Annotated in this window: 53 protein-coding genes (1 of these 53 cut by a window edge); 29 read left to right on the forward strand and 24 right to left on the reverse strand. The window is 67.5% G+C overall.

The genetic code is table 11. The features are described 5' to 3' along the window. Positions 1 to 209: 209 nt before the first annotated feature. The 7 genes from gshB (at position 210) to ACSX1D_RS19925 (ending at position 6029) form a co-directional block, all read left to right on the forward strand. Positions 210 to 1172 carry a glutathione synthase gene (gshB, locus tag ACSX1D_RS19895; RefSeq protein ID WP_439860106.1) on the forward strand — a complete coding sequence of 321 codons (963 nt, stop codon included), beginning with the start codon at positions 210 to 212 and terminating at the stop codon, positions 1170 to 1172. 56 nt (positions 1173 to 1228) lie between these two features. Continuing rightward, the gene (locus ACSX1D_RS19900) at positions 1229 to 2125 is read left to right on the forward strand and encodes an energy transducer TonB (RefSeq protein WP_439860107.1); all 897 of its coding nucleotides are present in this window, start codon (positions 1229 to 1231) and stop codon (positions 2123 to 2125) included. 68 nt (positions 2126 to 2193) lie between these two features. Beyond that, on the forward strand, positions 2194 to 2763 hold the full coding sequence (locus tag ACSX1D_RS19905; RefSeq protein ID WP_439860108.1) for a YqgE/AlgH family protein: 570 nt from the start codon (positions 2194 to 2196) through the stop codon (positions 2761 to 2763). Continuing rightward, a complete protein-coding gene (gene ruvX, locus ACSX1D_RS19910) occupies positions 2763 to 3206 on the forward strand; it encodes a Holliday junction resolvase RuvX (protein ID WP_439860109.1) in 444 nt (147 codons plus the stop codon). Before ACSX1D_RS19905 ends, ruvX begins: the two co-directional genes overlap by 1 nt. Before the next feature lie 29 nt (positions 3207 to 3235). Further along, the gene (gene pyrR / locus ACSX1D_RS19915) at positions 3236 to 3742 is read left to right on the forward strand and encodes a bifunctional pyr operon transcriptional regulator/uracil phosphoribosyltransferase PyrR (protein ID WP_208707314.1); all 507 of its coding nucleotides are present in this window, start codon (positions 3236 to 3238) and stop codon (positions 3740 to 3742) included. Positions 3743 to 3753: 11 nt separating this feature from the next. Further along, entirely contained in the window at positions 3754 to 4758 is a 1005-nt protein-coding gene (locus ACSX1D_RS19920) for an aspartate carbamoyltransferase catalytic subunit (RefSeq protein ID WP_439860110.1), read from the forward strand. Then, positions 4758 to 6029, forward strand: a complete 1272-nt coding sequence (locus ACSX1D_RS19925) for a dihydroorotase (protein WP_439860111.1) — start codon at positions 4758 to 4760, stop codon at positions 6027 to 6029. Before ACSX1D_RS19920 ends, ACSX1D_RS19925 begins: the two co-directional genes overlap by 1 nt. Positions 6030 to 6087: 58 nt before the next feature. Here the strand turns inward: ACSX1D_RS19925 and ACSX1D_RS19930 are convergent, their stop codons facing one another. The 3 genes from ACSX1D_RS19930 to pilT form a co-directional block, all read right to left on the reverse strand. Next, on the reverse strand, positions 6088 to 6489 hold the full coding sequence (locus ACSX1D_RS19930; protein ID WP_439860112.1) for an NINE protein: 402 nt from the start codon (positions 6487 to 6489) through the stop codon (positions 6088 to 6090). A 103-nt stretch (positions 6490 to 6592) separates the two neighbouring features. Next, the gene (locus tag ACSX1D_RS19935; protein WP_439860113.1) at positions 6593 to 7738 is read right to left on the reverse strand and encodes a PilT/PilU family type 4a pilus ATPase; all 1146 of its coding nucleotides are present in this window, start codon (positions 7736 to 7738) and stop codon (positions 6593 to 6595) included. Between the two features lie 111 nt (positions 7739 to 7849). After that, entirely contained in the window at positions 7850 to 8884 is a 1035-nt protein-coding gene (gene pilT, locus ACSX1D_RS19940; RefSeq protein WP_208707319.1) for a type IV pilus twitching motility protein PilT, read from the reverse strand. Positions 8885 to 8957: 73 nt separating this feature from the next. Here pilT and ACSX1D_RS19945 point away from each other — a divergent pair, with 73 nt between their 5' ends. From ACSX1D_RS19945 to ACSX1D_RS19990, 10 genes are all read left to right on the forward strand, one after another. Further along, positions 8958 to 9653: a YggS family pyridoxal phosphate-dependent enzyme gene (locus ACSX1D_RS19945; protein ID WP_439860114.1), complete on the forward strand. Its 696-nt coding sequence runs from the start codon at positions 8958 to 8960 to the stop codon at positions 9651 to 9653. Positions 9654 to 9663: 10 nt separating this feature from the next. Further along, positions 9664 to 10482, forward strand: a complete 819-nt coding sequence (gene proC / locus ACSX1D_RS19950; protein ID WP_439860115.1) for a pyrroline-5-carboxylate reductase — start codon at positions 9664 to 9666, stop codon at positions 10480 to 10482. 10 nt (positions 10483 to 10492) lie between these two features. After that, the gene (locus tag ACSX1D_RS19955; RefSeq protein WP_439860116.1) at positions 10493 to 11083 is read left to right on the forward strand and encodes a YggT family protein; all 591 of its coding nucleotides are present in this window, start codon (positions 10493 to 10495) and stop codon (positions 11081 to 11083) included. Positions 11084 to 11384: 301 nt separating this feature from the next. Then, on the forward strand, positions 11385 to 13367 hold the full coding sequence (locus ACSX1D_RS19960) for a dynamin family protein (protein WP_439860117.1): 1983 nt from the start codon (positions 11385 to 11387) through the stop codon (positions 13365 to 13367). 95 nt (positions 13368 to 13462) lie between these two features. Further along, positions 13463 to 14602 (forward strand): homoserine O-succinyltransferase MetX, encoded by a 1140-nt coding sequence (metX, locus tag ACSX1D_RS19965; RefSeq protein ID WP_439860118.1) that lies wholly within the window; start codon positions 13463 to 13465, stop codon positions 14600 to 14602. A 7-nt stretch (positions 14603 to 14609) separates the two neighbouring features. Beyond that, positions 14610 to 15230: a methionine biosynthesis protein MetW gene (metW, locus tag ACSX1D_RS19970; RefSeq protein WP_439860119.1), complete on the forward strand. Its 621-nt coding sequence runs from the start codon at positions 14610 to 14612 to the stop codon at positions 15228 to 15230. A 41-nt stretch (positions 15231 to 15271) separates the two neighbouring features. After that, positions 15272 to 15691: a DUF4426 domain-containing protein gene (locus ACSX1D_RS19975; protein ID WP_439860120.1), complete on the forward strand. Its 420-nt coding sequence runs from the start codon at positions 15272 to 15274 to the stop codon at positions 15689 to 15691. Further along, positions 15688 to 16284: an RdgB/HAM1 family non-canonical purine NTP pyrophosphatase gene (rdgB, locus tag ACSX1D_RS19980; RefSeq protein WP_439860121.1), complete on the forward strand. Its 597-nt coding sequence runs from the start codon at positions 15688 to 15690 to the stop codon at positions 16282 to 16284. The genes ACSX1D_RS19975 and rdgB overlap by 4 nt, the downstream gene beginning before the upstream one ends. Further along, positions 16281 to 17441 (forward strand): radical SAM family heme chaperone HemW, encoded by a 1161-nt coding sequence (gene hemW, locus ACSX1D_RS19985; RefSeq protein ID WP_439860122.1) that lies wholly within the window; start codon positions 16281 to 16283, stop codon positions 17439 to 17441. The genes rdgB and hemW overlap by 4 nt, the downstream gene beginning before the upstream one ends. Before the next feature lie 37 nt (positions 17442 to 17478). Then, on the forward strand, positions 17479 to 17802 hold the full coding sequence (locus ACSX1D_RS19990; RefSeq protein WP_439860123.1) for a DUF3392 domain-containing protein: 324 nt from the start codon (positions 17479 to 17481) through the stop codon (positions 17800 to 17802). An 80-nt stretch (positions 17803 to 17882) separates the two neighbouring features. Here ACSX1D_RS19990 and ACSX1D_RS19995 read toward each other — a convergent pair whose 3' ends face one another. The 5 genes from ACSX1D_RS19995 to ACSX1D_RS20015 form a co-directional block, all read right to left on the reverse strand. Beyond that, the gene (locus ACSX1D_RS19995; protein ID WP_439860124.1) at positions 17883 to 19226 is read right to left on the reverse strand and encodes a DUF1329 domain-containing protein; all 1344 of its coding nucleotides are present in this window, start codon (positions 19224 to 19226) and stop codon (positions 17883 to 17885) included. A gap of 181 nt (positions 19227 to 19407) precedes the next feature. Further along, on the reverse strand, positions 19408 to 20079 hold the full coding sequence (gene trmB, locus ACSX1D_RS20000; RefSeq protein WP_218281535.1) for a tRNA (guanosine(46)-N7)-methyltransferase TrmB: 672 nt from the start codon (positions 20077 to 20079) through the stop codon (positions 19408 to 19410). An 89-nt stretch (positions 20080 to 20168) separates the two neighbouring features. Further along, the gene (locus tag ACSX1D_RS20005) at positions 20169 to 20963 is read right to left on the reverse strand and encodes a thiazole synthase (RefSeq protein ID WP_208707331.1); all 795 of its coding nucleotides are present in this window, start codon (positions 20961 to 20963) and stop codon (positions 20169 to 20171) included. A 43-nt stretch (positions 20964 to 21006) separates the two neighbouring features. Then, positions 21007 to 21207 (reverse strand): sulfur carrier protein ThiS, encoded by a 201-nt coding sequence (gene thiS, locus ACSX1D_RS20010; RefSeq protein WP_439860125.1) that lies wholly within the window; start codon positions 21205 to 21207, stop codon positions 21007 to 21009. A gap of 103 nt (positions 21208 to 21310) precedes the next feature. Next, positions 21311 to 21682 (reverse strand): DUF423 domain-containing protein, encoded by a 372-nt coding sequence (locus ACSX1D_RS20015; RefSeq protein WP_439860126.1) that lies wholly within the window; start codon positions 21680 to 21682, stop codon positions 21311 to 21313. A gap of 68 nt (positions 21683 to 21750) precedes the next feature. Between ACSX1D_RS20015 and mtgA the strand changes: the two genes are divergently transcribed. Continuing rightward, positions 21751 to 22479 carry a monofunctional biosynthetic peptidoglycan transglycosylase gene (gene mtgA, locus ACSX1D_RS20020; RefSeq protein ID WP_439860127.1) on the forward strand — a complete coding sequence of 243 codons (729 nt, stop codon included), beginning with the start codon at positions 21751 to 21753 and terminating at the stop codon, positions 22477 to 22479. 30 nt (positions 22480 to 22509) lie between these two features. Here the strand turns inward: mtgA and ACSX1D_RS20025 are convergent, their stop codons facing one another. The 5 genes from ACSX1D_RS20025 to ftsY form a co-directional block, all read right to left on the reverse strand. Then, the gene (locus tag ACSX1D_RS20025) at positions 22510 to 23121 is read right to left on the reverse strand and encodes a hypothetical protein (protein WP_439860128.1); all 612 of its coding nucleotides are present in this window, start codon (positions 23119 to 23121) and stop codon (positions 22510 to 22512) included. A 58-nt stretch (positions 23122 to 23179) separates the two neighbouring features. Beyond that, on the reverse strand, positions 23180 to 24034 hold the full coding sequence (rpoH, locus tag ACSX1D_RS20030) for an RNA polymerase sigma factor RpoH (RefSeq protein WP_208707336.1): 855 nt from the start codon (positions 24032 to 24034) through the stop codon (positions 23180 to 23182). 111 nt (positions 24035 to 24145) lie between these two features. Further along, a complete protein-coding gene (ftsX, locus tag ACSX1D_RS20035) occupies positions 24146 to 25162 on the reverse strand; it encodes a permease-like cell division protein FtsX (RefSeq protein WP_439860129.1) in 1017 nt (338 codons plus the stop codon). After that, the gene (gene ftsE, locus ACSX1D_RS20040; RefSeq protein WP_208707338.1) at positions 25162 to 25830 is read right to left on the reverse strand and encodes a cell division ATP-binding protein FtsE; all 669 of its coding nucleotides are present in this window, start codon (positions 25828 to 25830) and stop codon (positions 25162 to 25164) included. Before ftsE ends, ftsX begins: the two co-directional genes overlap by 1 nt. Positions 25831 to 25832: 2 nt before the next feature. Next, complete coding sequence (gene ftsY / locus ACSX1D_RS20045) at positions 25833 to 27269, reverse strand: signal recognition particle-docking protein FtsY (protein ID WP_439860130.1); 1437 nt, start codon at positions 27267 to 27269, stop codon at positions 25833 to 25835. 206 nt (positions 27270 to 27475) lie between these two features. Here ftsY and ACSX1D_RS20050 point away from each other — a divergent pair, with 206 nt between their 5' ends. The 4 genes from ACSX1D_RS20050 to ACSX1D_RS20065 are packed head-to-tail and all read left to right on the forward strand — an operon-like array spanning position 27476 to position 31924. Continuing rightward, complete coding sequence (locus ACSX1D_RS20050; RefSeq protein WP_439860131.1) at positions 27476 to 28831, forward strand: M16 family metallopeptidase; 1356 nt, start codon at positions 27476 to 27478, stop codon at positions 28829 to 28831. Continuing rightward, positions 28824 to 30305: a M16 family metallopeptidase gene (locus ACSX1D_RS20055; protein WP_439860132.1), complete on the forward strand. Its 1482-nt coding sequence runs from the start codon at positions 28824 to 28826 to the stop codon at positions 30303 to 30305. Before ACSX1D_RS20050 ends, ACSX1D_RS20055 begins: the two co-directional genes overlap by 8 nt. Then, positions 30305 to 30901 carry a 16S rRNA (guanine(966)-N(2))-methyltransferase RsmD gene (gene rsmD, locus ACSX1D_RS20060; protein ID WP_439860133.1) on the forward strand — a complete coding sequence of 199 codons (597 nt, stop codon included), beginning with the start codon at positions 30305 to 30307 and terminating at the stop codon, positions 30899 to 30901. Before ACSX1D_RS20055 ends, rsmD begins: the two co-directional genes overlap by 1 nt. A 33-nt stretch (positions 30902 to 30934) precedes the next feature. After that, complete coding sequence (locus ACSX1D_RS20065; protein ID WP_439860134.1) at positions 30935 to 31924, forward strand: hydrolase; 990 nt, start codon at positions 30935 to 30937, stop codon at positions 31922 to 31924. Here ACSX1D_RS20065 and pelG read toward each other — a convergent pair. From pelG to ACSX1D_RS20105, 8 genes are all read right to left on the reverse strand, one after another. After that, positions 31921 to 33291, reverse strand: a complete 1371-nt coding sequence (gene pelG / locus ACSX1D_RS20070; protein ID WP_439860135.1) for an exopolysaccharide Pel transporter PelG — start codon at positions 33289 to 33291, stop codon at positions 31921 to 31923. The genes ACSX1D_RS20065 and pelG overlap by 4 nt on opposite strands. 1 nt (position 33292) lies before the next feature. After that, positions 33293 to 34813 carry a GT4 family glycosyltransferase PelF gene (gene pelF, locus ACSX1D_RS20075; protein ID WP_439860136.1) on the reverse strand — a complete coding sequence of 507 codons (1521 nt, stop codon included), beginning with the start codon at positions 34811 to 34813 and terminating at the stop codon, positions 33293 to 33295. Beyond that, positions 34810 to 35799: a HEAT repeat domain-containing protein gene (locus ACSX1D_RS20080; RefSeq protein ID WP_439860137.1), complete on the reverse strand. Its 990-nt coding sequence runs from the start codon at positions 35797 to 35799 to the stop codon at positions 34810 to 34812. Before ACSX1D_RS20080 ends, pelF begins: the two co-directional genes overlap by 4 nt. Beyond that, a complete protein-coding gene (locus ACSX1D_RS20085) occupies positions 35777 to 37147 on the reverse strand; it encodes a PelD GGDEF domain-containing protein (protein ID WP_439862370.1) in 1371 nt (456 codons plus the stop codon). Before ACSX1D_RS20085 ends, ACSX1D_RS20080 begins: the two co-directional genes overlap by 23 nt. A gap of 5 nt (positions 37148 to 37152) precedes the next feature. Further along, a complete protein-coding gene (locus tag ACSX1D_RS20090) occupies positions 37153 to 37671 on the reverse strand; it encodes a penicillin-binding protein activator LpoB (protein WP_439860138.1) in 519 nt (172 codons plus the stop codon). 27 nt (positions 37672 to 37698) lie between these two features. Further along, positions 37699 to 41256 (reverse strand): tetratricopeptide repeat protein, encoded by a 3558-nt coding sequence (locus ACSX1D_RS20095; RefSeq protein ID WP_439860139.1) that lies wholly within the window; start codon positions 41254 to 41256, stop codon positions 37699 to 37701. Further along, on the reverse strand, positions 41234 to 44002 hold the full coding sequence (locus tag ACSX1D_RS20100; RefSeq protein WP_439862371.1) for an endo alpha-1,4 polygalactosaminidase: 2769 nt from the start codon (positions 44000 to 44002) through the stop codon (positions 41234 to 41236). Before ACSX1D_RS20100 ends, ACSX1D_RS20095 begins: the two co-directional genes overlap by 23 nt. 426 nt (positions 44003 to 44428) lie before the next feature. After that, on the reverse strand, positions 44429 to 45088 hold the full coding sequence (locus tag ACSX1D_RS20105) for a TetR/AcrR family transcriptional regulator (RefSeq protein ID WP_439860140.1): 660 nt from the start codon (positions 45086 to 45088) through the stop codon (positions 44429 to 44431). A 226-nt stretch (positions 45089 to 45314) separates the two neighbouring features. On the opposite strand from ACSX1D_RS20105, the gene ACSX1D_RS20110 reads away from it, so the two are divergent. From ACSX1D_RS20110 to ggt, 6 genes are all read left to right on the forward strand, one after another. After that, the gene (locus ACSX1D_RS20110; protein WP_439860141.1) at positions 45315 to 46757 is read left to right on the forward strand and encodes a coniferyl aldehyde dehydrogenase; all 1443 of its coding nucleotides are present in this window, start codon (positions 45315 to 45317) and stop codon (positions 46755 to 46757) included. A 33-nt stretch (positions 46758 to 46790) separates the two neighbouring features. After that, entirely contained in the window at positions 46791 to 47336 is a 546-nt protein-coding gene (locus ACSX1D_RS20115) for a twin-arginine translocation pathway signal protein (RefSeq protein ID WP_439860142.1), read from the forward strand. Between the two features lie 54 nt (positions 47337 to 47390). Then, positions 47391 to 48986, forward strand: a complete 1596-nt coding sequence (locus tag ACSX1D_RS20120; RefSeq protein ID WP_439860143.1) for a GMC family oxidoreductase N-terminal domain-containing protein — start codon at positions 47391 to 47393, stop codon at positions 48984 to 48986. A 121-nt stretch (positions 48987 to 49107) separates the two neighbouring features. Then, positions 49108 to 49587: a pantetheine-phosphate adenylyltransferase gene (gene coaD, locus ACSX1D_RS20125; protein WP_439860144.1), complete on the forward strand. Its 480-nt coding sequence runs from the start codon at positions 49108 to 49110 to the stop codon at positions 49585 to 49587. A gap of 129 nt (positions 49588 to 49716) precedes the next feature. After that, positions 49717 to 49968, forward strand: a complete 252-nt coding sequence (locus tag ACSX1D_RS20130; protein WP_025163485.1) for a YfhL family 4Fe-4S dicluster ferredoxin — start codon at positions 49717 to 49719, stop codon at positions 49966 to 49968. A gap of 3 nt (positions 49969 to 49971) precedes the next feature. Then, positions 49972 to 51669, forward strand: coding sequence for a gamma-glutamyltransferase (ggt, locus tag ACSX1D_RS20135; protein WP_439860145.1), 1698 nt, complete (start codon positions 49972 to 49974; stop codon positions 51667 to 51669). Between the two features lie 79 nt (positions 51670 to 51748). Here the strand turns inward: ggt and ACSX1D_RS20140 are convergent, their stop codons facing one another. From ACSX1D_RS20140 to ACSX1D_RS20150, 3 genes are all read right to left on the reverse strand, one after another. Then, complete coding sequence (locus ACSX1D_RS20140; protein WP_439860146.1) at positions 51749 to 52087, reverse strand: multidrug transporter; 339 nt, start codon at positions 52085 to 52087, stop codon at positions 51749 to 51751. A 139-nt stretch (positions 52088 to 52226) separates the two neighbouring features. After that, on the reverse strand, positions 52227 to 53039 hold the full coding sequence (gene mutM / locus ACSX1D_RS20145; protein WP_439860147.1) for a bifunctional DNA-formamidopyrimidine glycosylase/DNA-(apurinic or apyrimidinic site) lyase: 813 nt from the start codon (positions 53037 to 53039) through the stop codon (positions 52227 to 52229). A gap of 78 nt (positions 53040 to 53117) precedes the next feature. Then, a complete protein-coding gene (locus ACSX1D_RS20150) occupies positions 53118 to 53930 on the reverse strand; it encodes an HDOD domain-containing protein (RefSeq protein ID WP_439862372.1) in 813 nt (270 codons plus the stop codon). A gap of 188 nt (positions 53931 to 54118) precedes the next feature. On the opposite strand from ACSX1D_RS20150, the gene ACSX1D_RS20155 reads away from it, so the two are divergent. Continuing rightward, positions 54119 to 55294, forward strand: the 5' portion of a protein-coding gene (locus tag ACSX1D_RS20155; RefSeq protein ID WP_439860148.1) for a class I SAM-dependent rRNA methyltransferase. 21 nt of this gene lie beyond the right edge of the window; the window shows 1176 of its 1197 coding nt (coding positions 1-1176); it begins with the start codon at positions 54119 to 54121; its stop codon lies beyond the right edge, outside the window.

The following is a 55294-nucleotide window of genomic DNA, read 5'->3' on the forward strand; positions in this document are numbered from 1 at the left end:
TTATCGCGTTGAACCAGTGCGCCTGAGGCCCTGCCGCCGACGGGCCGCAACCCGATCGTCGGGCCTTTTTAGCACACTCTCCCCATGCAAGCCATAAGCCGCGCCAGGCCGGGCTTTCCCCTTGACCGCCCGCCCAGTCGGCGCCACCCTGGCGCCACACGCTAGTCTCTGCGCCTTCTCAGCTACCGCCTTTCACGGAGAGTTCCCCCATGAGCGTTCGCCTCGGCATAGTCATGGACCCCATCACGCAAATCGCCTTCAAGAAGGACAGTTCGCTGGCCATGTTGCTGGCCGCGCAAACGCGCGGCTGGTCGCTCTACTATATGGAGCAGCGCGACCTCTATCAGATCAGGGGCCAGGCTCGCGCCCGCCTGTCCCCGCTCAAGGTATTCAACGACCCCCAGCGCTGGTTCGAGCTGGGCGAGGAGCAGGATCTGCCGCTGAATGAACTGGACGTGATCCTGATGCGCAAGGACCCGCCCTTCGATAACGAGTTCGTCTATTCCACCTACCTGCTGGAGCAGGCCGAGCGCGATGGGGTGCTGGTGGTCAACCGCCCGCAGAGCCTGCGCGACTGCAACGAAAAGCTGTTCGCCACCCAGTTTCCCCAATACACCCCGCCGACGCTGGTCAGCCGCAGACCCGACATTCTGCGCGAGTTTGCCCAAGAGCAGCGTGACATCATTCTCAAACCCCTCGATGGCATGGGCGGAACCTCGATTTTTCGCCACCGCGACGGCGACCCCAACCTCTCGGTGATCCTCGAGACCCTCACCGCCCATGGCACCCAGCAGATCATGGCGCAACGCTACCTGCCGGCGATCAGCGAAGGTGACAAGCGCATCCTGATGATCGACGGCGAAGCCGTGCCTTACTGCCTGGCACGCATCCCGGCCCAGGGCGAGACCCGCGGCAACCTGGCCGCCGGCGGCCGGGGCGAGGCCCGTCCACTGAGCGAGCGCGACCACGAGATCGCTGCCGGCGTCGGCCCCACTCTGCGCGAGAAGGGGCTGCTGTTTGTCGGCCTGGACGTGATCGGCGACTACCTGACCGAGATCAACGTGACCAGCCCGACCTGCATCCGCGAGATCGATGCCGCCTACGACACCCGCATCGGCGAGCGCCTGATGGACAAGATCGCCGACAGGCTCAATGCGCGCAGTGCTTCATAGACTTTTGTACGAGCCCTCGGCAGACTGCGCGGCAACCTGAATCGACCCGAATCGCGATGACCGCAGCCGCCAAGCCCACCGCAACCCCGTCCGCCGGCGTCCGCCCGGCGGATCGCCTGGGGTTCACCCTGTTCCTCGCCACGGCGCTGCATGTCGCCCTGATCCTCGGCCTGGGCTTCTCCCTGGCCGAGCCCAGCCAGATCAGCAAGACCCTGGAAATCACCCTGTCCACCTTCAAGAGCGAGGAAAAGCCCAAGGACGCGGACTTCCTCGCCCAGGACAACCAGCAAGGCAGCGGCACCCTGGAGCACCAGGCCGCGCCCAAGACCACCGAGCAGGCACTGTTCCAGGACACCCAGGTCAAGCGAGTGACCCCGCCAGCCGCACCGCAGCCGCCGGCGGCCCGCCAGGAGGCGCCGAAGGCCGCGGTCGCCACCCGCGCACCACAATCACAGAAGACTCCGGTCAAGCGCGAAGAGAGCAAGCCAGCGCCGCAGGCCCGCCTGGCGCCGGTGTTCGACAGCGCCCAGCTGTCGGCGGAGATCGCCAGCCTGGAAGCCGAGCTGGCCCAGGAGATCCAGCAGTACGCCAAACGCCCGAAGATCCACCGCCTCAACGCCGCCTCGACCATGCGCGACAAGGGCGCCTGGTACAAGGACGAATGGCGCAAGAAGGTCGAACGCATCGGCAACCTCAATTACCCGGACGATGCGCGCCGCCAGCAGATCTACGGCAGCCTGCGCCTGCTGGTGTCGATCAACCGCGACGGCACCCTCTACGAAGTCCAGGTGCTGGAATCCTCCGGCCAGCGCGTGCTGGATCAGGCCGCCCTGCGCATCGTCCGCCTGGCCGCGCCGTTCGCTCCCTTCACCGGCGACCTGGCCGATGTCGACCGCCTGGAAATCATCCGCACCTGGCGCTTCGAGCGCGGCGACCGACTGTCGAGCAACTGAGCCGGGACGACACCGCCGCTTGGCGTTTTAGCTTCCAGGCTCCGCCCGCAGGCTTTAAGCTAACGCGCATGAAAGACGCCAACCCGAGCTTCCTCAAGCATCACTTCCTGATCGCCATGCCGCACATGGCCGATCCGCTTTTCTCGCACACCCTGATCTACCTGATCGAGCACAACGAGCAAGGCGCCATGGGCCTGGTGATCAACCGCCCGAACGGCCTCAATCTGGCCGATGTCCTCGAGCAGCTGCGCCCGGACGACGAGCCGCCGAGCCTCTGCCAGGCCCTGCCGATCTTCTCCGGCGGCCCGGTGCAGACCGACCGCGGCTTCGTCCTGCACCCGGCCGGCCTGCAGTTCCAGGCCACCCTGGAGCTTGGCGAGCTGGGCCTGTCCACCTCCCAGGACGTGCTGTTCGCCATCGCCGACGGCAGCGGGCCGGCCAAGTACCTCATCGCCCTGGGCTATGCCGGCTGGGAAGCCGGGCAGCTGGAGGCCGAGCTGGCCGATAACGCCTGGCTGACCTGCCCGGCCGACAGTGCCATCCTCTTCGACCTGCCCTTCGACCAGCGCCTGAATGCCGCGGCCGCGCGCCTGGGCGTGGACCTCAGCCTGCTCACCTCGCAAGCCGGTCACGCCTGATGGTCGATGCCAGCGCAAAGCCGCTGCGCCTGCTGCTCGGTTTCGACTACGGCAGCAAGCAGATCGGTGTCGCCGTCGGCCAGGCCATCACCGGCCAGGCCCGCGAGCTGTGCGTGCTCAAGGCGCAGAACGGCGTACCGGACTGGCAGAAGGTCGAAGCCCTGCTGCGCGAGTGGCAACCGGACGCCATCGTGGTCGGCCTGCCGCTGAACATGGACGGCACGCCGAGCGAGATGAGCGCCCGCGCGGAAAAGTTCGCCCGCCGCCTCAATGGCCGCTTCAACCTGCCCGTGCACACCCATGACGAGCGCCTGACCACCTATGCCGCCAAGGGCGAGCGCCTGCAGCAGGGGCAGAGCGGTGGCTACCGCGAGCGCCCGGTCGACGCCCTGGCCGCCGCGCTGCTGCTCGAAGGCTGGCTGGCCGAACACCTCCCGAGCTGAGCTCGGGCCTGGCCCACAAGGAGTTTTCCATGCCCCTACCGTCCCCCGCCGAACTGCTGCCGCAAATGGCCGGCGCACTGATCGGCCACCTCAACCAGCGGCAGATCAGCGAGCCGCGCTTCATCGGCATCCGCACCGGTGGCGTCTGGGTCGCCCAGGCCCTGCTCGAGGCCCTCGGCAAGCCGGCGCCGCTGGGCGTGCTCGACGTCTCCTTCTACCGCGACGACTTCACCCAGAGCGGCCTGCACCCCCAGGTGCAACCCTCCGAACTGCCGTTCGAGATCGAGGGCCAGCATCTGGTGCTGATCGACGACGTGCTGATGAGCGGACGGACCATCCGCGCCGCCCTCAACGAGCTGTTCGACTACGGACGCCCGGCCAGCGTGACCCTGGTCTGCCTGCTCGACCTCAACGCCCGCGACCTGCCGATCCGCCCCGACGTGGTCGGCGCCACCCTGTCGCTGGCCGCCGATCAGCGGGTAAAATTGTCCGGCCCCACGCCGCTCACCCTCGAACTCCAGACGCTCGCCAACTGAGACCCCCCGCGATGACGCCGATTGACGCCCAGCGCCCGCTGCAGCTGAACGACCAAGGCCAGCTGCGCCATTTCCTCTCGCTCGACGGCCTGCCCCGCGAGCTGCTGACCGAGCTGCTCGACACCGCCGACTCCTTCCTCGAAGTCGGCGCCCGCGCGGTGAAGAAGGTTCCGCTGCTGCGCGGCAAGACCGTGTGCAACGTGTTCTTCGAGAACTCCACGCGCACGCGCACCACCTTCGAGTTGGCCGCCCAGCGCCTGTCCGCCGACGTCATCACCCTCAACGTGTCGACGTCCTCGACCAGCAAGGGCGAGACCCTGTTCGACACCCTGCGCAACCTCGAGGCCATGGCCGCCGACATGTTCGTGGTCAGGCATGCCGACTCCGGCGCCGCCCACTTCATCGCCGAGCACGTCTGCCCGGACGTGGCGATCATCAACGGCGGCGACGGCCGCCACGCCCACCCGACCCAGGGCATGCTCGACATGCTGACCATCCGCCGGCACAAGGGCGGCTTCGAGAATCTCTCGGTGGTGATCGTCGGCGACATCCTCCACTCCCGGGTCGCCCGCTCCAATATGCTGGCGCTGAAGACCCTGGGCTGCCGGGACATCCGCGTGATCGCGCCGAAGACCCTGCTGCCGGTCGGCATCGAGCAATACGGGGTCAGCGTCTTCAGCGACATGGCCAAGGGCCTCGCGGATGTCGACGTGGTGATCATGCTGCGCCTGCAACGCGAGCGCATGCAGGGCGGCCTGCTGCCCAGCGAGGGCGAGTTCTACCGCCTGTTCGGCCTCACCGAGCAGCGCCTCAAGCTGGCCAAGCCGGATGCCCTGGTGATGCACCCGGGGCCGATCAACCGCGGCGTGGAAATCGAGTCGGCGGTGGCCGACGGTCCGCAGTCGGTGATTCTCAACCAGGTCACCTACGGTATCGCCGTGCGCATGGCCGTGCTGTCGATGGCCATGAGCGGCCAGACCGCCCAACGTCAACTCAATACCGAGGAGCAGAACTGATGCGCACCCGTATCCTCGGCGCCCGCGTCATCGACCCGAGCAGCGGCTTCGACCGGCCGGCCGACCTGTACATCGCCGATGGCAAGCTGGCCGCCATCGGCCAGGCGCCGGACGCCTTCGACGCCGAACAGAGCATCGATGCCCAGGGACTGGTCGCCGCGCCGGGCCTGGTCGACCTGTCCGTCGCCCTGCGCGAGCCGGGCTACAGCCGCAAGGGCAGCATCGCCAGCGAGACTCTCGCGGCCGCCGCCGGCGGCGTCACCAGCCTGTGCTGCCCGCCGCTGACCAAACCGATCCTCGACACCCCGGCGGTGGCCGAGCTAGTGCTCGACCGCGCCCGCGAGGCCGGCCACACCAAGGTGTTCCCCATCGGTGCCCTGAGCAAGAACCTCGCTGGCGAACAGCTGGCCGAACTGGTGGCCCTGCGCGACGCCGGTTGCGTGGCGTTCGGCAACGGCCTGGACAACTTCCGCAGCAGCCGCACGCTGCGCCGCGCCCTGGAATACGCGGCCACCTTCGACCTGACGGTGATCTTCCACTCCCAGGACCACGACCTGGCCGAAGGCGGCCTGGCCCACGAGGGCCCGACCGCCAGCTTCCTCGGCCTGCCCGGCATCCCCGAGACGGCCGAGACCGTCGCCCTGGCCCGCGACCTGCTGCTGGTCGAGCAGACCGGCGTGCGCGCCCACTTCAGCCAGCTGACCAGCGCCCGCGGTGCCGAGCTGATCGCCAACGCCCAGGCCCGCGGCCTGCCGGTGACGGCAGACGTCGCCCTGTACCAGCTGATCCTCACCGACGAGGCGCTGACCGGCTTCTCCAGCCTCTACCACGTGCAGCCGCCGCTGCGCACTGGCGGCGACCGCGAAGGCCTGCGCGAGGCGGTGAAGGCCGGGGTGATCCAGGCAATCGCCAGCCATCACCAGCCCCATGAACGGGACGCCAAGCTGGCGCCCTTCGGCGCCACCGAACCGGGCATCAGCAGCGCGCAGCTGTTGCTGCCGTTGGCCCTTACCCTGGTGCAGGATGGCCTGCTGGACTTGCCGACGCTGCTGGCGCGCCTGAGCGCCGGCCCCGCCGACGCCCTGCGCCTGCCGGCCGGCCGCCTGAGCGTGGGTGCCCCAGCCGACCTGCTGCTATTCGATCCGCAGGCCTCGACCCTCGCTGGCGAAACCTGGTATTCCAAGGGCGCAAACTGCCCCTTCATCGGCCACTGCCTGCCGGGCGCAGTGCGTTACACCCTGGTCGACGGCCATCTCAGCTACCAGGCATAAGCTCTCGAAGACCATAGACAAGCCCGCCTGATGGCGGGCTTGTTCTTTTCCGAGAAAATCAACCGCGCTCGGCGTTCTTCAGCGAAATCTGGCTGTTCAGGGTCCAGAAGTCGTACAGCACGCCGACCAGGAACAGGCCGCCGGTGAGCAGGTAGAGGATTCCCGTGATCCACTTGCCCTGATACATGCGGTGCACACCGAACACGCCGAGAAAGGTCAGCAGGATCCAGGCCACGTTGTAGTCGGTCTTACCGGCGCTGAAGCGCAGGTCCGCCTCACGGTCCATCGTCGGGATCAGGAACAGGTCGATGATCCAGCCGATAAACAGCAGGCCCAGGGTGAAGAACCAGAGGGTGCCGGTCACCGGCTTGCCGTAATAGAAGCGATGGGAACCGAGGAAACCGAAAATCCACAACAGATAGCCGATGACCTTGCTATGGGTGTCGTGCTTCACGTCCATGCCGTACTCCTTGACTGCAATTTGCGGCGAATGACCCGGCAGGCCGAGCGCAACCTGCCGATAAAAAAGCCCGCGATCGCGGGCTGGTTGAAACCACCGGGCCTCAGCGGAAACGCCGCCCCGGATCTTCCGGCGCGGTCTCCAGGGACAGCCCTTCGCTCATCTGGGACAGGTGATCGCCATCGGTCTCCGAGCCGAGCTTGATCATCAGGCGCAGGTCGTTGGCGGAGTCGGCGTACAGCAGCGCATCCTCGTAGGTGATCTCGCCCTGGCTGTAGAGGCTGTACAGCGCCTGGTCGAAGGTCTGCATGCCCAGCTCGGTCGAGCGTTTCATCAGGCTCTTGAGTTCGTGCACCTCGCCCTTGCGGATCAGGTCGGCAGCCAGCGGGGTGTTGATCAGCACCTCGATCACCGCGCGCCGCCCCTTGCCGTCCGGGGTCGGAATCAGCTGCTGGGCGACGATGGCCTTGAGGTTGAGCGACAGGTCCATCCACACCTGGTTCTGCCGGTCGGCGGGGAAGAAGTTGATGATCCGGTCCAGGGCCTGGTTGGCGTTGTTGGCGTGCAGCGTGGCCAGGCACAGGTGGCCGGTTTCGGCGAAGGCCACGGCGTGGTCCATGGTCTCGCGGGTGCGCACCTCGCCGATGAGAATCACGTCGGGCGCCTGGCGCAGGGTGTTCTTCAGCGCCACCTCATAGGACTCGGTATCGATGCCCACCTCGCGCTGGGTGACGATGCAGTTCTGGTGCTGGTGGATGTATTCGATCGGGTCCTCGATGGAGATGATGTGGCCGCTGCTGTTCTTGTTGCGGTAGCCGATCATCGCCGCCAGCGAGGTGGACTTGCCGGTACCGGTGGCGCCGACGAACAGCACCAGGCCGCGCTTGGTCAGCGCCAGCTTCTTGAGGATTTCCGGCAGCTTGAGGTCATCCAGGGTCGGAATGTTGGTCTCGATCCGGCGCAGCACCATGCCCGCCAGGTTGCGCTGGTAGAAGGCGCTGACGCGGAAGCGCCCGACGCCGCGGGCGCTGATGGCGAAGTTGCACTCGTGATTCTCGGCGAACTCCCGGCGCTGCTGCTCGTTCATCACCGCAAACACGGTTTCCCGGGTCTGCTCCGGCGACAGGGCCATCTTGGTGACCGGCATGATCTTGCCGTTGACCTTCATGGACGGTGGCACCCCGGCGGTGATGAACAGGTCCGAGCCGCCCTTCTCCACCATCAGGCGCAGCAGTTTTTCAAATTCCATGCATTGTCTCGCCCATCTGTGTCACGCGCCTACACGAGGGCCAGCTGCCGAGGCGCGTGACTCGCCACTGGCCCGAACCCCGCGCGCCTGGTGGCGGAGGGGAATGATGAATCAGAAGTTTTCCGGGTTCTTCGACTTTTCCCGGGCACTCTCGCGACTGACCAGGCCCTTGGCCACCAACCCTTTTAGACAGGCGTCCAGGGTCTGCATGCCGAGCGAGCCACCGGTCTGGATCGCCGAGTACATCTGCGCCACCTTGTCCTCGCGGATCAGGTTACGGATCGCCGGGGTGCCGATCATGATTTCGTGGGCCGCCACCCGGCCGCCGCCGATCTTCTTCAGCAGGGTCTGGGAGATCACCGCCTGCAGCGACTCCGAGAGCATTGAGCGGACCATGGACTTCTCTTCGGCGGGGAACACGTCGACCACCCGGTCGATGGTCTTGGCCGCCGAGGTGGTGTGCAGGGTGCCGAATACCAGGTGACCGGTTTCCGCGGCGGTCAGCGCCAGACGGATGGTCTCCAGGTCACGCATCTCACCGACCAGGATGATGTCCGGGTCTTCCCGCAGCGCCGAGCGCAGGGCCTCGGAGAAGCCCAGGGTATCGCGGTGCACCTCGCGCTGGTTGACCAGGCACTTCTTCGACTCATGAACGAATTCGATCGGGTCCTCGATGGTCAGGATATGGTGGTACTTGGTGCTGTTGAGGTAGTCGAGCATCGCCGCCAGGGTGGTCGACTTGCCCGAGCCGGTGGGCCCCGTGACCAGCACCAGGCCGCGCGGCACGTCGGTGATCTTGCGGAACACATCGCCCATGCCGAGGTCTTCCATGGTCAGCACCTTGGACGGAATGGTACGGAACACCGCGCCGGCGCCACGGTTCTGGTTGAAGGCGTTGACCCGGAAGCGCGCGACCCCTGGCACCTCGAAGGAGAAGTCGGTCTCGAGGAATTCTTCGAAGTCCTTGCGCTGTTTGTCGTTCATGATGTCGTACATCAGCGCGTGCACCTGCTTGTGATCCAGGGCCGGCAGGTTGATCCGGCGGACATCGCCGTCGACCCGAATCATCGGCGGCAGACCAGCCGAGAGATGCAGGTCCGACGCGCCTTGCTTGGCGCTGAAGGCAAGCAGCTCAGTGATATCCATGGGACTCCCTAATGACAAGCAAGCAGGTAGAATGCCGCGAACGCTGAACGAGCGGGGCTATAGAGCGCGAGTAATGTCCACGATAGCAGAGAATATTGCAAAGGTCGGAGCGCGCATCCGTGAGGCGGCGCAAGCCTCGCAGCGCGATTTTGCCTCGATCGGCCTGCTTGCCGTGAGCAAGACCAAACCCGCCGCGGCGGTTCGCCAGGCCCATGCCGCCGGACTGCGCGACTTCGGCGAGAACTACCTGCAGGAAGCCCTGGAGAAGCAGGCCGAGCTGGGCGACCTGGCGCTGACCTGGCACTTCATCGGCCCCATCCAGTCGAACAAGACCCGCGCCATCGCCGAGCACTTCGCCTGGGTCCACTCGGTCGATCGCCTGAAGATCGCCGAGCGCCTGTCCACCCAGCGCCCGCCACAGCTACCCCCCCTGAATGTCTGCCTGCAGGTCAACATCAGCGGCGAGGCCAGCAAGTCCGGCTGCACCCCGCAAGAGCTGCCGGCGCTGGCCCAGGCAGTCGCCCGGCTGCCCAACCTGAAGCTGCGCGGCCTGATGTGCATCCCCGAACCCACCGAGGACCCGGTCGCCCAGCGCGCGGCATTCGCCCGCGTGCGCGAGCTGCTGGCGAGCCTGGAACTCGACCTCGACACCCTGTCCATGGGCATGAGCCACGACCTGGAGGCCGCCATCAGCGAAGGCGCGACCTGGGTACGCATCGGCACCGCCCTGTTCGGCGCCCGCGACTACGGCGCCCCTCGCATTGAATAAGGAAGCCCACATGAACGACCCCAAGATCGCCTTTATCGGCGCCGGCAACATGGCCGCCAGCCTGATCGGCGGCATGCGCGCCCAAGGCGTCGCGGCCAGCGCCATTCGCGCCAGCGACCACGGCGCCGAGCAGCGCGCCAGGATCACTGCCGAACACGGCATCGAGACCTTCGCCGCCAACGCCGATGCGGTTGCCGGCGCCGACGTCATCGTCCTGGCGGTCAAGCCGCAGGTCATGAAGGGCGTCTGCCAGGAACTGGCCCAACACCTGGAAGCCGGCCAGCTGATCGTCTCCGTCGCCGCCGGCATCACCTGCGCCAGCCTGGAAAGCTGGCTGGGCGCACGCGCCGTCGTGCGCTGCATGCCCAATACCCCGGCGCTGCTGCGCCAGGGCGTCAGCGGCCTGTATGCCAATGCCCGGGTCTCTGACGAGCAGCGCCAGCAAGCCGAACGCCTGCTCAGCGCGGTCGGCCTGGTTATGTGGCTGGACGAAGAGCGGCTGATCGACGCGGTCACCGCGGTATCCGGCAGCGGCCCGGCGTATTTCTTCCTGCTGATCGAGGCGATGACCGCCGCCGGCGAGAAGCTCGGGCTGCCCCGCGAGACCGCCGCCCAGCTGGCCGAACACACCGCCCTCGGCGCCGCGCGCATGGCGGTAAGCAGCGACGTCGACGCCGCGGAGCTGCGCCGCCGCGTGACCTCCCCGGCCGGCACCACCGAGGCGGCCATCAAGACCTTTCAGGCCGGCGGCTTCGAAACCCTGGTCGAACAGGCCCTGAATGCCGCCGCCCGCCGCTCGGCGGAACTGGCCGAACAGCTTGGTCAATAAGGAGCTCATGATGATCGGACTCGATACCGCTGCGGTCTATATCCTGCAGACCCTCGGCAGCCTGTACCTGCTGGTGGTGCTGCTGCGCTTCATCCTGCAACTGGTGCGCGCGGACTTCTACAACCCGCTCAGCCAGTTCATCGTGCGCGCCACCCAGCCGCTGCTCAAGCCGCTGCGCAAGGTCATCCCCGGCTTCGGCGGCCTCGACCTGGCCTCGCTGGTGCTGGCGATCCTGGTGCAGTTGCTGCTGATGACCCTGACCCTGATGCTGATGGGCTACGGCGTCGGCAACCCGGTGCAACTGCTGATCTGGTCGATCATCGGCATCACCGCGCTGTTCCTCAAGGTGTTCTTCTTCGCCCTGATCATCAGCGTGATCCTCTCCTGGGTCGCCCAGGGCAGTCACAACCCGGCGGTGGAGCTGATCAACCAGATGTGCGAGCCGCTGCTGGCGCCGATCCGCCGCTTCATGCCGAACCTGGGCGGCCTGGACCTGTCGCCCATCGTCGCCTTCCTGGCGCTCAACCTGATCGACATGCTGGTGATTCGCAACCTGGCGATGATGACCGGCATGTTCCGCGGGCTCAGCCTGGCGATCTGACCGGCCTCGCGCGCCGCGCCGGCGCGTCCGGCGCGAGCCCAGGCCTACTCCTCGGAGCCAGACCCGACCGTTCGACCGGCCGGGGCGACCATAAGGCGGGACGGTGACGCTGGCCAATTGACGCATCCGGCGGGACCCGCATAATCCCCGCCAGGCAGCCATGCCGAGGTGCGCCGCGCGTGATGCCGCGCGCCGGGGGGTGGCGACAGCCGCAGAACACCGCAACGGATACTCCAATGGCCCGGATGAGACCTGCACCGTGGCCGCTATCCAAGGATGCACTACCGAGGGGAACGCCCGGATGAGCATGGAACGTCTCAGTCAACAGGTCGATGCCTACGTCGCCTGGAAGCGCGAACTGATGCGCGAGATCACCCGCTATCGCAGCTGGCTGGTGACCAATCGCCTGATCTCCGACGCCGTCGAGGCCAAGCTCGAGCGCGCCCTGCGCCTGCTGCGCACCGACCATATCACCCTGGCCTTCGTCGGCGAGTTCTCCCGCGGCAAGACCGAACTGATCAACGCCCTGTTCTTCTCCGAGTACGGCCAGCGCATGCTGCCGTCCCAGGCCGGGCGCACCACCATGTGTCCCACCGAGCTGTTCTTCGACCCGCGCTCGGAGCGCTCCTATATCCGCCTGCTGCCGATCGAGACGCGCCTGTCCGAGGCCAATGTCTCGCAGTTCAAGCGCATCCCCCGGCACTGGGTGAACATACCGCTGGACCCCAGCGACCCGGACAACATGGTCCAGGCCTTCATCCAGGTCGCCCGAACCAAGCCGATGCCGGTGGAGCAGGCGATCCAGCTGGGCTTCCACCCGGACATGCTGGAGCGCACCGGCAAGCCCGGCCAGGTGCTGGTGCCGGCCTGGCGCCACGCCCTGGTCAACTTCGACCACCCCTTGCTGCGCCAGGGCCTGCGCATCCTCGACACGCCCGGCCTCAACGCCCTGGGCAGCGAGCCGGAACTGACCCTGTCGATGCTGCCCAACGCCCAGGCGATCATCTTCCTGCTGTCGGCCGACAGCGGCGTCACCGCCAGCGACATGGACATCTGGCAGCAGCATATTCGCCAGCTCGACGACGACACCCAGACCAGCCTGTTCGCCGTGCTCAACAAGATCGATGTGCTATGGGACGACCTGGCCGGCGACGCCTTCGTCCAGCAGGCCATCGCGCGCATCCAGTCCACCACCGCCAAGCAGCTCGGCATCAAGGGCGAGGACGTGCTGCCGCTCTCGGCCAAGCAGGCGCTGCTGGCCAAGGTGCGCAAGGATTCGGCGCTGCTCGCCCGCAGCCAGATGAGCGGCCTGGAAACCCTGCTCTGCGAACGCATCGTCAGGCAGAAGGAACGCCTGATCGAGGAGCGCGTGGTCAACCAGGTGCTGGCGCTGGTGCAGAACAGCCAGCATGTGCTCAACCTGCGCCTGGAGAAGGTCAACGAACAGCAGGCCCTGCTCAGCGGCCACCAGCAGGACAACGGCCAGATGCTCTTCGAGCTGACCGCCAAGACCAAGGAGGATCACGGCCTGCACCATCGCCGCCTGCTCGGCCTGAAGACCAACCAGCGCCTGCTCAAGCGCCAGGGCGACCTGCTGCGTGCCGCCGCGCGGCCGGAACGCCTCGACGAGCACCTGAACAAGGTGCGCAAGAACCTCACAGGCAGCTGGACCACCCTGGGCATCAACCAGGCCATCCTGCACTTCTTCCGCTCGGTGGAGAGCGACCTGCACAGCCTGTCGCACGAGGCCGAGATGGCCAACCGGATGGTCGCCGCCATCTACCGCCGGCACAACGAGGAGAACCCGCTGCACGGCGTCGACGCGCCGCAGTTCGACGTCCAGCGCTACCTGCGCGAGCTCAAGCAGCAGCAGACCAAGGCCGACCAGTTCCGCCTGCACCTCAAGACCCTGCTTACCGAACAGCGCAGCCTGACCCGGCGCTTCTTCGCCACCCTGGTGCAGGAGGTCATCGGCCTGCACCAGCGCCTGCGCCAGGAAGCCGAGCAATGGGCCGGCGACGCGCTGCTGCCGCTGATGCAGCACACCCTGGAGCACAAGCAGCTGCTGGAAACCCACATGCTGCGCCTCAAGGCCCTAGCCCAGCAAACCCAGCAGAGCCGCCAGCGCAGCCAGCAACTGGCGCACTACCGTGGCGAGCTGGAGCAGCAGCTGGCCCAGGCCGGCGAGATGCTGCGCACCCTGCGCCGACCGGCGCCGATCCAGCGCCAGGGCAAGGTGGTCAGCCTGCCGGGTGCCCGGCGCGCGCTCGGCGCCGCCGAATAGCCAACGGCGCTGCGCCCCCTGTGCTTGCCGCAGGGGGCGGCGCTCTTTAGACTGCTGCCCTTCGTTTTTTTCTTCCCATTTCGCGAGCAGGGTCGATGCCGACTGCCTTTCCCCCAGATTCCGTTGGCCTGGTGACGCCCGAGGTGTTGCAGTTCGCCGCGCCCCTGGCGCTGGCGTGCGGGCGCAGCCTGGCCGACTATCAGCTGATCTTCGAGACCTATGGCCGGCTGAACGAGGCACGCAGCAACGCCGTGCTGATCTGCCATGCCCTGTCCGGCCATCACCATGCCGCCGGTTATCACAGCCCGGACGACCGCAAGCCGGGCTGGTGGGACAGTTGCATCGGCCCGGGCAAGCCCATCGATACCAACAAGTTCTTCGTCGTCAGCCTGAACAACCTCGGCGGCTGCAACGGCTCGACCGGCCCCTCGAGCCTCAACCCCACCACGGGCAAGCCCTATGGCGCGGACTTCCCGGTGATGACGGTGGAGGACTGGGTGCACAGCCAGGCACGCCTGGCCGACGCCCTGGGCATCGGGCAGTGGGCCGCCGTGGTTGGCGGCAGCCTCGGCGGCATGCAGGCCATGCAGTGGACCATCAGCTACCCCGAGCGGGTGCGTCACTGCCTGGCGATCGCCTCGGCGCCCAAGCTGTCGGCGCAGAACATCGCCTTCAACGAAGTGGCGCGCCAGGCCATCCTCACCGACCCGGAGTTCCACGGCGGGCACTTCCAGGAACAGGGCGTGATCCCCAAGCGCGGCCTGATGCTGGCGCGCATGGTCGGCCACATCACCTACCTGTCGGATGACGCCATGGGCGAGAAATTCGGCCGCGGCCTGAAGAGCGAGAAGCTCAACTACGACTTCCACAGCGTCGAATTCCAGGTCGAGAGCTACCTGCGCTACCAGGGCGAGGAGTTTTCCGGGCGCTTCGACGCCAACACCTACCTGCTGATGACCAAGGCCCTGGACTACTTCGACCCGGCCGCCGAGCACGATGGCGACCTGGCCAAGACCCTGGCCAAGGCCAGCGCCGACTTCTGCGTGATGGCCTTCACCACCGACTGGCGCTTTTCCCCGGCGCGCTCGCGGGAGATCGTCGACGCACTGATGGCCGCGCGCAAGAACGTCTGCTACCTGGAAATCGACGCGCCCCAGGGCCATGACGCCTTCCTCATGCCGATCCCGCGCTACCTACAGGCCTTTTCCAGCTACATGAACCGAATCCAGGTGTAACCCCGTCATGCGTGCAGATCTCGACATCATCCAGGAGTGGATTCCCGCCGGCAGCCGCGTGCTCGACCTCGGCTGTGGCGACGGCGAACTGCTGGCCTGGCTGGCTGAGCACAAGGCGGTCAGCGGCTATGGCCTGGAGATCGACCCGGAGAAGATCGCCCGCTGCATCGAGCGCGGCGTCAACGTGGTCGAGCAGAACCTCGATGAGGGCCTGGGCAACTTCGCCAGCGACAGCTTCGACGTGGTCGTGATGACCCAGTCGCTGCAGGCCCTGCACTTCCCCGACAGGGTCCTGGCGGAGATGCTGCGGGTCGGCCGCACCTGCATCATCACCTTCCCCAACTTCGGCCACTGGCGCTGCCGCTGGTACCTGGCGAGCAAGGGGCGCATGCCGGTCTCCGACTTCCTGCCCTACACCTGGTACAACACGCCGAACATCCACTTCTGCACCTTCGAGGACTTCGAGCGCCTGTGCCACGCGCAGCACGCCAGCATCCAGGAGCGCCTGGCGGTCGACCGCGACCACCGCCACGGCTGGGCCAGCCGTATTTGGCCTAATCTGTTAGGTGAGATCGGCATCTACCGAATCAGCGGGCCCACCGCCCTGGACACGCAGACCGCCAGCTGAGCCGTCCGTCCCTCCAGGCCCAACCTTGCAGGAGAGCCACCATGCGCCGCATCACCCTATTCTTCATCGCCCTGTGCCTGAGCCTGCCGGTGCTTGCCGAGCGCAAGCAGAGCTTCGGCGAGCTGGATGTGCACTACATCGCCTTCAACTCCAGCTTCCTCCAGCCGGATATCGCCGCCGCCACCGGCCTGGTACGCAGCAAGCGCCAGGGCGTGGTCAACATCTCCGTGCTCAAGGCCGGCGCAGCCATGGCCGCCAGTGTCGACGGCGAGGTGAAGAACCTCCTCGGACAGAGCCACCCGCTGAACTTCAAGCAGGTCAACGAAGGCTCGGCGATCTATTACCTGGCGCAGTTTCCCTTCGAGAACCGCGAAGTGCTGCGTTTCTCCATCAACGTCAAGGCCGGCGACGGCGTCGCCCACAGCCTCGACTTCAGCCAGGAATTCTTTCCGGACGAATGATGCCCATCAGCGAACTCGTACTCGCCAGCCATAACGCCGGCAAACTCAAGGAACTCCAGGCCATGCTCGGCGACGCCGTGCGCGTGCGCTCGGTTGGCGAGTTCAGCAGCGTCGAGCCGGAAGAAACCGGCCTGAGCTTCATCGAAAACGCCATCCTCAAGGCCCGCCACGCCGCCCGGGTATCAGGCCTGCCGGCCCTGGCCGACGACTCAGGCCTGGCGGTGGACGCCCTCGGCGGCGCCCCGGGGATCTACTCGGCGCGCTACGCCGACGGGCAGGGCGATGCGGCGAACAACGCCAAGCTGCTCGAAGCCCTGCGGGACGTCCCGGATGAACAGCGCGGCGCCCAGTTCGTCTGCGCCCTGGCCCTGCTGCGGCACGCCGAAGACCCCCTGCCGATCCTCTGCGAAGGCCTGTGGCACGGGCGCATCCTGCACCAGCCGCGTGGCGACCAGGGCTTCGGCTACGATCCGCTGTTCTGGGTCGCGGAGCGCAACTGCGCCAGCGCCGAACTGGCGCCGGCGCAGAAGAACCAGCTGAGCCACCGCGCCCGCGCCATGGCCTTGCTCAAGCAGCGCCTGGGGCTCGTATGAGCACTTCCGCCGGCGGGGGCTTTCAGCTCCCGCCACTCGCGCTCTACATCCATATTCCCTGGTGCGTGAAGAAGTGCCCCTACTGCGACTTCAACTCCCATGCCGCCGGCCCGACGCTGCCCGAGCAGGCGTACGTCGACGCCCTGCTGGCCGACCTCGATGAAGAATTGCCGCAGGTCCATGGTCGCCCGCTGACCTCGATCTTCTTCGGAGGCGGCACCCCCAGCCTGTTTTCCGCCCAGGCCCTCGGCCGCCTGCTGGAGGGGGTCGAGCGCCGCGTGCCGTTCGCCCCCGACATCGAGATCACCCTGGAGGCCAACCCCGGCACCTTCGAACAGGCCAAGTTCGCCGCCTACCGCGCCCTCGGCATCAATCGCCTGTCGATCGGCGTGCAGAGCTTCCAGGCCGACAAGCTCCAGGCCCTGGGGCGCATCCACAACGGCGTTGAAGCGGTCCGCGCCGCCGACATGGCCCGCGCCGCCGGCTTCGACAACTTCAACCTGGACCTGATGCACGGGTTGCCCAACCAGTCCCTCGACGACGCCCTCGACGACCTGCGCACCGCCATCGCCCAGGCACCGACGCATCTGTCCTGGTACCAGCTGACCCTGGAACCGAATACGGTGTTCTGGAGCCAGCCGCCGACGCTGCCGGAAGACGACATCCTCTGGGACATCCAGGAGGCCGGCCAGGCCCTGCTGGCCGAGCACGGCTACGCCCAGTACGAGGTGTCGGCCTATGCCCAGCCGGACCGGGCGGCCCGGCACAACCTCAATTACTGGACCTTCGGCGACTTCCTCGGCATCGGCGCCGGCGCCCACGCCAAGCTGAGCAGCCCGCAGGGCGTGATCAAGCGCAGCTGGAAGACCCGCCTGCCCAAGGACTACCTGGATGCAGGCAAGCGCTTCAGCGCCGGCGAGCGACTGCTGGAGGCCGACGAGCTGCCCTTCGAGTTCCTGATGAACGTGCTGCGCCTCACCGACGGAGTGGCCAGCGAGCTGTTCAGCGCGCGCACCGGCCTGCCGCTGGCGCTGCTCGCCGGCGCCCGCACCGAGGCCGAGCGCCGCGGCCTGCTGCACCGCGATCCGGCACGACTGAGCGCCACCCGCGAGGGTCAGCTGTTTCTCAACGACCTGCTGCAACACTTCCTGCCCTGACCGGCTATTCATGCGCCCGCGGCGCTAAGGACCCCGCATGGACCTGTTACTCGAACTGATCGCCACCCTCTCGCGCTGGAGCCGTGGCCATCTGTACGACATCTCCCTGGCGATCATGGCCACCCTGTTCGTGCTGTTCGGCCCGGGGATCAACGCCTGGGTGCAGCGCAGTATCGGCAACCTCAACTTCTTCCTGCGCACGCTGATCTTCGTGCTGGTCTGCGCGCTCGGCTACGGCCTGGCGATCGTCTTCCTCACCCCCTGGCTGTCCCAGGGCCTCGGCCACTTCAACAACTACACCCTGGCGCCGGTGCTGCTGCTGGTGTTCTTCCTGATTGGCGTGCTGGCCGATCGCAACTAGCCGCCAGCCTGTCGCCCCCTTCCTGCGCACAATAAAGAGCCGCCTGAAGCGGCGGCTTGTTCAGTGCGGCGAGCCCGGCCTCAGTTGCCGACGCGGCGCAGCGCCTGCGGGGTGAAGTCGCGCGGCCCCAGCTCCGCGGCGAAGTCGTACATCGGCTCGTTGTTGTCCATGCCGTCGACGAAGAAGCGCCCGCCCTCGAGGTCGTAGAGGGTCTCCAGGGTGCTGCCGAACATCGGCACCTCGTAGTAGCTGATCGGGTGGCTCTCCTGCAGGCCGACCAGCTGGCCAGCATCGTCATACAGGTCGACCGCGAGGATCTGCCAGCTGTCCTCGTCCAGGTAGAAACGCCGCTTGGCGTAGGGGTGGCGGAAGCCCTTGCGCAACTCGGCCTCGACCAGCCAGACACGGTGCAGCTCGTAGCGCAGCAGCCCGGGATTGACCGTGTTGCGCTGCAGGATGCTGTCGTAGGGGATGCCCTGCTGGTGTACCGCGTAGCTGTTGTAGGGCACCAGCAGCTCGCGCTTGCCGAGCAGCTTCCAGGTGTAGCGATCCGGCGCGCCGTTGTAGGTGTCGACCATGTCGGCGGTGGCCATGCCGTTGGTGTCCGGCTGCGGGCTGTCGTAGGCCAGCATCGGCAGGCGCCGCACGCGGCGCTCGCCGCGGCTGAAGCGCCAGGCCTTGCGGATCGCCAGGACCTGGTCGAGGGTCTCCTGCACCAGCAGCGCCGAGCCGGCCAGCTTGGCCGGGGCGACCACCTTGTAGCGGTAGTGGAACAGGGTATTGTCCAGGTCCTGCGGGCTGACGCCTTCGCGGCCATAGCGGAAATACACGTCGCGCTCCAGCTTGAGCAGGTTGTAGGCACCATTGGCCAGCACCGCCGCCTGGTTGGTGACCATGCTGATCTGCTCGCCGCGGTAACGCATGATGTGGTTCCAGATGGCCTGCTGGCCATCTTCCGGCAGCGGGAAGGGCACCCCCGCCGCGACCCCGGCGACGCCGTTGCCGCCGGAGATCAGCTCGGCGTTCTGCGCATTGTAGCGGGTGGCGTCGTAGATCCGCTGCGGCGCCGCGGCGCTGCGCCGGGTCGGATAGACGCGCAGGAAGTAGTCCGGATGCCGCGCGAGCAGCGCCTGGTGCCCCGCCGACAGGCGGGCGCGGTACGGCTCGAGATTGCGCCCGTCGACCTGGTACAGCGGGGCGTCGCCGGCGTAGGGGTCGGGGTGGTGCATCCCGGGCCGATAGCCGGCCGGTGGCTGGGCCAGGCCACCCTGCCAGGCCGGGATGGTGCCCTCGGCATTGCCGGCCCGCTCGCCGCCCAGCGGCGTCAGGTCCTGCCCCAGACGGGCGGCCTGGGCAGCGTCCAGCTTGGCCTGCGCCGGCAGCGCCAGGGTCGCCAGCAGCAGCAGTGAAAGTGTTCGCAACACAACATTCTCCTCACGGCGCCGTCGAGCGTACGCCGCCTTTCTTATTTCGTGCGTGAGTGGTTGCGCTTCTATCGGAGTCATCGAGGTGAGGGGCCGTCCTGGCGTCGGGTGGTCCCGATCATCTGCCATCGTCCTGATGGCGGCGCCGCGCGGGCAGCGCCGATAGTCTGGTGCGTGCGGTTCAGGCGCTGCGCTGGAACTTGAGGTCCCACACGCCGTGGCCGAGGCGCTCGCCGCGGCGCTCGAACTTGGTGATCGGCCGCTCCGGCGGCCGCGGCACGTAGTCCCCGTCCGCCGCCAGGTTGTGATAACCCGGCGCGGCTTGCATCACCTCGAGCATGTGCTCGGCATAGGGCTGCCAGTCGGTGGCCATGTGCAGCACGCCGCCGACCTTGAGCTTCTGCCGCACCAGTTCGGCGAAGGCCGGCTGGACGATGCGGCGCTTGTGATGACGGGCCTTGTGCCAGGGGTCGGGGAAGAACAGCAGCAGGCGATCGAGGCTGGCGTCGGCCACGCACTGGCGCAGCACCTCGAGGGCATCGCAGCTGTAGACCCGCACATTGCTCAGGTTCTGCGTCATCAGACCGTTGAGCAGGGCGCCGACGCCCGGCCGGTGCACCTCGACGCCGATGAAGTCCTGCTCCGGCGCGGCGGCGGCCATCTCCAACAGGGAATGGCCCATGCCGAAGCCGATCTCGAAGGTGCGCGGCGCGCTGCGGCCGAACACCTGGTCGAAATCCGGCGCGCCGGCCTGCAGTTCCAGGCCGAACTTCGGCCAGCCCTGGTCCAGGCCACGCTGCTGGCCTTCGGTCATCCGTCCGGCGCGCATGACGAAGCTCTTGATGGTACGCAGGTGGCGCTGTTCCTCGGCCGGTGCCGAGGGATCGTGGGATTCAGTCATCGGGGGCTCTTAAGAACGATGGGGCTTGGGGCGGCCACAGATCAACGGATCAGGCCTTCCAGTGGCGACGAGGCACTGGCATAGAGTTTCTTCGGCATGCGCCCGGCCAGGTAGGCCAGGCGTCCGGCCTCGATGGCGTACTTCATCGCCTCGGCCATCAGCACCGGGTTCTGCGCATGGGCGATGGCGCTGTTCATCAGCACCGCTTCGCAGCCCAGTTCCATGGCGATGGTCGCGTCGGAGGCGGTACCCACGCCGGCATCGACCAGCACCGGCACCGTCGCCTCTTCGAGGATGATGCGCAGGTTGTAGGGGTTGCAGATGCCCAGGCCGGTGCCGATCAGGCCGGCCAGCGGCATCACCGCGATGCAGCCCATGTCGGCCAGCTGGCGGGCGATGATCGGATCGTCGCTGGTGTAGACCATCACGTCGAAGCCATCCTTGACCAGCACTTCGGCGGCCTTGAGGGTTTCGATCACGTTGGGGAACAGGGTCTTCTGGTCGGCCAACACCTCCAGCTTGACCAGCTTGTGGCCATCGAGCAGCTCGCGGGCCAGGCGGCAGGTGCGCACGGCCTCGTCGGCGTCGTAGCAACCGGCGGTGTTCGGCAGAATGGTGTAGCGCTCCGGCGAGATCACCTCGAGCAGGTTCGGCTCGCCGGGATTCTGGCCGATATTGGTGCGGCGCACGGCAACCGTGACGATCTCCGCCCCCGAGGCCTCGATGGCCGCGCGGGTTTCGTCGAGGTCCTTGTACTTGCCGGTGCCGACCAGCAGGCGCGACTGGTAGGTGCGGCCGGCCAGGGTGAAGGGCTTGTCGCTGCGAACGTGGCTCATCGAAGACTCCTCGGGACTAATGACGGGGGACGGGGCGGCGGGCTCAGCCGCCACCGATGGCATGTACCACTTCGACCCGGTCACCGTCGCGAAGCGCGGTACTGGCGTGCTGGCTGCGTGGCACGATGTCCAGATTGAGCTCGACCGCAATGCGCCGGCCGGCCAGGTCCAGACGTCCGAGCAGGTCGGCGACGGTCTGGCCATCGGGCAGCTCGAATGCTTCACCGTTCAACTGAATGTGCATGCTGGAGCGGTCACATCTTGAGAGAGGGTCGGCATTCTAGCCCGATCATCGGCGCCGACCAAGGCTAAAGGGCGCCATTCGTCCAGCTTTCCTGACGCACGGGTCAAGTCAGGCGAAGAGCCGCCAGCGCCAGGCACAGCCAGCCGCCGAGAAAGGCCAGGCCACCGAAGGGGGTGACGATGCCGATCCTGCCGTAGCCGCTCAGGGCCAGCAGGTACAGGCTGCCGGAAAACAGCAGGATGCCCAGGACGAACAGCGCCCCGGCCAGGTTGACCAGGCGCCCGGGCGCCTGCAGGGCCAGCAGGGCGACGCCGAACAGCGCCAGGGCATGGATCAGTTGATAGTGGCTGCCGGTCTGGAACACCGCCAGGTGGTCGGCGCTGAGCCGAGCCTTCAGGCCATGGGCGGCGAAGGCGCCGAGGGCGACCCCGGTGAATCCGGCAAAAGCGGCCAGCAACAACCACAGACGAGCCATGCGTCACTCCAGACAATTCGAAGGCGGCCGCTATAATGGCCCGCCACCCCCCTCCCGGCCAAGCTCGCATGTTCCGCTCCATCCGCCGCCAACTGCTGAAACTGCTGCTCTACTTCATGGCCGCCACGGCCGTGCTGGTCCTGCTGTTTCGCTGGGTGCCGCCGCCAGGCACGGCGCTGATGGTCGAGCGCAAGGTGCAATCCTGGGTCAATGACCGGCCGATCGACCTGCAACGAACCTGGCGCCCCTGGGGCGAGCTGCCCGACGACCTCAAGCTGGCGGTGATCGCCGCCGAGGACCAGAAGTTCGCCGAGCACTGGGGCTTCGATGTCGCGGCGATCCGCGCGGCACTTAGCCACAATCGCCAGGGCGGCTCGTTGCGCGGCGGCAGCACGCTGAGCCAGCAGGTGGCCAAGAACCTGTTCCTCTGGTCCGGCCGCAGCTGGCTGCGCAAGGGCGTGGAGGCCTGGTTCACCGCGCTGATCGAGCTGCTCTGGCCGAAGCATCGGATTCTCGAGGTCTACCTCAACAGCGTCGAATGGGGTGAAGGGGTGTTCGGTGCCGAAGCCGCGGCACGGCACCACTTCGACAAGGGCGCGCCCTACCTGTCGCGCCAGCAGGCCAGCCTGCTGGCCGCGGTACTGCCCAACCCGCGCCAGTGGAGCGCCAGCCGACCGAGCAGCCGGGTCAGCCGCCGCGCCGCCTGGATTCGCCAGCAGATGTGGCAATTGGGGGGAAGCCACTACCTCAACCAGCTGCGCGGTGCGCGCCCGGACTGGTGGCCCGGCTGGCTGTGAGCACAGACAGCCGCCGATAGCCCGACCGGCTCAGCGCGAACCCAGGACCCGCTGTGGCACAGCTTGCAGCACGCGCAGTCGCTCTCCGTCGGCATGGGCGGTCAGGCCCAGCTGCGGGTAGACCCAGGCCTCACCGTCGTCCAGCTGCAGGCGCAGGCGCGGCTGACCGAGACTGCTGGCCAGGCGCGCGGCCGGCACTGCATCCTGGGGTTCGAGGGTCAGGCCGACGATGCCATGACCGCCCAGCTGCGCGACGAGCTGTGCAGCAAGCGGTTGCTCGGTGTCTTCCGTCCCCAGCCCGGTCGCCGCCATCAGGCTGCTGCGCTCGGCCTCGCTCAGCGCCAGCTCGGCCTCCAGGCGCCAGGGCACGCCGGCGTCCAGCCACTCGCCGCGGTAGAGCAGGCGCGCGCCCTGCGGTCGCGGCTGCAACCACAGCTCACCGGCGACCAGGACACTCAACTCCGCCAGACGCAGGCGCTCATCGGCCAGCGGCTCCAGCACCAGGGCCTGCCACTCGGCCAGCCAGGGTAGCGGCTCATCCGGCGGGGGCGTGCGCACCAGAAAGGCGCCCCAGGCGAAGAACAGCAGGGCGACGGCGGCAAACACCAGCCATTGCCGGGGCCCCAGGGGTGGCAACTTCACGGCTAATCTCCAGGCAGAAAAAAGCCGCACCCGGGTGCGGCTTGTTCAGGTTCGGCGCTCAGGCGGCAATCGAGCCCTTGAGCTTGTTCATCGCGTTCTTCTCCAGCTGGCGGATGCGCTCGGCGGAGACGTTGTACTTGGCGGCCAGGTCGTGCAGCGTGGCCTTCTCCTCGGCCAGCCAACGCTGGTAGAGGATGTCGCGGCTGCGCTCGTCGAGCCCTTCCAGCGCTTCGTGCAGGTTGGCGGTGGCGCTGTCGCTCCAGTCGGCATCCTCCAGCTGGCGCGCGGGGTCGTAACGGTGGTCTTCCAGATACTGGGCCGGCGACTGGAAGGCGCTGTCGTCGTCGGCATCGTTGGCCGGATCGAAGGCCATGTCGTGGCCGGTCAGGCGGCTCTCCATCTCGCGCACCTCGTGGGGCTCGACCCCCAGGCTTTCCGCCACCGCATGCACTTCGTCGTTGTTCAGCCAGGCCAGCCGCTTCTTCTGGCTGCGCAGGTTGAAGAACAGCTTGCGCTGGGCCTTGGTGGTGGCGACCTTGACGATGCGCCAGTTGCGCAGGATGAACTCGTGGATCTCGGCACGGATCCAGTGCACGGCGAAGGACACCAGGCGCACGCCCATTTCCGGGTTGAAGCGCTTGACCGCCTTCATCAGGCCGACGTTGCCTTCCTGGATCAGGTCGGCCTGGGCCAGGCCATAGCCGGAATAGCTGCGGGCGATATGCACGACGAAACGCAGGTGGGCCAGCACCATCTGCCGGGCGGCCTCGAGATCCTGCTTGTAGTAGAGGCTCTCGGCCAGCTCGCGCTCCTGCTCCGGCGTCAGCAGCGGGATGCTGTTGACCGCGTGCACGTAAGCCTCCAGGTTGGCGCCTGGGACTAGGGCATGAACAGGTTGCAAGGACGTTGACATTTGAACCCTCCGACTCACGAAACGCGTGCAGTGTAGCACTGCGCAATACGACTAGGAACGCGTATACAAGTTCCGTTACAGATAGTCAATATTAAAGAAATCAATCGGTTACTACCTGGGCGCGAGCTCGCTCAAATGGCGTGCGACGGCCAGCCAGGCGCCGATGTAGCCCAGCAGCACCGCACCGAGCAGCAGCGACAGGCCATCGGCCGTGGGCACCCCGGCCAGGGCGAAGTCGCTGCCATACAGACCGGCCAGGCGCACCACGGCATCGTTCAGCCAACCCAGGCCATAGGCCAGCACCAGCCAGGCCAGCAGCCCGGCGCCGAATCCATACAGCGCGCCCATATAGAGGAAGGGCCGGCGCACGTAGCTGTCGGTGCCGCCGACCAGCTTGATCACCTCGATCTCGGTACGGCGATTCTCGATGTGCAGGCGAATGGTGTTGCCGATCACCAGCAGCAGGGCCAGCACCAGCAGCAGGGTCAGGCCGAAGACGAAGCGGTCGCCCAGGTTGAGGATCGCCGTCAGGCGCTCGACCCAGAGCAGATCGAGCTGGGCCTGCTGCACCTTGGGCAGCTCGGCCAGGCGCAGACGCAGGGCCTCCAGGTTGGCCTTGTCGATTTCCTTGGGGGTGACCAGCACCACGCCCGGCAGGGGGTTTTCCGGCAGTTCCTTGAGCGCCTCGCCGAGCCCGGACTGCTGCTGGAACTCGTCCAGTGCCTGTTCGCGGCTGATCCACTCGGCCTCGGCGACATCCTCCATCGCCGCGATCAGCTCGCGCAGGCCCTCACCCTCGACCTCGCTGGCGTCGACCTGCAGGAACAGGGAGATCTGCGCGGCGCGTTGCCAGGAGCCGCCGAGGCGCTCGACGTTATCCAGCAGCAGGGCCAGGCCCATCGGCAGGCTCAGGGCAACGGCCATCACCAGGCAGGTGAAGAAGCTGCCGATCGGCTGCTTGGCCAGGCGGCGCAGGCTGTCGGCCAGGCTGGCGCGGTGACTCTCCAGCCAGGCATGCAGCTGGGTACGGAAATCCGGGCCCTCGTCGGCGGCCGTGTGCTCGGTCTTCTTCGGTGCCGCGCCGACACGCTGGGCCGGCTGCGGTGGCGGAATGCGCGTGGCGCTCATCAGACTGCCTCCCCGTCGCCGATCAGGCGGCCGCGTTGCAGGGTCAGCATGCGGTGGCGCATGCGCGCGATCAGGGCCAGGTCGTGGCTGGCGATCAGCACGCTGGTGCCGAGGCGGTTGATGTCTTCGAACACGCCCATGATCTCCGCCGCCAGACGCGGGTCGAGGTTGCCGGTCGGTTCGTCGGCCAACAGCAGGGCCGGGCGATGGACGATGGCGCGGGCGATGCCGACGCGCTGCTGCTGGCCGGTCGAGAGGTCGCCGGGAAACAGCTCGACCTTGTCCGACAAGGCCACCCGCTCCAGCGCGGCGCCGACCCGCTGGCCGATCTCCGCCTTGCCCAGGCCGAGTATCTGCAACGGCAGGGCGACGTTGTCGAATACGCTGCGGTCGAACAGCAGCTGATGATTCTGGAACACCACGCCGATCTGCCGGCGCAGGTAGGGAATCTGTGCGCTGGTGATCTGCGCCAGGTCCTGCCCGGCGAGCAGCAACTTGCCGCTGGTCGGCCGCTCCATCGCCAGCAGCAGGCGCAGCAGGGTGCTCTTGCCGGCACCGGAGTGGCCGGTGACGAACAGGAACTCGCCGCGGCGCACGCGAAAACTCAGCTCGTGCAGCCCGACGTGACCGTTGGGGTAACGTTTACCGACCTGCTCGAATCGAATCATCCCTATTTCTCCGCGAACAGCGCCTGGACAAAGGCCTCGGCCTCGAAGGTGCGCAGGTCGTCGATGCCTTCGCCGACGCCGATATAGCGGATCGGCAGGCCGAACTGCTTGGCCAGGGCGAAGATCACCCCGCCCTTGGCCGTGCCGTCCAGCTTGGTGAGCACCAGGCCGCTGAGGCTGACCGTCTGGTTGAACTGCTTGGCCTGGTTGATGGCGTTCTGCCCGGTGCCGGCGTCCAGCACCAGCAGCACTTCGTGGGGCGCGCTGTCGTCCAGCTTGCCGATCACCCGGCGGACCTTCTTCAGCTCCTCCATCAGGTTGTCCTTGGTGTGCAGGCGCCCGGCCGTATCGGCGATCAGCACGTCCATGCCGCGCGCCTTGGCGGCCTGCACCGCATCGAAGATCACCGAGGCGGAGTCGGCGCCGGTGTGCTGGGCGATCACCGCGATCTGGTTGCGCTCGCCCCACACCTGCAGCTGCTCCACCGCGGCGGCGCGGAAGGTGTCGCCGGCCGCCAGCATCACCTTGTTGCCGTCCAGCTGCAGCTTCTTCGCCAGCTTGCCGATGGTGGTGGTCTTGCCGACGCCATTCACCCCGACCACCAGGATCACATAGGGGCGCTTGGCGTGGTCGATGTGCAGGGGCTGCTCGACCGGCTTGAGCAGCACGGTCAGCTCCTCCTGCAGGGCCTTGTACAGCGCGCCGCTGTCGGTCAGCTGCTTGCGCGCGACCTTCTGGGTCAGGCTCTGGATGATCGCGGTGGTGGCCTCGACGCCGACATCGGCCATCAGCAGGCGGGTCTCGATCTCGTCGAGCAGGTCGTCGTCGATCGCCTTCTTGCCGAGGAACAGGCTGGCCATGCCCTCACCCAGGCTGGCGCTGGTCTTCGACAGGCCCTGCTTGAGGCGGGCGAACCAGCCGCCCTGGTTGTCGCCCGGCTTGGCCTGCTCGACTGGCGGCGCGACCACGGGGGCGGGCGGCGCGACCGGCTCGGGCGCCGGCGTCGGCAGCGGGGTGTGCAGCACCTCGCTGCCGGCATTGATGCGAAAGCGCGAGGCGCTGGGCGCTGCGGCTGGCGTCGACGCCGGTGTCGATTGCGGAGCGGCCGGCGCCTCTGGCAGGTAGCCGGCAGTCGGCGCGGCTGGCGCCGCTACGGCAGCGGCCTGGGGCGCCGGCTCAGCGGTCGCGGCCACGGCGCTATCGGCAGGCGAAGCCACCGGCGTAGAGGTCGGCTCGACTACTGGCGGCGCTGGCGTCACCTCGGCCACAGGAGTCGGCTCCGGAGTGGCCGGCGCGGTGGCGTCGGCAGGCGCCTGCGGCTTCTTGCGCAGCCAGCCGAACAGGCCCTTCTTTTCCGCGGCTTGATCCGCGCCTTTCTCGGCAGCTTGCTCGGCCGCGGATGCGGCGGGAGTCTTCTTGTCGTCGTTGGAACCAAACATGGAGGACGGCTATCTCAAAGGAGCGACGCGCCGATAGGCAGGTCTGAAAACATCGCAAAGGCTGGGCAGGCAAACCCACACGACGCTGCGCAGCGGTTTTCAGCAGGCTTAACAGGCATGGCCGCCAGTAAAACGGATGAGTATCCTAGCACCTCCGCGCCCGCCGACGCTAAGTTCAAGCGGGCCGCCCGACAGGTCGACAGTTAATGAATATGATTGCCCGCCGCGCCGTCGGCGCAGTCCTCGGCGCGCTCTGCATGCCGCTGATGGCACTCGCCGCCGCCCCCCAACCGACCCACGAATTCAGCCTGGACAATGGCCTCAAGGTCATAGTCCGCGAAGATCACCGCGCGCCGGTGGTGGTTTCCCAGCTCTGGTACAAGGTCGGCTCCAGCTACGAGACGCCTGGCCAGACCGGCCTGTCCCATGCCCTGGAGCACATGATGTTCAAGGGCAGTCGCAAGCTTGGTCCCGGCGAGGCCTCGCGCATCCTGCGCGAGCTGGGCGCCGAGGAGAACGCTTTCACCAGCGACGACTACACCGCCTACTACCAGGTGTTGGCGCGCGATCGCCTGGCCGTGGCCCTGGAGCTGGAGGCCGATCGCCTGGCCAGCCTCAAGCTGCCGGCCGACGAGTTCCAGCGTGAGATCGAGGTGATCAAGGAGGAGCGCCGCCTGCGCACCGACGACAAGCCGTCGAGCAAGGCCTACGAACGCTTCAAGGCCATGGCCTACCCCGCCAGCGGCTACCACACCCCGACCATCGGCTGGATGGCCGACCTCGAGCGCATGAGCATCGAGGAGCTGCGCGCCTGGTACCAGGCCTGGTACGCGCCGAACAACGCCACCCTGGTGGTGGTCGGCGATGTCACGGCCGATGAGGTCAGGACGCTGGCCGAGCGCTACTTCGGCCCCATTCCCCGGCGCCCGGTACCAACCGCCAAGGCCCCGCGCGAGCTGCCGGCACCAGGCGAGCGACGCCTCACCCTGCACCTGAAGACCCAGTTGCCGAACCTGCTGATGGGCTTCAACGTACCGGGCCTGGCCACCGCCGAGCACCCACGTCAGGTGCACGCCCTGCGCCTGATCGCCGCCCTGCTCGACGGCGGCTACAGCGCACGCTTGCCGACGCGCCTGGAGCGCGGCGAGGAACTGGTGTCCGGCGCGTCCGCCTGGTACAACGCCTACGCCCGCGGCGACAGCCTGTTCGTGCTGTCCGCCACGCCCAACGTGCAGACCGGCAAGACCCTGGAGCAGACCGAGGCCGGCCTGTGGCGCGAGCTGCAGGACCTGCAGCAGACTCCGCCCTCCGCCGAGGAGCTGGCGCGGGTGCGCGCCCAGGTGATCGCCGGGCTGGTCTACGACCGCGACTCGATCACCAGCCAGGCCACCACCATCGGCCAGCTGGAAACCGTCGGCCTGTCCTGGAAGCTGATCGATCAGGAACTGGCCGAGCTGGAGGCCGTGACCCCGGCCGATATCCAGCATGCCGCACGCACCTTCTTCACCCGCGACCGCCTCAGCGTCGCCCATGTCCTGCCCGAGGAGGCGCGCAATGAGTGAACGCAACGGTCTACGCTACGGCCTGCTCGGCCTGGCACTCGCAGCGCTGCTGGCGCTCCTGCTGCTGGTGGTCGCCTCCGACCACAGCGCCGCACCCGAGCCTGCTCCGGTCGCCAGCAGCAAGCTCGAGTCCCTCGCCGAACTGAACGGCCAGGCGCCGACGCGCCGCGACCTGCAGATCCAGACCTGGCAGACAGCCGAAGGCGCCAAGGTGCTGTTCGTCGAGGCCCGCCAGTTGCCGATGTTCGACCTGCGCCTGCTCTTCGCCGCCGGCAGCAGTCAGGATGACGGCGTGCCCGGCCTGGCCATGCTGACCAACGCCATGCTCAACGAGGGCGTGCCGGGCCTGGATGCCGGTGCCATCGCCGCCGGCTTCGAGAACCTCGGCGCGCAGTTCGGCAACGGCTCCTACCGCGACATGGCGGTGGCCAGCCTGCGCGCCCTCAGCGCCCCGGAGATTCGTGAGCCGGCACTGCGCCTGTTCGACCAGGTGGTAGGCCAGCCGAGCTTCCCCGAGGACGCCCTGACGCGGATCAAGAACCAGGTGTTGGCGGGCCTCGAGTACCAGAAGCAGGACCCGGGCAAGCTGGCCAGCCTGGAACTGTTCCAGCGTCTGTACGGTGAGCATCCCTATGCCCACCCCAGCGACGGCACCGAGCAGTCGATCCCCTCGATCGACCCCGAGCAGCTGCGCGCCTTCCACGCCAAGGCCTATGCCGCCGGCAATGCGGTGATCGCCCTGGTCGGCGACCTCTCGCGCAGCGAAGCCGAGGCCATGGCCGCCCAGGTCTCGGCGGCGCTGCCGCAAGGGCCGGCGCTGCCGCGCATTGCCCAGCCGGAGTCACCGCAGCCCGGCAGCAGCCACATCGACTTTCCCTCCAAGCAGACCCATCTGATGCTCGCCCAACTCGGCATCGACCGCCGCGACCCCGACTACGCCGCGCTCTACCTGGGTAACCAGGTCTTCGGCGGCGGCGGCTTCGGCTCCCGCCTGATGGAAGAAGTGCGCGAGAAACGCGGACTGACCTATGGCGTCTACTCCGGTTTCAGCGCCATGCAGGCGCGCGGCCCGTTCATGATCAACCTGCAGACCCGCGCCGAGCTCAGCGCCGGCACCCTGCAGCTGGTCAAGGACCTGCTGCGCGAGTTCCTGGAGCAGGGCCCGACGCAGAAGGAACTGGACGACGCCAAGCGCGAACTGGCCGGCAGCTTCCCGCTGTCCACCGCGAGCAATTCGGCGATCGTCGGCCAGCTCGGCACGATCGGCTTCTACGACCTGCAGCTGGACTACCTGGAGACCTTCGTCACCCAGGTCCAGGCCCTCAGCGTCGAGCAGGTCAAGGCGGCGATGGCCAGGCACCTCGACCCCGAGGCCCTGGTGATCGTCACCGCCGGACCGAGCGTGGCCCAGCAGGAACTGCCGCCACCGACGGACAAACCCAGCGAAGCGCCTGCCGGCGTACCGGAGCACTGATGCGCAGAGTCACCGCCAAACCCGCCAAGGCCCACGGCGGCCAGGGCCAGCTGCGCATCATCGGTGGCCAGTGGCGCTCGCGCCGTTTCGCCTTCCCCGATGGCCCGAGCCTGCGCCCGACCCCCGACCGCGTGCGCGAGACGCTGTTCAACTGGCTGGCGCCCTATGTCGAAGGGGCACGGGTGCTCGACCCCTTCGCCGGCAGCGGCGCGCTGTACCTGGAGGCGCTGTCGCGTGGCGCCAGCAGCGCCCTGGCCCTGGACCTCAACCCGGACTCGGTGGCCGCCCTGCGCGGCCACCTGCAGACCCTGCGCTGCGAGCACGGCCAGCTACTGCAGGCCGACGCCCTGGCCTACCTGCAGCAGCAGCCGGCCACGCCCTTCGACCTGGTGTTTCTCGACCCACCGTTCCACCAGGGGCTGCTGTCGCCCATCTGCACCCTACTGGAGGAGCGCGGCTGGCTCGGCGCCGACGCCTGGATCTACAGCGAAAGCGAAACGCCGCCCTCTAGCCTGGGCCTGCCCGGCAACTGGCGGCTGCACCGGGAGAAGCAGGCCGGCCAGGTGTACTACGCACTGTGGCACCGCGGCGCCTAGGGCGATGACGCCACCCCGGCGGTACACTGCGACATGAGCACGAACTTCACCCCCGCCTGGTGGCTGCCCGGCCCGCACCTGCAGACCCTGTGGAACCCGCTGTGCCGCAAGCCGGCGAGCCTGCGGCGCCGGCGTGAGCGCCTGTGGCTGGCGGACGGCGATTTCCTCGACCTCGACTGGCACGGCCCGCACAGCGCCAGCGCGCCCCTGGTGCTGGTGCTGCACGGGCTGACCGGCTCGTCCGACTCGCGCTATGTGGTGGGGCTGCAACTGGCTTTAGCCGCCCAAGGCTGGGCCAGCGTGGCATTGAACTGGCGCGGCTGCTCCGGGGAGCCCAACCTGCTGCCGCGCGGCTACCACTCCGGCGCCAGCGAGGACCTAGCGGAAACCGTGCGCCACCTGCGCGCCCAGCGGCCGCAGGCGCCGCTCTATGCGGTCGGCTATTCGCTGGGCGGCAACGTGCTGCTCAAGCACCTCGGCGAAGCCGGCGGCGACAGCCCGTTGCGCGGCGCGGTGGCGGTGTCGGTGCCGTTTCGCCTGGACCAGTGCGCCGACCGCATCGGCCAGGGCTTCTCGCGGGTCTACCAGGCGCACTTCATGCGCGAGATGGTCGCCTACGTGCGCAGCAAGCAGCGCCTGTTCGCCGATCTGGGCCAGGCCGATCGCCTGTCGACCCTGGAGCGGCTAGGCCCGCTGGACGGCATGCGCACCTTCTGGGACTTCGACGGCCGCATCACCGCGCCGCTGCATGGCTTCAGCGATGCCCAGGACTACTACCAGCGTTCGTCGAGCCGCTACTTTCTCGGCCGCATCCACACTCCGACCCTGATCATCCAGGCCGCCGACGACCCCTTCGTATTCCGCCACAGCCTGCCGGAGCCGAGCGAGCTGGCGCCTGGCGTGCAGTTCGAACTGCACGCCCACGGCGGCCACGTCGGCTTCGTCGACGGCTCGCCGCGCCGCCCCGGCTACTACCTGGAGCGGCGCATTCCGCAGTGGCTGGCCGCCAGGGCCGCCGACTAGCGACTGAGCATAAAGGTCTCGTACTCGAGATCGTCGAGGGAGCGGGTCAGGCGCGCCAGGCCGAGCAGCACGCAGGCCAGCAGGGACAGGGTGAAGCCATAGCCGAAGAAGCTCGGCCCCAGGTACTGGCTGAGCGCGGTCAGCGCGCCGTTGAGCACCACGAACAGCAGGCACAGCTGCATGACGATGACGCGCTTGTCGAGGTAGAAGAACACGTTGAGCAGGGCCATGAACACCACCTGGACGCTGACGCCGATCAGGTCGACGTAGAACAGCGGCAGGTAGTAGGAGGAAATCCCCAGCCACTCCAGCAGCTGCGGCCCGAGCAGGAACAGCAGGACCACGGTCAGCCCCTGGACCTTGCAGATCTCCAGCAGGCCCTGGCGGATCGCCAGGATCATCTGCTCCTTCAGCTGGCCGATGTGCTGCAGGGTTTCGCCACCGCGGATCGCCGCATAGACCCGCTCGTACCACTCGGCGAAGTCGGTTTCGATGCGCACCAGGAACACCGCCATGCCGGGAATGATCGCCAGGTAGGCGAGGAAGATCGGCAGGTCGTAGAGGATCGACGCACGCAGCGGACCGATCACCGCGTCGGAGGTGTGCGGGTTGAACCAGAAGAAGAACTTGTCGATCCAGATGCCGAGGTTGTAGCACAGGCCGGTCACCACCAGGCTGACGAACACCTGGCGCCGGTCGAGGAAGTCGAACGCCACCAGGCGCGGCGCCGGGTACTCGCGCAGGATATCGAACAGGAACATGAACAGCAGGCTGGCGTGGCCGATCAACAGCGCCAGCAGCAAGCCGTCCATCTTCATGAAACGCAGCAGCAGCGCGCAGAGCACCATCAGCGAATAGCCCGCCAGCATCACCAGCAGGATGCGGTTATAGGCCTTCATCCCGGAGAGGAAGATGATCACCAGCCACAGGTTGCACAACACCACGAAGTTGGCCAGCACCAGCAGGCGGTAGAACAGCGGCTGGTCGAACAGCAGCGCCAGGATGAGCACCGCCAGCGCACCCGATGACAGGGTCACCAGCAGGAGGATGCCGACCAGGTTGGGCAGGATCAGGTCGCTGCGCTTCTCGAACAGCCGGTCGGAGATGAAGCGGGTGAAGAACAGCTGGGCGCCGCCGGTGAAGATCAGCGAGCCGGCCATCAGGTAGGTGACCGTCACCAGGAACTGGCGGATGAGGATTTCCGGCACCACCACGCCCAGGCTCAGCACGCCGATCAGCATCACGCTGATGATCGACAACACCCAGGGCCCGGAGCTGATCAGGCCGGCGTAGACGTAGGCGCGCAGGGTGGCCGAGTAGGAGTCACGGGCGAGGATCTTGCGCAGTTCGAAACCGATTCCGGCCATTTCAGACGGACTCCATGGCCTGTTGATAGAGGGAGCGATAGCGGTCGAGCATAAGCTCCTCGGTGTAGTAGCGGTTGACCCGGGTCAGGCCGACGGCCTGGGCCTCCCGCCAGCGCTGGGGGTTACCCAGCAGGTCGAGAATCGCCCGCGCCGTCGCCTGCGGGTCGGCGATGGCCACCACCTCGCCGGCGCTGCCGAGGCCACGGTCCTCCTCGCCGGCGCCCTCGATCAGCTCGCGGCAGGAGCCGACGTCGGTGCTGACCACCGGCGTGCCGGCCGCCCAGGCCTCGAGAATCACCAGGGGCTGGGCCTCGCTGATCGAGGTCAGCACCATCAGGCCCAGTTTGGGCATCACGTCATGGATCTTCTGGAAGCCGAGGAACTTCACCTTGCCTTCCAGGCCGAGGCTGGTCACCAGGCTATGACACTCATGGGCGTAGTCCGGGTCCTCCTCCTCGGGCCCGACCACCCAGCCTTCGGCCTCGGGAATGGCGCTGACAACCGAGCGCATCGCCCGGATGAAGGTCTTCAGGTCCTTGATCGGCACCACCCGGCCGATCAGCCCCACCACCGGCGGTATGCCCTCCGGCCGCTGCGCCATGGCGTTGGCCCAGGCGCCCATGGCGATGCCGTTGGGGATCACCCGGGTGCGCGACGCGGCGGCGCCATCGGCGATCTGCCGCTGACGGTTGCCATCGTACAGCGCGATGATCGGCTCGGCCGAGCGGTAGGCGAGCAGGCCGATGCGCTCGAAGAAGCGGATCCACAGGCGGCGGATATAGCTGACCTCGGCATCCAGCCCGGTGCTCAGGGCTTCGTCCGGGTTCTCCGAGATCCAGCTGGCCTGGGCCAGGTCGATCTTGCGCTCCTTGGTATAGATCCCATGCTCGCTGAGCAGGTAGTTGCACTGCCAGCGGTGCTGGAGGATGGCCCCCAGCAACCCGGCGTAGCCGGTGGAGATCGAGTGCAGCACCCGCGCCCGCGGCAGTCGCCGCGCCGCCTCGGCGAGCATCAGCAAGGGCGCCTGCATGGTACGCAGGGTCCAGAAATAGTTGACGAAGGACGGATCGCTGCAATGCCGGGTGTAGCCGTCGGTGATGGCCTCCCAGCTGGCCTTGCTGTGCAGCACGTCGTCCAGGCTCAGGGTGCCGCTGGCGAGCATCTCGAGCATCGCCTGGCCTTGCTCCGCGGTAGGCGCATCGGGATGGTGAAGGAACTGATGCAGGTCGCGCAGCACCGCTCGCGGCCCCTCTCCTCGCGCTGCGCTAACGGCCGCCCCGGGCAGCCAGGCGCTCTCGAGAAAATGCTCCTCGATATGCAGGACGTTGGCGGGGATCGCATATTGGCGCTTGCCATAGGCCTCGCGCTGACCGCCGATGAAGAACACCGAGAAGGTCAGCTCGGGCAGGCCGAGGATCAGCTGGTTGACCCAGCTCGAGACGCCACCGCGCACGTAGGGCCAGGTGCCCTCGAGCAGCAGGCAGATATCGGCGGTCGGCAAGGGTTCGGCGGGTTTCTTCATAGCCAGTATCTCGCCAGTTCTGCGAAGGGCGGACGCTGCAGCAGCTGCGCCGGCAGGGTCGCCAGCAGTGCGGCAATATCGCCATAGCGGCGCTGCAGGAAGGCGATCTCGGCGCGGAACGGCACCAGTTTCTGCGCGTCGATGCCGGCCGCTTCGGCCTGCTGGAAATGCGCCTCGGCCTGGTCCAGCAAGCCCTGCTGCAGGGCGATGCGCCCGGCGAGCAGGTGTGACTCGCCATTGCCGGGGCCGACCAGGGCATGCTCGACATGTTCGCGGGCCTGATTGAGCACGTGCTCCAGTACGCTGCCCTGGGCCAGGCCCAGGTAGGCCAGCTCCCAGTACCAGCGCGCCAGGGTGGCGTGCAGTGCCGGCCGCTGTTCCTCGGCCGCCGCGACCAGCTCGCCGAGCGCCGTTTCGATGCGCTGGTTGATCCGGCTCTCCTGCTGGTCGAGCATCGAGTAGGCCAGCAGGCGCACATCATCGGCCGGATCGCGCAGGGCCAGCTTGAGGATCGGGATGGAGTCGCGCCCGTCCATGCGCCGGGTGGCGAACAGCGCATTCAGGCGCTTCTCGGTACTGGGGGCGTGACGCACCACGTCCTGCAGGCCGCCATCGCTGAACATCAGGTCGCCGCGCTGATCCTGCGGGCGAAACGGCAGATCCGGCACCGCCAGCGAATCCCACGCCTGTTCCTGCTGCTTGCGCGGCAGGTACAACGCCGGAAACACCGCGAGGATCACGCCGATGGCGCCGAGCAGCGGCACGAAGAACGCCAGGGCGAAGATGAACAGCGGGCTCCAGGGCAAGGGGAACTTGTAGCGGCGCGGCAGCAACAGCCAGATCCCGGCGCTGAGCAGCAGGCTGCCCAGGGCATGGGCCGTCGCGTACAGCAGGGCTGCCTGGCCGACCGGCAGCTGCGCGGACAGACTCGCCCAGCTGCTCAGCTCGAACAGAAAGGCGCCGCTAAATAGCCACTTGCTGGTCACTGAAGGCGCACTCGTTGAAGAGGAAATGGCGCAGGGCCTGGCGCTCGTTGCGGGCGTCCAGGCCATAGGCATGGGTGGTCACGCCCAGGCTGCCGAGCCCCTGGTCGAGGCCGAAACGCTCGCGCAACAGGCTGTTCAGGCGCAGCAGGTAGCCCTCGGCGCCCTCGGCCGATGTCAGCGGCAGCAGCACCAGCACGCAGGTATTGCCCCGCTGATTGGTCAATTTGAGCTGCAGGTCGAGACCGCGCTGGCTGCCCTCGATCAGCCGCAGCAGCTCATCGTGGTGGGCCGCAGGCTCGAGCTCGAACGCATAGAGGTAGGCCTCCAGCGAATGCTGCTCGGCATCGATCAGCGAACGCTTGAGGTTCTGGCTGAACGCCTGGGCGTCGCTGTCCGGCAATTGCAGGGCCAGCGGGTCGCTGAGCAGCAGGTCGGCGATATGCCCGGCGAGAATCATCAGCAGGCTCAGGGTGCGCTCGTTGAAGGCGAAGAAGGGCATCTGCTCCACGGCGAGTATTGCCAGCACGCGTCCTTCTGTGTCCACCAGGGGGATGCACGCCTGGTACAACGAGTGCTGGCGATGCTCGCCGCGCTCCAGCAGGGCCTCGCGCACGCTGACCAGCTCCCCGCGCTTGAGGCACAGGCGCACCAGCAGGTCGTCATGGCGCAGTGCCGAGACCTCGCCGATGCTGCTCAAGGCTTCGGCGTCGATCCGCCCCCGGGCACCGACGCGGTAGAGCCCGGCGACGCGGAAGGAGCCATACATCGCCAGCAGACTGAGGATCGAACCGGCCAGGGCGACCAACGCATCATCGCCGCGCGGCAGCGCGCGCAACTGGCTGCGCAACCCCAGCAGCGAACTGCGCAGGCTCTGGTCGGTGCCGGCCACACGCTGCTCCAGGCGGTCGTGGGATATGCGCAGGATGTAGTGCGCCCGGGTGAACTCATCCAGGCGCAGCTGGCGGTAGTCGTTGGCCAGATCCAGACGCTCCAGGCGGCGCTCCCAGATGTCGCGAAACTCGCCGACCAGCATGCCGCTGATCAACACGCCGACGATGAACGAGGCCGGCATGTCCTGGTACAGCGCCTCGCCGTAGGCGCGGCAGAGGAACAGCGCCAGCACCAGCATGGCGGCGCTGGCCAGGCCGTTCATGAAGCCATAGCGCATGCCCAGCAACAACGGCGCCATGATCACCCAGGGGAAGGCCGCCTCGACCATCAGCGGGTCTTCCGGCGACAGCCAGAAGCCCAGGCCGATGGCCAACGCGCTGAGCAGCAGAGTCTCCAGCCAGGACACACGGCTGCTGGCCCGTGGCGCCAGGGTGAAGTCCTTGTGGGCCGATTCCATCGCCATCAGTCGAGCTGCAGGTCGCCGACCAGCTCGCGCAGCACCTTCTGCGCGGTCCCCGCCAGGCTCTCCCGCGACCAGCCGGCTCGCGCGCCGCTGTTGCTCCAGAGCACCCGGCCGCTGGCGGGCTCGATCACCTGCAGGCTGATGCCGACGGCGGGCTCACCGTCCAGCCCGCTCTTGTACTGCCACTCCTCGACGCTGCCGCTGACCACGTAGTCCAGGCCCTGCTGACGCGCCCAGGCCAGCGCCTGGGTGAGGCGTTCGCGGTCGTCCAGCAGGGTCAGGTCGGCCTGGGGCAGCGCCGGATACAGACGCGGCCGCAGCCCCTGCTCGGCCAGCACGCTGAGCAGGATCTGCTCGGCCCGCTCACCGGCCTGGGGCGCCTGGGAAAAGTTGACCAGCGGCAACAGCCCCCACTGTGCACCTTGCGGGAAGGCAGGGCCGCTCTCCCGGGTGAAGCTGGAACAGCCCGCGACAAGCAGAGCAATGGCCACCAGGGCCAGACTGCGTAGGGATTGCATGATTCGATCCTCCTGTTGAATCCGTGCTCAGCGCCCGAAGCGGGCACTGTAGCTGATACCCATGGTTCCGCCCGGCTCGCCGCCACCGCTGCGCGGTGCGGACTGGTAGCCGAAGGTGAAGGCCAATTCGTCGTCGCCGAACAACTCCAGGCCGACCCCGGTGTTGATGGCGTAGCCGAACTCCTGCTCGGTCCACTGCCAGCCGGCCAGCACATCGACCAGCCAGGTGTACTGGGCCCGCTCGCGGTTGAGCGTGCCGGGGAAGCCGCGGCGCCAGGTGCTGCCCAGATACAGCTGGCCGAAACGCTCCTGCAGCAGATCGCCCGGCGTGGCCCGCGCCCCGTCGACCTCTCGCAGCGCCAGCAGATCATCCGGCAGGGCGCTTTCCAGGCGGTTCTGCTGATAGCTGATGCCGCTGCGCAACAACCAGGTCGGCCCCTCGAAGAACAGCGCGTGGGTGGCTTCCAGATTGAACTGCTGCCCGCTGCCCAGGGCATCGCCCTGGCGGGTGCTGTAGCGCTGGTGGGCCAGCGACCAGCTCACCTGATCCCGCGCGCCGAAGCTGTGGCGACCGGCGACGCCAAGCCCATCGCGCATGCCCAGGGCACGCAGCAGGCCACTTTCGTCGGCCTCGCGATGCCAGCCCAGGCTGACCTCCAGCTCATCGCGCGACGACAACTGCAGCCGCCGCGCCAGACCGAAGCCCAGGCGATCCTGATCATCGCGCCAGCTACCATCGACGCTCAGGTCGAGGGCGCCGTCACTGAGTTCGCGCTGCAGCAGCAGCTGCAGGTTGCGCTCCTCCCCCAACACCCGCTCATCCAGCGTCGGCGCATCGTAGCTGCCCTGGCCGAGACGCAGGTCGGCATACCAGTCGTTACCCAGATGCCGAGCAATCCTGGCACCCGGCCCGCCCAGGTCGAAACCACCGAAATCGCGGTGCTGCCAGCTCAGTTGCACGCCCTGTGGCGTGCGTTGATGCAGCTCGACGGTCTGGCGCAGCAGCTGTCCACGGATGCTGCCAGGCTGCTCGTCGGACAGGCCGGCCAAGCCCTCGCCCAACGCCTCGCCGCCCCGGCCCAGGCGCGTCAGCGCCTCGACCCGTTGGGCCTGATCCAGTCCGCCGCCGGCCAGCAGGCGTTCCAGCGCGTCACGATCCTGGCCACGCATGGCTTCCTGGAACAGCTCGTAGCGGCCGATTTCCAGACCCTGGCTGCGGGCCCAAGCCAGCCACTCGTCCTTCATCGCCTCTTGCCGGGTGCCGTCGAGTCGCGCCAGGAACTGCTCGAACCACAACTGCAGCATGGTCTGCGAGCCGTCCTGCCACCGCCAGGCCTGCTGCAGGGCACGGCGTCCGGATTGGGCGGTGCTGACCAGGCGCAGGTAGACGCGGTAGCGTTCGATGGCGCCGGCGAGCTGGGATTCGCTGAGCCGGCTCAACAGATGGCGGCGCAGACGTTGCGCGGCATCGGCATAGCCGCCGCTGTCCAGGGCATCGGCATAGGCCGCCTGCACCAGCCAGTCGCCAGGCTTGCTGCGCAGGTACAGGCGGTACCAGGCCAGGGCCTGCTCGGTGCGGTTGAGCAGCAGGTTGGCGCTGGCGAACGGCAACCACAGCACGCTGTCCTGGCGCGCCAGGCTGCGCCACTGCTGGAGCAGCGGCGAAAGCTCAGTGCGCCGGCCCTGATCTATATACAGCCAGAGCAGGCGTTCGCGGAACACGGTGTGCTGGGGGAACAGGCTCAAACCCTGGAGATACAGGCGCTCGGCCTCCTCCTGCCGGCCGCCGCGCTCCGCCAGCAGCCCACGGGCCTGCCACAGGGCCGGCACTCTGCTGCTACCCGGCAGCGCCATGGCTTCGTCGACCAGGGCTTGCAGTTGCACCCAGGCGGCCAGCTGCTCGGCCAGTTGCAGGGCGTCGGTCAGGGTGGCGCTATCTCGCCTGCGCTGCCAGCTCTTGATCAGCAATGCCAGCGCCTTGTCCGGGGCCGACTCGCGGTAGAGGCTGATCAACTGGTGCTCATCGCCATTGCCCAGGGTCACCTGCAAGGCCAGCAGGCGCTCGTAGGCCTGCTGCGCATCGCCATCCTGCTCCAGATCCCAGGCCAGCGCCGCGCGCATGCGCCAGTAGTCCTCATCGTCGATGGTATCGGCATCGATGGCGTCGAGGACCTGCCAGGCGGCCGGCGCATCGAACAGCCGCCAATGGGCCTCGGCCCAGGCCATGCGTTCGGCGACGGTGAGCTTGAAACGCTTGTCCATGTCCGCCCAGACCCGGGTCTCGGCGGCGAACTGCTGATTGTGCTCGAGCAACAGCCGCAGGCCGTCCCAGGCCTTGCGGTGCTGGGGATGATGCTGCAGGTAGCTGCGCAGCCAGCGCTCGAGCGCTTCCGGCGTGCCGCGCGAGCGCTGGCTGTAGATCAGCGCATCCAGTTCGACGTCGCTCAGGCGGCGGCGCTCGCTGAGGCTTTCCAACAGCGGAATCGCCCGCTCGAAATCGAACAGCTGGGTCGCCAGGCGCCAGGTGTGCTCGCGGGTCTGGTCATCTTCATGCAGCTGCAACAGGCGGATCCAGTAGCCCAGCGCGGCTTGAGTCTCGCCAACCCACTCACCCAGCTGGGCCATCTGCCTGAGCAGCTCCGGCTCGTCTGCACGGGCCTCGACCAGCATCTGGCCGATCTTCCAGGCCTCTGCCACGTCGCCCTCGGCCAGGCGCACGCGAAAGTCCAGAGCCATGGCCTGTGGATCATCGGGGCGCCAGGCGCGCCAGGTGCGGATAAACTGCGTGGCGAGGTCCAGGCGTCGACTGCCGATGGCCGCTTCGACGGCCTCGGCCAGTAGCCGCGGGTCGCCATCGCGCAACTCGGCGAAGTGGCGCGCCAGCATTTCCACGGCGGCTTCGCCCCGGTCGCCCGCGCGCAGGGCCGCGAAGGCCTGGACGAGCCACTGCGCGCGTTGCTGCGCGGTCGGCGCCTGCTCCATCAGCTGGAGATAGAGGCCGGCGGCGCGCTCCTGCTGACCGCTCGCCAGATACCACCTGGCCGCCTCCCCGAGCCACTCGGCGGACTGCTCCGGTTCACGCCCGGCCAGTTCCACGTAGATGTCCGCGGCCAGCCCGGGCGCCGACAGCGACAGGGCGTAACGGGCATGGCGCCGTAACACTTCGCTCGACAGCCCGCCACGGCCGAGCGCGCTCAGGCGTTCGACCAGGGCCAGGCGCCTGGGCCGCTCGATACCCTTGCGACTGGCCAGGGCCTCGAGCACGTCCAGTTCGACCCGGTAGAAGCGCAAGCTATCGGTTTCATCCACCTGCAGCTCGCGCAGGTGGCGGCGCGCCCGTGGGTAGTCGCCCAGCTTGATCAGCTGCTCGATCAGGGTCAGGCGCAGCTCGTCATTCTCCGGGTGCGCCTCGAGCAGCAGCTCGGCGTAGCTGACCCACACTGCGTCGGGCTGCTTGCCCGCCGGCAGGAACACTTCTTCGCTCCTGTGGGTCAGGTACAGCAGCCCGCCCACCACCAGGGCCAGCAGCAGCAGGGCCCAGGGGCTGAGCAGGCGGGTGGGCTTAGCGGCAGACGAGTTGCGCATCCTGCACCCGCGTCATTGGCAGTTTGAAGCGCCAGAGCTGCTGCTGACGGCTCCCTGGGAATGTCTTGCCGTCGACCTCGACGCTGCAGCTGCCCTGGGCACGTACCGAGAAATCCAGGGGAATCTGTCCGGCGAAGGAGAAGCGCACCCGCCCGTCGCTGGCGTAGCGCCAGGCCGTCAGCGGCGTGTTCGCCTCCTCCAGGGCCGGATGCGGATCGCGGCTGGCGCGCAGGACCAGGTGAACCCGATCGGCGCTCAGGTGCAGGTAGCGACCCTGGGGCAGGTCGCGGACCCCCGCCACGCCACTGGAGCGCAGCAGGTCGGGCCAGCCCTGGCCAGGGTCCAGGCGCAGCGTGCGCAGGCCGTCGAGGCCACGCACCTGCCAGCTGCCGTCGCTGCCGCGCGCCAGGCTGGCCTGGTACAGGCCATGCATACGGGTGATGTAGTCGCTCATCCACAGCGACAGCGGCTGCTGCTGATCCATGAAACGGTAGATCTGGTGCATCACCCGGATCGACGCCTGCTTGGTGCCGGCATAGAAGTGGTAATACAGGTGCAGGCCGCGCAGACGCCGCGGGCTGTCGGTCAGCTCGAAGGTCTCGATGACATCGCGAAAGCCGTAGTAGGGGCCCTGCCAGAGGTTGGTGTAGAGGTTCTCGTTGATCACCGGTGCGTAGTACTGCAGCCCGCCCGAGGTCGGCCGGATCAAGGGATAGAGGCCCGTCACCGAGGGATAGGCCTTGGTCAGGATGGTATTGCCGCCGTTGACGTTGGCCAGGCCGCTGTCATAGGCCAGCTTGATGGTCGCCTCGTCCGGCATGGCGCCACCCGACCAGAAGACCATCTTCACCGGCTTGTCCGGTGTGGTCAGGCGCTCGTTGATGTAGGCCGCGGACCCGACGATCTCCCGGTGGAAGTCGATCTTGTCGTAACCCGGGATGGCCATCTTGAAGCCATATTCCGCCGTGAAACCCTCGCGCTGCCGAGCCCGCTCTGGTTGCCAGAAGAACGGGTGACTGTAGGTGTGGGTGGCCACCTCCACCTTGGGGTCGGCGAATATCTCGCGGGCGATCGGCTCCAGCTCACGGGCCAGGTGCGGGTACATGCCCCTGGGCCCGACCTCGCCCTCGATCACCGACACCGAGGTCAGGTACGGATAGGGCCTGATGAAGTCGTTCAGCACCTGCTTGCCCGCGTAGGGGGTCCCCACCACCTCCGCCCGCGAGACGAAGCCGTCGCCGTCGATGTGCACGGTGGCGATGCGCCGGCCATTTTCGGTGGTGGCATCCGGGCGCGGAAATACCGGCAGGCGCAGGGCGCGCTGGAGGAAGGCGAAGGGATCGAGAATCCAGCGCCGACGATCCGCGCCGTCCTCGAACAAGTAGGGTGCCAGGGCCATCCCCCCCCAATCACCCAGCACTACCGGGCTGTACTCGTGCTGCTGGCTATCGGCGAGGGTCAGCGCAGCGGCGCTCCCTTCGGTCACTGTCAACGCAGGCAGATAACGCTTGCGCAGGCGCAGCGGCGCCTCGAAACCACCGAGCAACGTGGCGTCATGGTGCAGCAGTCGCGCCTTGCCGCGCAGGGGCTGTGCCACCCGACGCAGGCCCAAGCGCTTGAGCAGACCGTCGTTGTCGATGGGCATCCCGGCGAATATCGCCAGGGGAACCTGCTCATCCAGGCGTGCCGTGAGCCAGCGCTCGAACGCTCCCTCTTCAGCCGGTGCACCACCGGTCATCCAGGTGACCACTCCGGCATACAGGCCGCTGGCAGGACGGGCGGGCAACTGGTCGGCGGGCAGATAGTCCACGCGAAAGCCGAGATACTCCAGCAGCCCGCCAAGGCGAAGGTGCCCATCGTTCTCGTTGAACGGCCCCTCGCGGGGGTCATAGAGCAGGGCGATGCGCCGCGCTTGCACCTCGATACTGCTGACACCCAGGTAGTCCAGCTCAGGCACCGTCACGAAGGGCACGAAATCCTCTTCCTGCAGGCGCTTGGCCAGCTTGCGCGCCTCCGCGCGGCGCTCAGGCGGCAGGTAGTCGATGGCCACCAGCGGCACGCCCTGGGCCCGCAGCGGCGCCAGATGACCTTCCAGCCAGTCCCTGTCGCCCTGGGGCACCGGCCGGTAGCTGCGGTTGGCGGCATCCCAGCCCGCATGGATCGACTCGACCGCCACCGCCGCCGCGACCCCTGGCAGCTCCGGCAGGACCTCGAAGCCGCGGTTGAAGAACAGCTGCAGCCCGGGCTCCGTGCGCTTCAAGTCGGCGAGAAAGTCCCTGAGCGCAGTTCGCTCGGCCGCTCGCTCGGCCTCGGGCAGCAGCTGAAAGCTGTCCAGCGTATCGAGAAACAGGCCGCTGTAGCCCTGCTCGCGCAGTTCGGCCGCGCGACGCAGCAGGTACTCCCGCCAATCCGGCGAGCTGAGGCGCATGACCTGACTGTTCCAGGCCTGATTGCGGACGGGGCTGGCAGCGCCGTCGAGCCGCCCCTTTGCGAGTGCAGCACGATCGCCATCGAACTCCCCTATGGACAGGTAGGCAAAGGGCTGGCTGCCCTGAGCACGCAGGAAGGCCACCGCTTCGCGATCGGCGTGCCCGGGCTCGAGCACGCTCCAGTCGAACTGGCTGAGCTCCGCCAGCGGCGGGTTGTCGGCGTACCAGAACGCCACGCTCTGCGGATCACGCGGATGCTCCGGCGAGGCGGCCAGGACCGCAGGCAGGCTGCATGCCAATAGGGCGCACAGGCGCATCAGGTGAACGGCGAAGGACGTCAGCGCGCGCCGAAGGCGCAAGGCCGGTCCTTGTGAAACGATGAACGAACTGGAGCTGCTTCCTGAGCCAGTGACGAAGACCATAGATTGCTCGAGGTGCCGCAAATGACACCTGCAGATGATTTTTTGGATTGTCCCAACCAACGGCGGACGCTCGCACAGAGCCGCCTCCCCCAAGTAACCCCCGGGACCGACTCTCGGCCCCCGGCTTGTTAAGGCCAGGGCACCTGGGCCGATCTTTACCCAAGCCCGCACCTGCCATTCAGAGGATATCGGCCGGCGACCGCAGGCCTTAAATCCTCAACCGCGACAATCGTCCGCAACGCTCCACGCCTTGAAGCCACGGGTGCTAGTAGCGATTGGCGCCACTCGCCCCGCCAAGGAGCGGTAAGCAACCGTCGGCTATTAGAACACCTGTACCAAGGGGACGAACAGCTTGCCCTGCAACTCCTCGACGGCCGATCGGGCCGCGGGCTCGATGAAGCCGTCTTCCAGCGCCAACACCTGGTAGATGCCGCGGCGCAGCATCTCTTCGCTGAGGTCATCGACATGGTCGCCGGCGGTGCTGAGAAAGCGCACCCAGGAGGTCATGATGATCCAGGCGTTGAGCGCCAGGGCTTCGATCTGCGCGGGGCGCATCGACAGGACGCCGGCGTCGACGAAACCCTGGTAGATGCCCTGGGCACTGTGCAGGCAGCGCTGGGCGAAGGCCCGGTAGCGTGCGGCCAGCTCGACGTCGCAGTCGAGCAGGTGCTCGAGGTCGCGGTGGAGGAAGCGGAACTGCCACATGGCCGCCAGCAACGCCTCCAGGTAGAGGGGCTTGTCGGCCAGGGTCAGCGCCCGGCCCTCGGGCAGGCGCAGGAAGGCGTCCACCTGCTGCTCATACTGGCCGAACAGTTCGGCGATGATCGCCTGCTTGTTGCGGAAGTGGTAGTAGAGGTTGCCAGGCGATATCCCCAGGTGGGCGGCGATGTGGTTGGTGGTGACAGTCCGCTCGCCCTGGGCGTTGAACAGCGCCATGCTGGCTTGCAGGATGCGCTCGCGGGTCTTCGGGACAGACGCCATAAACAACTCGACTTGAATGCAAACAATCCGCCAAGGGTACAGGTGCCGCCACACGGGGGTAAGCCGATGCAGCCCCAACATCCGCCCGACCGGTCGCCTGGGCCTCACGCCCCTACCGCAACGACCGGCGTGTTGACACTTTAGAGCAATTACTCTAAAAATCCAGCGAAGCACCTACTCGACCCGGGTCGGTGACTGAACGGCTGGATCGCCGAGGAGCCGCACCATGGTCGCCGACATCGCCTACCTGGAACAAAGCCTGCAGTCGAGCCAGCAGCAGGTCGGCGCCCTGCAAGCCAGCTTCGCCCGACAGCGCCAGGCCTTCGCGGCCAATCCGATGCCCTCTGCCGAGCAGCGCATCCAGTGGCTGAAGGACCTGCGGGAAGTGCTGCTCGCCCAGCAGGACGCCCTGGTCCAGGCGATTTCCGCGGATTTCGGCAATCGCTCGGCCGATGAGACCCTGCTCGCCGAACTGATGCCCAGCCTGCATGGCATCCACTACGCGACCCAGCGCCTGAAGAAGTGGATGAGGCCCTCTCGGCGCCGGGTGGCCCTGCAGTTCATGCCGGCCTCGGCCAAGGTGATCTACCAGCCGCTGGGCGTGGTCGGCATCATCGTGCCCTGGAACTACCCGCTGTTTCTCGCCATGGGCCCGCTGGTCGGCGCCCTGGCCGCCGGCAACCGGGTGATGATCAAGATGAGCGAATCGACCCCGGCGACCTCGCAACTGGTCAAGGAGCTGCTGGCGCAGGTCTTTCCCGAGGACCTGGTCAGCGTGGCGCTGGGCGAGGCGGAGGTCGGCATGGCCTTCTCCCGGCTGCCGTTCGATCACCTGCTGTTCACCGGCGCCACCAGCGTAGGACGGCACGTGATGCGCGCCGCCGCCGACAACCTGACCCCGGTGACCCTGGAGCTGGGCGGCAAGTCGCCGGCCATCGTCTCCGCCGAGGTTCCGTTGCGCGACGCCGCCGAGCGCATCGCCTTCGGCAAGACCCTGAACGCCGGGCAGACCTGCGTGGCGCCGGACTACGTGCTGGTGCCCAAGGAGCGCGTCGAGGGCTTCGTCGAGGCCTACCGCGCCGCGGTGCAGGGCTTCTATCCGCAGCTGGCGGACAATCCCGACTACACCGCGATCATCAACGAGCGCCAGCAGCAACGCCTCGACGGCTACCTGGAGGACGCGCGGAGCAAGGGCGCCACGGTCGTCCCGCTGTTCGCCGAGGCCCAGGGCCGGCGCATGCCCCATTGCCTGCTGCTGGACGTCAACGACGAGATGCAGGTGATGCAGGACGAGATCTTCGGCCCGCTGCTGCCGATCGTGCCGTACGAGCACATCGACGACGCCTTTGCCTACATCAACCTGCGCCCCCGCCCACTGGCCCTGTACTACTTCGGCTACGACAGGGGCGAGCAGCAACGGGTGCTGCACGAGACCCATTCGGGCGGCGTGTGCCTCAACGACACCCTGCTGCATGTCGCCCAGGACGACCTGCCGTTTGGCGGCATCGGCCCCTCCGGCATGGGCCACTACCACGGCCACGAGGGTTTCCTGACCTTCAGCAAGGCCAAGGGGGTGCTGAGCAAGCAGCGTTTCAACGCCGCCCGGCTGATCTACCCGCCCTATGGCAAGACGCTGCAGAAGCTGGTCTACAAACTCTTCGTGCGCTGAGCGCGCCACCGAACGCAGCGGGTGAACCCAACCATGATCGCCGCCCCAGTCGCCGCAACGCAGCTGTCACGCCGCAACCTGTTGAAGATCGGGCTGTTCGGCTCGACCCTGCTGGCCGGCGCCGGGCTGACCGCCACGCTCAGCGGCTGCTCGACCAGCACGCCGCACGCGGGCTTCGCGGTAATCCGCGAAACCGACCTGCCCTTTCTGCACGCCCTGATCCCGGTGATGCTGGAAGGCGCGTTGCCGGCCGCCGAGATGGACCAGGCGGTCGCCGGCACGCTGGAAAGCCTGGACTACAGCCTCGCGCACCTGTCGCCGGCAATGCTCAAACTCACCCTGCAGCTGTTCGACGTGCTCGCCCTGCCGCTCACCCGTGGTCCGCTGACCGGGGTGTGGGGCAGCTGGGACGGCGCCTCGACCGTGCAGATGCAGCGCTTCCTCGAGCGCTGGCAGAACAGCTCGTTCGATCTGCTGAGAATGGGCCACGCCTCCCTGCTGCAACTGGTGATGATGGCCTGGTACAGCCGCGCCGAATCCTGGGCCCACTGCGGCTACCCCGGGCCGCCGACGGTCTGAGCCTGCCCCAGCAAACCGGCTTGCGCCCAACGAACCCGCTCGAGAGTTGCCTATATGCCCGTACCCGATCTGTTCGCCGAAGGCCTGGCCCGCGGCTGGAAAACCCATGACGGCTCGCGCCTAGAACGGGACCTGATCCTGGAGGCCGACGTCGCCATCGTCGGCAGCGGTGCCGGTGGCGGCACCAGTGCGGAGATTCTCAGCGCTGCTGGCTTCAAGGTGCTGCTGATCGAGGAGGGGCCGCTGAAGACCAGCACCGACTTCAGGCTGCAGGAGGCCGAGGCCTACGCCAGCCTCTACCAGGAGGGCATCGGTCGGATGAGCAAGGATGGCGCCATCACCATCCTCCAGGGCCGCGCCGTCGGCGGCACCACCCTGGTCAACTGGACCTCGAGCTTTCGTACCCCAGGGCAGACCCTGCAGCACTGGGCCCGGGAGCACGGCGTCGAAGGCCATGGCGCGGCGGACATGGCGCCCTGGTTCGAACGCATGGAGCAGCGCCTCGGCGTCGCCCCCTGGGCCGTGCCGCCGAACGCCAACAACCAGGTGATCCGTGACGGCTGCGACAAGCTCGGCTATGACTGGAAAGTGATTCCGCGCAACGTGCGCGGCTGCTGGAATCTGGGCTACTGCGGAATGGGCTGCCCGAGCAACGCCAAGCAGTCGATGCTGGTCACCACCATCCCGGCGACCCTGGACAAGGGCGGCGAGCTGCTCTACCTGGCCCGCGCCGAACGACTGCTGATCGACGGCGAGCGGGTCAGCGGCATCGAGTGCCTGGCGCTCGACGAACGCGGCGCGAGCCCGACCGGCCGCACAATTCGGGTCAAGGCCAGGCACTATATCCTCGCCGGCGGCGGCATCAACACGCCCGGCCTGCTCCTGCGCTCGGGCGCCCCGGACCCGTACCAACGCACCGGCAGGCGCACCTTCCTGCACCTGGTGAACTTCTCCGCCGCGCAGTTCGAGCAGGTGATCAACCCCTTCTACGGCGCCCCACAGTCGATCTACTCCGACCATTTCCAATGGCAGGACGGCACCAGCGGCCGCCTGTCCTACAAGCTGGAAGTGCCGCCTCTGCACCCGGCGCTGGCCGCCACCCTGCTCGGCCGCTTCGGTGTCGACAGCGCCCTGCGCATGGAACAGCTGCCCCATACCAATGTGATGCTCGCCCTGCTGCGCGACGGTTTTCACCCCGACAGCGCCGAGGGCCGGGTGGAACTGCGCAGCGACGGCAGCCCGGTGCTCGACTACCAGATGACCGCCTACAGCTGGGACGGCGTGCGCCGTGCCTTCCACAGCATGGCCGAGATCCAGTTCGCCGCCGGCGCCAAGGCCGTGCTGCCGCTGCATGCCGACGCCGGCTACGTGAGCACGCTGAAACAGGCACGCCAGCTGATCGACGCGCTGCCCCTGGAGCTGTACCGCACCCGCCTGAGCAGCGCCCACGTGATGGGCGGCTGCGCCATGGGCGAAGACCCGCGCCAGGCGGTCACCGACAGCCTCGGCCGCCACCACCAACTGGCCAACCTGTCGATCCACGACGGCTCGCTGTTCCCCACCAGCATCGGCGCCAACCCACAGCTGTCGATCTACGCCCTCACGGCCAAGCTGGCGACCCGGCTGGCCGAGCGCCTGCAGCTCGCCTGATGGCACCGCCCCGCGCGGACTGGCCTGCCCCCGCGGCCTGGCGCCGGGCCGGCGTGACTTGGCCGTCACGCAGCGCTGCGCTACCATCCGAGACCCGAACAGATCGCGCCAGGATGTCACGATGAATCGAGTGTTATACCCAGGCACCTTCGACCCCATCACCAAGGGTCATGGTGACCTGGTCGAACGTGCGTCGCGGCTGTTCGACAGCGTGATCATCGCCGTGGCGGCCAGCCCGAAGAAGAACCCACTATTTCCCCTGGACCAGCGCGTGGAACTGGCCCGCGAAGTCACCAAGCACCTGCCCAATGTCGAGGTCATGGGTTTCTCCGGCCTGCTGGCGACCTTCGCCGGCGAACAGGGCGCCAACGCCTTCCTGCGCGGCCTGCGCGCGGTGTCCGACTTCGAGTACGAATTCCAGCTGGCCAACATGAACCGCCAACTGGCGCCGGAGGTGGAGAGCCTGTTTCTCACGCCGTCTGAAAAGTACTCCTACATTTCCTCGACCCTGGTACGGGAAATCGCCGCCCTGGGTGGCGACATCTCCAAGTTCGTCCACCCGGCAGTCGCCGACGCGCTGGCCCAGCGCTTCAAGCGCTGACCCGGCTGTGCCGATGTCTCGTCGGCCAGCCCCCTCGACACATGGCGCCTGCCCCGACAATCCGGCACAATTCGCCCATCGTTGTCTGACAGTGTCGCGGCCGCGGGCCTCGGCTGGAGCGCTTATTCAATGTCCCTGATCATCACCGACGACTGCATCAACTGCGACGTCTGCGAGCCCGAATGCCCGAACGGCGCGATCTCCCAGGGCGAGGAGATCTACGTGATCGACCCCAACCTGTGCACCGAGTGCGTCGGCCACTACGACGAGCCGCAGTGTCAGCAGGTCTGCCCGGTGGACTGCATTCCCCTCGATGAGAACCATGTCGAAAGCAAGGACGAGCTGATGGAAAAGTACCTGATCATCACCGGCAAGGCCTGAGCGGTGAGGTACGCGCACCGTACCACCACCGGTTGGCGAGCCCTCACCGGCGGCCTGCTCCTGCTGCTCGCCCTCTGCGCGCAGGCGGCCGAACAGCCCGGCCGCGCGGCCATCGCCAGCGCCCATCCCGCCGCCACGGTCGCCGGCCAGGAAACCCTGGCCCTGGGCGGCAACGCCTTCGACGCGGCGGTGGCCATCAGCGCCGCCCTGGCGGTGGTCGAGCCCTACAGCTCGGGCCTCGGCGGCGGCGGCTTCTTCCTGCTGAGAGAAGCCGGTGAACAGCCGAACTACCGCTTCCTCGATGCCCGTGAACGGGCGCCACTGGCCGCCCATGCCGATCTCTATCGCCGCGATGGCGAAGTCCAGCCGGCACTGTCGCTGAACGGCCCCTTGGCCGCCGCGATTCCCGGCCTGCCGGCAGCGCTGGTCGAACTGGCGCAGCGTTTCGGTCGTCTGCCACTGGGCGACTCGCTGGCACCGGCCATCCGCCTGGCGCGCGACGGCGTGGGGGTCGACCGGGTCTACCGCGAGCGCGCCGCCTGGCGCCTGGCGGCCCTGCGCGACGACCCGGAAAGCGCACGCATCTTCCTCGACGAGGGGGAAATCCCCGAGGAACTGGGCCTGCTGCGCCAGCCCGAACTGGCGCGCACCCTGGAGCGCATGGCCCGGGACGGCCGCAACGGGTTCTACGCGGGGGAAACGGCCGAGCGCCTGGTCGCGGGCGTGCGGGCGGCCGGCGGCATCTGGTCGCAGCAGGATCTCGATGACTATCGCGTGGTGGAGCGCCAGCCCCTGCGCGTGACACTCGCCGAAGGCCGCGAGCTGATCAGCGCGCCGCCTCCCTCGGCCGGCGGCCTGGCCCTGGGCCAGAGCCTGCTGATCCTGCAGCGCCTGCCCTGGCGCGAGGCCGCGCCTGATCAGCGCGTGCACTTCGTCGTCGAAGCCCTGCGCCGCGCCTATCGCGACCGCGGCCTGCTGGGCGATCCGGACTTCGTTGCCAACCCGACGCAGCGGCTGCTCGCCACCCCCTACCTGGAGCAACTGACGGCGAGCATCGACCCCCTGCGCGCCACACCCAGTGCCAGCCTGCCGCCGGCCGGCGACTGGCATGAAGGCAACCACACCACCCACTTCTCGGTGCTGGACGCCGACGGCAACGCGGTGGCCGCCACCCTGTCGATCAACCTGCCGTTCGGCGCCGCCTTCACCGTGCCGGGCACCGGGGTGCTGCTCAACGACGAGATGGACGACTTCGCCGCCGACATACGCGGCGCCAATGCCTATGGCCTGGCCGGCAGCCAGGCCAACGCCATCGCCGCCGGCAAGCGACCGCTGTCGAGCATGAGCCCGACCTTCATCGAGAGCCCGCAGGCATTCGCCAGCTTCGGTACGCCCGGTGGCAGCCGGATCCCCAGCATGGTGCTGCTGGCCATACTCGAGTACCTGGACGGCCAGCCTATCGCACGCTGGCCAAGCGTCGCCCGCTATCACCACCAGTACCTGCCGGACCAGATCGAGCACGAGCCCGACACCTTCAGCCCTGAGCAGGTTGCTGCACTCAGGGCCCGTGGCCATGTACTCAAGAGCGTGAATCGCCAGTACGGCAACCAGCAGGTCCTGCTCTGGGACAAACCGGGCCAACGGGTCGAGGCCGCCAGCGACCCCAGGGGAATCGGCAGCGCAGCGCTTTCTCCCAGATAGTCTGGGTCGATCCGCCCCTACCTCCTCTCAATCATAAAAAAGCCGGCATCTAAGCCGGCTTTCTTGTTCGAGCTTGGGGTCAGTCGCGCTTGTAGCCCGTGGACGTACAGCCCAGGCAGCGCACGAAGGCGGCCTTGCCCGGCTCGACCACCAGGGCCTCCCCGGCCTCGGCGACATTGCCGCCCAAGGCGGTGAACGGCAGGCTGACGACGAAGGCGAGCGCACCGACAGCGGTGGCGGCGATCAGCAGTGGTCGGGCGATCAGCAGGTCACCCATCATGGCGTAGCCTTTGGGCGCGTTGGCCGTATAGAGCGGGTCACCACTGGCATTCTGCTGCATCACTTCCGCCTGCGCCGGCAGCGCCAGCAGGCCAGTGGTCAGCGCCAGGACAACAGCGGTCGAGCGAAACAGATTCATCGGGCGATCCTTCAGCTATTGGGAGGCAGTGAGGATAACTATAACAGCGCGCCGGCAATTGTCAGCGTGATGGCCGTCAATCGCCACGAAAGGCGAATGCGGACTCTGCGGATAGTGTGCAGGAGCCGCTTACCAGGGCTCAACGCTGGCAACGCGGGCAGTAGACGCTGGCACGCTGGCCCAGCTTGACCTCGCGAAGGGTGCTGCCGCACTGCTTGCAGAACTCGCCGCCACGGCCGTAGACGAACAGTTCCTGCTGGAAGTAGCCCGGCTGGCCATCGCCGCCGACGAAGTCGCGCAGGGTGGTGCCACCGCGTTCGATGGCATGGGCGAGGATGCGCTTGATCGCCTCCGCCAGCTTCAGGTAGCGCGCCCGCGAGATCGAGCCGGCCTCGCGGCGCGGGTCGATGCCGGCGGCAAACAGCGCCTCGGTCGCGTAGATATTGCCAACCCCGACCACCACCGCGTTATCCATGATAAACGGCTTGACCGCCATGGCCCGGCCACGGGAGTGCTGATACAGGCGCTCGCCGTCGAACAGTTCCGTCAGGGGCTCGGGGCCGAGCTTGCGGAGCAATTCGTGCTGCAGCGGATCGCTGCTCCAGAGCAAGGCGCCGAAGCGCCGCGGGTCGGTGTAGCGCAGCGCCAGCCCGGACTCCAGTTCGATGTCCACATGTTCGTGCTTGGCCGCCGGCAAGCCGCATTCGACCAGACGCAGGCTGCCGGACATGCCCAAGTGGCTGATCAGGCTGCCGCTCTCGGCCTTGATCAGCAGGTACTTGGCGCGGCGCTCGACGCACTCGATGCGTTGCCCGGACAGGCGCACGTCCAGGTCCTCCGGAATCGGCCAGCGCAAGCGCCGCTCGCGCACTATCACCCGACTGACCCGCTGGCCCTCGAGGTAGGGTGCGATGCCGCGGCGGGTGGTTTCGACTTCTGGCAATTCGGGCATGGGCTTTCGATCGGAACAATGACAGGAAATACGGGCGCCCAGCTTAACAGGGCGGCCCAGTGGCTACCCACTCGGCGGTCAGACGGTACCCAGCTCGCGAATGCTCTCGCGCAGGTTCTCGAAGTCATACTCGGACAGGCCGACATACTCCAGCACCAGCTGTTCGATGCTCTGCCACTCGTGGTCCTCGGCCTGGTTGCCGAGGATTTGGTGGGTCTGGCAGATATGCTCGGCCATCTTCAGGATCGCCAGCAGGGTCTTGAGCTGGGCGTCGCGACCGGAATCGTCGCTGAAGATCGACAGGGCGTTGTGATGACTGGCGATCGCCTCGCACAGGTGCAGCGGCAGGTTCCAGGACTTGGCGGTGAAGTAGCCGACCACCGCATGGTTGGTGTTGAGCAGGCGATTCTCGGTATCCACCACGCGGCGCTCGCCGCCGGCGCTGTAGTAGGCCTCCTCCAGCACCGTCATGTAGTCGGGGAAGCGCTTGACCATCAACGGGATGCCGCAGTTGTGGAACAGCCCCAGGGTATAGGCCTCGTCGGGCGCCTGGTAGCCGATGCGCTTGGCCAGGGTCAGGCAGGTCATGGCCACATCCTGGGCGGTGTCCCAGAAACGGTTGAGGGTGACGATCGCCTCGTCGGTCAGCTCGCCCTTGATCGACTGGGCATTGATCAGGTTGATCACCGAGTCGCAGCCGAGCAGGTTGACCGCCTGCTGGATCGAGGCGATGCGATTGGCCAGGCCGAAGAACGGCGAATTGACCAGCTTGAGCAACGCGCCGGACAGGCCCGGATCCTGGCTGATCAGCCGGGCGATGACGCGCAGATCCGGGTGGGGCATGACCTGCTCCATCTGCAGATCGACCATGATCTGCGGCTGCGGCGGCACGCTAATGCCCTGCAGGGCCTTCTGGATCTGTTCTGCGCTGAGTTCGTGGGCCATGCTGGGCAACTACTGGAGTGTGAGGAAGGGCACAGTCTAGCGATTGTCGGAAGCGCTGTGCAGCCATCCCCGGCAGGCAGCGTTGCGCCTGCGCCCTGGGTTATAATCCCGCTCTTTTTCCCGGAGAGCGCCCCATGTCCCTGCCCAGCCTGCGCCTGAAAGCCAATGCCGACCGACGCCTGCGCGCCGGCCACCTGTGGGTGTACAGCAACGAGATCGACGTCGCCGCCACCCCGCTGCACGGCTTCGCCCCTGGCGCCCAGGCCGTACTCGAAGCCGCCGGCGGCAAGCCCCTGGGCATCGTTGCCCTGAGCCCGAACAACCTGATCTGCGCGCGCCTGCTGTCGCGCGACCTCAAGCACCCGCTGGACAAGTCCTTACTGGTGCACCGGCTGAACGTCTGCCTGTCCTTGCGCGAGCGCCTGTTCGAGCAGCCCTGCTACCGCCTGGTCTACGGCGACTCCGACCTGCTGCCGGGCCTGGTGGTCGACCGCTTCTTCGACATCCTGGTGGTACAGCTGGCCTCGGCGACCATGGAGCAGCACAAGGACGAGGTGCTCGCCGCCCTGATCCAGGTGTGCAAGCCCAGCGGCATCCTGCTCAAGAACGATTCCGCGGCACGCGACGCCGAAGGCTTGGAGCGCTACGTGGACACCGCCTTCGGCGTGGTCCCGGAGTGGGTCGCCCTGGAGGAGAACGGGGTCAGGTTCGAGGCGCCGGTGATCGAGGGGCAGAAGACCGGCTGGTTCTACGACCACCGCATGAACCGCGCGCGCCTGGCGCCCTACGTCCAGGGCAAGCGTGTGCTCGACCTGTTCAGCTACATCGGCGGCTGGGGTGTGCAGGCCGCCGCCTTCGGTGCCAGCGAAGTGTTCTGCGTGGACGCCTCCGGCTTCGCCCTCGACGGCGTCGAGCGCAACGCCACGCTAAACGGCCTCGCCGAGCGGGTAACCTGCGTGGAAGGCGACGTGTTCGCCGCCCTCAAGGAGCTCAAGGCCGCCGAGGAGCGCTTCGACGTGGTGATCGCCGACCCGCCCGCCTTTATCAAGCGGAAAAAAGATCTCAAGAATGGCGAAGCCGCCTACCGCCGCCTCAACGAACAGGCCATGCGCCTGCTCGGCAAGGACGGCATCCTGGTCAGCGCCTCCTGCTCCATGCACCTGCCCGAGGACGACCTGCAGAACATCCTGCTGACCAGCGCCCGCCACCTGGACCGCAACATCCAGTTGCTCGAACGCGGCGCCCAGGGACCGGACCATCCGGTGCACCCGGCCATCGCCGAGACCCGCTACATCAAGAGCCTGACCTGC

Source organism: Pseudomonas sp. MBLB4136 (assembly GCF_051904765.1).
GTDB lineage: Bacteria > Pseudomonadota > Gammaproteobacteria > Pseudomonadales > Pseudomonadaceae > Aquipseudomonas.

What these genes read in the sequence shown, in the direction of transcription:
- ACSX1D_RS19975 (WP_439860120.1), top strand. Translation starts at nt 15,272, where the DNA reads ATGCGCCGCATCACCCTATTCTTCATCGCCCTGTGCCTGAGCCTGCCG.
- ACSX1D_RS19920 (WP_439860110.1), top strand. Translation starts at nt 3,754, where the DNA reads ATGACGCCGATTGACGCCCAGCGCCCGCTGCAGCTGAACGACCAAGGC.
- ACSX1D_RS20090 (WP_439860138.1), bottom strand. Translation starts at nt 37,671, where the DNA reads ATGCAATCCCTACGCAGTCTGGCCCTGGTGGCCATTGCTCTGCTTGTC.
- ACSX1D_RS19930 (WP_439860112.1), bottom strand. Translation starts at nt 6,489, where the DNA reads ATGGACGTGAAGCACGACACCCATAGCAAGGTCATCGGCTATCTGTTG.
- ACSX1D_RS20015 (WP_439860126.1), bottom strand. Translation starts at nt 21,682, where the DNA reads ATGGCTCGTCTGTGGTTGTTGCTGGCCGCTTTTGCCGGATTCACCGGG.
- ACSX1D_RS20120 (WP_439860143.1), top strand. Translation starts at nt 47,391, where the DNA reads ATGCCCGTACCCGATCTGTTCGCCGAAGGCCTGGCCCGCGGCTGGAAA.
- ACSX1D_RS19925 (WP_439860111.1), top strand. Translation starts at nt 4,758, where the DNA reads ATGCGCACCCGTATCCTCGGCGCCCGCGTCATCGACCCGAGCAGCGGC.
- ACSX1D_RS20055 (WP_439860132.1), top strand. Translation starts at nt 28,824, where the DNA reads ATGAGTGAACGCAACGGTCTACGCTACGGCCTGCTCGGCCTGGCACTC.
- ftsE (WP_208707338.1), bottom strand. Translation starts at nt 25,830, where the DNA reads ATGATTCGATTCGAGCAGGTCGGTAAACGTTACCCCAACGGTCACGTC.
- proC (WP_439860115.1), top strand. Translation starts at nt 9,664, where the DNA reads ATGAACGACCCCAAGATCGCCTTTATCGGCGCCGGCAACATGGCCGCC.
- ruvX (WP_439860109.1), top strand. Translation starts at nt 2,763, where the DNA reads ATGGTCGATGCCAGCGCAAAGCCGCTGCGCCTGCTGCTCGGTTTCGAC.
- ACSX1D_RS20005 (WP_208707331.1), bottom strand. Translation starts at nt 20,963, where the DNA reads ATGAGCCACGTTCGCAGCGACAAGCCCTTCACCCTGGCCGGCCGCACC.
- ACSX1D_RS19900 (WP_439860107.1), top strand. Translation starts at nt 1,229, where the DNA reads ATGACCGCAGCCGCCAAGCCCACCGCAACCCCGTCCGCCGGCGTCCGC.
- ACSX1D_RS20065 (WP_439860134.1), top strand. Translation starts at nt 30,935, where the DNA reads ATGAGCACGAACTTCACCCCCGCCTGGTGGCTGCCCGGCCCGCACCTG.
- ACSX1D_RS20115 (WP_439860142.1), top strand. Translation starts at nt 46,791, where the DNA reads ATGATCGCCGCCCCAGTCGCCGCAACGCAGCTGTCACGCCGCAACCTG.
- mtgA (WP_439860127.1), top strand. Translation starts at nt 21,751, where the DNA reads ATGTTCCGCTCCATCCGCCGCCAACTGCTGAAACTGCTGCTCTACTTC.
- pilT (WP_208707319.1), bottom strand. Translation starts at nt 8,884, where the DNA reads ATGGATATCACTGAGCTGCTTGCCTTCAGCGCCAAGCAAGGCGCGTCG.
- metW (WP_439860119.1), top strand. Translation starts at nt 14,610, where the DNA reads ATGCGTGCAGATCTCGACATCATCCAGGAGTGGATTCCCGCCGGCAGC.
- ACSX1D_RS19935 (WP_439860113.1), bottom strand. Translation starts at nt 7,738, where the DNA reads ATGGAATTTGAAAAACTGCTGCGCCTGATGGTGGAGAAGGGCGGCTCG.
- ACSX1D_RS19990 (WP_439860123.1), top strand. Translation starts at nt 17,479, where the DNA reads ATGGACCTGTTACTCGAACTGATCGCCACCCTCTCGCGCTGGAGCCGT.
- ACSX1D_RS20110 (WP_439860141.1), top strand. Translation starts at nt 45,315, where the DNA reads ATGGTCGCCGACATCGCCTACCTGGAACAAAGCCTGCAGTCGAGCCAG.
- thiS (WP_439860125.1), bottom strand. Translation starts at nt 21,207, where the DNA reads ATGCACATTCAGTTGAACGGTGAAGCATTCGAGCTGCCCGATGGCCAG.
- ACSX1D_RS19905 (WP_439860108.1), top strand. Translation starts at nt 2,194, where the DNA reads ATGAAAGACGCCAACCCGAGCTTCCTCAAGCATCACTTCCTGATCGCC.
- pelF (WP_439860136.1), bottom strand. Translation starts at nt 34,813, where the DNA reads ATGAAGAAACCCGCCGAACCCTTGCCGACCGCCGATATCTGCCTGCTG.
- rsmD (WP_439860133.1), top strand. Translation starts at nt 30,305, where the DNA reads ATGCGCAGAGTCACCGCCAAACCCGCCAAGGCCCACGGCGGCCAGGGC.
- ACSX1D_RS19960 (WP_439860117.1), top strand. Translation starts at nt 11,385, where the DNA reads ATGAGCATGGAACGTCTCAGTCAACAGGTCGATGCCTACGTCGCCTGG.
- ACSX1D_RS20130 (WP_025163485.1), top strand. Translation starts at nt 49,717, where the DNA reads ATGTCCCTGATCATCACCGACGACTGCATCAACTGCGACGTCTGCGAG.
- pelG (WP_439860135.1), bottom strand. Translation starts at nt 33,291, where the DNA reads ATGGCCGGAATCGGTTTCGAACTGCGCAAGATCCTCGCCCGTGACTCC.
- rpoH (WP_208707336.1), bottom strand. Translation starts at nt 24,034, where the DNA reads ATGTCAACGTCCTTGCAACCTGTTCATGCCCTAGTCCCAGGCGCCAAC.
- rdgB (WP_439860121.1), top strand. Translation starts at nt 15,688, where the DNA reads ATGATGCCCATCAGCGAACTCGTACTCGCCAGCCATAACGCCGGCAAA.
- mutM (WP_439860147.1), bottom strand. Translation starts at nt 53,039, where the DNA reads ATGCCCGAATTGCCAGAAGTCGAAACCACCCGCCGCGGCATCGCACCC.
- metX (WP_439860118.1), top strand. Translation starts at nt 13,463, where the DNA reads ATGCCGACTGCCTTTCCCCCAGATTCCGTTGGCCTGGTGACGCCCGAG.
- ftsX (WP_439860129.1), bottom strand. Translation starts at nt 25,162, where the DNA reads ATGAGCGCCACGCGCATTCCGCCACCGCAGCCGGCCCAGCGTGTCGGC.
- ACSX1D_RS19955 (WP_439860116.1), top strand. Translation starts at nt 10,493, where the DNA reads ATGATCGGACTCGATACCGCTGCGGTCTATATCCTGCAGACCCTCGGC.
- pyrR (WP_208707314.1), top strand. Translation starts at nt 3,236, where the DNA reads ATGCCCCTACCGTCCCCCGCCGAACTGCTGCCGCAAATGGCCGGCGCA.
- hemW (WP_439860122.1), top strand. Translation starts at nt 16,281, where the DNA reads ATGAGCACTTCCGCCGGCGGGGGCTTTCAGCTCCCGCCACTCGCGCTC.
- gshB (WP_439860106.1), top strand. Translation starts at nt 210, where the DNA reads ATGAGCGTTCGCCTCGGCATAGTCATGGACCCCATCACGCAAATCGCC.
- coaD (WP_439860144.1), top strand. Translation starts at nt 49,108, where the DNA reads ATGAATCGAGTGTTATACCCAGGCACCTTCGACCCCATCACCAAGGGT.
- ACSX1D_RS20105 (WP_439860140.1), bottom strand. Translation starts at nt 45,088, where the DNA reads ATGGCGTCTGTCCCGAAGACCCGCGAGCGCATCCTGCAAGCCAGCATG.
- ACSX1D_RS20050 (WP_439860131.1), top strand. Translation starts at nt 27,476, where the DNA reads ATGAATATGATTGCCCGCCGCGCCGTCGGCGCAGTCCTCGGCGCGCTC.
- ACSX1D_RS20085 (WP_439862370.1), bottom strand. Translation starts at nt 37,147, where the DNA reads ATGGAATCGGCCCACAAGGACTTCACCCTGGCGCCACGGGCCAGCAGC.
- ACSX1D_RS19945 (WP_439860114.1), top strand. Translation starts at nt 8,958, where the DNA reads ATGTCCACGATAGCAGAGAATATTGCAAAGGTCGGAGCGCGCATCCGT.
- ftsY (WP_439860130.1), bottom strand. Translation starts at nt 27,269, where the DNA reads ATGTTTGGTTCCAACGACGACAAGAAGACTCCCGCCGCATCCGCGGCC.
- ACSX1D_RS20140 (WP_439860146.1), bottom strand. Translation starts at nt 52,087, where the DNA reads ATGAATCTGTTTCGCTCGACCGCTGTTGTCCTGGCGCTGACCACTGGC.
- ACSX1D_RS20095 (WP_439860139.1), bottom strand. Translation starts at nt 41,256, where the DNA reads ATGCGCAACTCGTCTGCCGCTAAGCCCACCCGCCTGCTCAGCCCCTGG.
- ACSX1D_RS20100 (WP_439862371.1), bottom strand. Translation starts at nt 44,002, where the DNA reads ATGCGCCTGTGCGCCCTATTGGCATGCAGCCTGCCTGCGGTCCTGGCC.